At 71.6% G+C, this 56919-nt stretch carries 49 protein-coding genes, 1 tRNA gene and 1 pseudogene (2 of these 51 cut by a window edge); 22 read left to right on the top strand and 29 right to left on the bottom strand.

Going from position 1 to position 56919, the window contains the following annotated elements; translation table 11 throughout:
• The 16 genes from hypE to OG766_RS01990 form a co-directional block, all read right to left on the bottom strand.
• Window positions 1-628: the 5' portion of a hydrogenase expression/formation protein HypE gene (gene hypE / locus OG766_RS01920; protein WP_328724379.1), read on the bottom strand. It extends 452 nt beyond the left edge of the window; only the first 628 of its 1080 coding nucleotides appear in the window; the start codon lies at window positions 626-628; its stop codon lies off the left edge, out of view.
• Entirely contained in the window at window positions 621-1757 is a 1137-nt protein-coding gene (gene hypD / locus OG766_RS01925; protein WP_266377215.1) for a hydrogenase formation protein HypD, read from the bottom strand. Before hypD ends, hypE begins: the two co-directional genes overlap by 8 nt.
• Entirely contained in the window at window positions 1754-2017 is a 264-nt protein-coding gene (locus OG766_RS01930) for a HypC/HybG/HupF family hydrogenase formation chaperone (RefSeq protein ID WP_266377212.1), read from the bottom strand. The genes hypD and OG766_RS01930 overlap by 4 nt, the downstream gene beginning before the upstream one ends.
• 54 nt (window positions 2018-2071) lie before the next feature.
• Window positions 2072-4525, bottom strand: coding sequence for a carbamoyltransferase HypF (hypF, locus tag OG766_RS01935; RefSeq protein WP_328727413.1), 2454 nt, complete (start codon window positions 4523-4525; stop codon window positions 2072-2074).
• A 29-nt stretch (window positions 4526-4554) separates the two neighbouring features.
• Window positions 4555-5250 carry a hydrogenase nickel incorporation protein HypB gene (gene hypB, locus OG766_RS01940; protein WP_328724380.1) on the bottom strand — a complete coding sequence of 232 codons (696 nt, stop codon included), beginning with the start codon at window positions 5248-5250 and terminating at the stop codon, window positions 4555-4557.
• Between the two features lie 3 nt (window positions 5251-5253).
• Window positions 5254-5646, bottom strand: a complete 393-nt coding sequence (gene hypA, locus OG766_RS01945) for a hydrogenase maturation nickel metallochaperone HypA (RefSeq protein WP_266377207.1) — start codon at window positions 5644-5646, stop codon at window positions 5254-5256.
• A gap of 174 nt (window positions 5647-5820) precedes the next feature.
• Entirely contained in the window at window positions 5821-5931 is a 111-nt protein-coding gene (locus tag OG766_RS36670) for a DUF6893 family small protein (RefSeq protein WP_423246995.1), read from the bottom strand.
• Between the two features lie 10 nt (window positions 5932-5941).
• Window positions 5942-6460, bottom strand: a complete 519-nt coding sequence (locus OG766_RS01950) for a hydrogenase maturation protease (protein WP_328724381.1) — start codon at window positions 6458-6460, stop codon at window positions 5942-5944.
• Window positions 6457-7863: a hypothetical protein gene (locus tag OG766_RS01955; protein WP_328724382.1), complete on the bottom strand. Its 1407-nt coding sequence runs from the start codon at window positions 7861-7863 to the stop codon at window positions 6457-6459. The genes OG766_RS01950 and OG766_RS01955 overlap by 4 nt, the downstream gene beginning before the upstream one ends.
• On the bottom strand, window positions 7860-8501 hold the full coding sequence (locus OG766_RS01960) for a DUF6084 family protein (RefSeq protein WP_266377199.1): 642 nt from the start codon (window positions 8499-8501) through the stop codon (window positions 7860-7862). The genes OG766_RS01955 and OG766_RS01960 overlap by 4 nt, the downstream gene beginning before the upstream one ends.
• Window positions 8498-9163: a DUF5947 family protein gene (locus OG766_RS01965; RefSeq protein ID WP_328724383.1), complete on the bottom strand. Its 666-nt coding sequence runs from the start codon at window positions 9161-9163 to the stop codon at window positions 8498-8500. Before OG766_RS01965 ends, OG766_RS01960 begins: the two co-directional genes overlap by 4 nt.
• On the bottom strand, window positions 9160-9741 hold the full coding sequence (locus OG766_RS01970) for a hypothetical protein (protein ID WP_266377193.1): 582 nt from the start codon (window positions 9739-9741) through the stop codon (window positions 9160-9162). The genes OG766_RS01965 and OG766_RS01970 overlap by 4 nt, the downstream gene beginning before the upstream one ends.
• Window positions 9738-11516 carry a nickel-dependent hydrogenase large subunit gene (locus OG766_RS01975; RefSeq protein WP_266378370.1) on the bottom strand — a complete coding sequence of 593 codons (1779 nt, stop codon included), beginning with the start codon at window positions 11514-11516 and terminating at the stop codon, window positions 9738-9740. Before OG766_RS01975 ends, OG766_RS01970 begins: the two co-directional genes overlap by 4 nt.
• 97 nt (window positions 11517-11613) lie before the next feature.
• Window positions 11614-12702: a hydrogenase expression protein HypE gene (locus OG766_RS01980; RefSeq protein WP_266377191.1), complete on the bottom strand. Its 1089-nt coding sequence runs from the start codon at window positions 12700-12702 to the stop codon at window positions 11614-11616.
• A 59-nt stretch (window positions 12703-12761) separates the two neighbouring features.
• On the bottom strand, window positions 12762-14471 hold the full coding sequence (locus OG766_RS01985; RefSeq protein WP_328724384.1) for an enoyl-CoA hydratase-related protein: 1710 nt from the start codon (window positions 14469-14471) through the stop codon (window positions 12762-12764).
• A 178-nt stretch (window positions 14472-14649) separates the two neighbouring features.
• Window positions 14650-14940, bottom strand: coding sequence for a hypothetical protein (locus OG766_RS01990; protein WP_266377185.1), 291 nt, complete (start codon window positions 14938-14940; stop codon window positions 14650-14652).
• A gap of 133 nt (window positions 14941-15073) precedes the next feature.
• On the opposite strand from OG766_RS01990, the gene OG766_RS01995 reads away from it, so the two are divergent.
• Together OG766_RS01995 and OG766_RS36675 are read left to right on the top strand one after the other, a co-directional pair.
• Window positions 15074-16357, top strand: a complete 1284-nt coding sequence (locus OG766_RS01995; RefSeq protein ID WP_266377182.1) for a Tm-1-like ATP-binding domain-containing protein — start codon at window positions 15074-15076, stop codon at window positions 16355-16357.
• 278 nt (window positions 16358-16635) lie between these two features.
• A pseudogene (locus OG766_RS36675) lies at window positions 16636-16992 on the top strand (histidine kinase); the annotation flags it as partial.
• A gap of 318 nt (window positions 16993-17310) precedes the next feature.
• Here the strand turns inward: OG766_RS36675 and OG766_RS02000 are convergent.
• Window positions 17311-17436 (bottom strand) — tRNA-His (locus tag OG766_RS02000).
• Between OG766_RS02000 and OG766_RS02005 the strand changes: the two genes are divergently transcribed.
• Window positions 17407-19239, top strand: a complete 1833-nt coding sequence (locus OG766_RS02005) for an ATP-binding SpoIIE family protein phosphatase (protein ID WP_328724385.1) — start codon at window positions 17407-17409, stop codon at window positions 19237-19239. The two genes, OG766_RS02000 and OG766_RS02005, sit on opposite strands and share 30 nt — an antisense overlap.
• A gap of 50 nt (window positions 19240-19289) precedes the next feature.
• Here the strand turns inward: OG766_RS02005 and OG766_RS02010 are convergent, their stop codons facing one another.
• Window positions 19290-20402 carry a TetR/AcrR family transcriptional regulator gene (locus OG766_RS02010; protein WP_328724386.1) on the bottom strand — a complete coding sequence of 371 codons (1113 nt, stop codon included), beginning with the start codon at window positions 20400-20402 and terminating at the stop codon, window positions 19290-19292.
• 96 nt (window positions 20403-20498) lie between these two features.
• Between OG766_RS02010 and clpX the strand changes: the two genes are divergently transcribed.
• Together clpX and OG766_RS02020 are read left to right on the top strand one after the other, a co-directional pair.
• Entirely contained in the window at window positions 20499-21779 is a 1281-nt protein-coding gene (clpX, locus tag OG766_RS02015) for an ATP-dependent Clp protease ATP-binding subunit ClpX (protein ID WP_328724387.1), read from the top strand.
• 249 nt (window positions 21780-22028) lie between these two features.
• Entirely contained in the window at window positions 22029-23216 is a 1188-nt protein-coding gene (locus OG766_RS02020; RefSeq protein ID WP_328724388.1) for a hypothetical protein, read from the top strand.
• Between the two features lie 69 nt (window positions 23217-23285).
• Here the strand turns inward: OG766_RS02020 and OG766_RS02025 are convergent, their stop codons facing one another.
• From OG766_RS02025 to OG766_RS02035, 3 genes are read right to left on the bottom strand one after another with little or no spacing between them, the layout of a single operon-like run.
• On the bottom strand, window positions 23286-25580 hold the full coding sequence (locus OG766_RS02025) for an ABC transporter permease (RefSeq protein WP_328724389.1): 2295 nt from the start codon (window positions 25578-25580) through the stop codon (window positions 23286-23288).
• 3 nt (window positions 25581-25583) lie between these two features.
• Window positions 25584-26366 carry an ABC transporter ATP-binding protein gene (locus tag OG766_RS02030; RefSeq protein WP_328724390.1) on the bottom strand — a complete coding sequence of 261 codons (783 nt, stop codon included), beginning with the start codon at window positions 26364-26366 and terminating at the stop codon, window positions 25584-25586.
• The gene (locus tag OG766_RS02035; protein ID WP_328724391.1) at window positions 26363-26878 is read right to left on the bottom strand and encodes a PadR family transcriptional regulator; all 516 of its coding nucleotides are present in this window, start codon (window positions 26876-26878) and stop codon (window positions 26363-26365) included. Before OG766_RS02035 ends, OG766_RS02030 begins: the two co-directional genes overlap by 4 nt.
• A 205-nt stretch (window positions 26879-27083) precedes the next feature.
• Here OG766_RS02035 and OG766_RS02040 point away from each other — a divergent pair, with 205 nt between their 5' ends.
• From OG766_RS02040 to OG766_RS02060, 5 genes are all read left to right on the top strand, one after another.
• Window positions 27084-28367: an ABC transporter substrate-binding protein gene (locus OG766_RS02040; protein ID WP_328724392.1), complete on the top strand. Its 1284-nt coding sequence runs from the start codon at window positions 27084-27086 to the stop codon at window positions 28365-28367.
• 223 nt (window positions 28368-28590) lie between these two features.
• Window positions 28591-30261 (top strand): glycoside hydrolase family 13 protein, encoded by a 1671-nt coding sequence (locus OG766_RS02045; RefSeq protein ID WP_328724393.1) that lies wholly within the window; start codon window positions 28591-28593, stop codon window positions 30259-30261.
• 71 nt (window positions 30262-30332) lie between these two features.
• Window positions 30333-31640, top strand: coding sequence for an ABC transporter substrate-binding protein (locus OG766_RS02050; protein WP_266378364.1), 1308 nt, complete (start codon window positions 30333-30335; stop codon window positions 31638-31640).
• A gap of 6 nt (window positions 31641-31646) precedes the next feature.
• Complete coding sequence (locus OG766_RS02055; RefSeq protein WP_328724394.1) at window positions 31647-33017, top strand: ABC transporter permease; 1371 nt, start codon at window positions 31647-31649, stop codon at window positions 33015-33017.
• The gene (locus tag OG766_RS02060) at window positions 33014-33928 is read left to right on the top strand and encodes a carbohydrate ABC transporter permease (protein ID WP_266377145.1); all 915 of its coding nucleotides are present in this window, start codon (window positions 33014-33016) and stop codon (window positions 33926-33928) included. Before OG766_RS02055 ends, OG766_RS02060 begins: the two co-directional genes overlap by 4 nt.
• Before the next feature lie 115 nt (window positions 33929-34043).
• Here the strand turns inward: OG766_RS02060 and OG766_RS02065 are convergent, their stop codons facing one another.
• Both OG766_RS02065 and OG766_RS02070 read right to left on the bottom strand, forming a co-directional pair.
• Entirely contained in the window at window positions 34044-34688 is a 645-nt protein-coding gene (locus OG766_RS02065) for an SRPBCC family protein (RefSeq protein WP_328724395.1), read from the bottom strand.
• The gene (locus tag OG766_RS02070) at window positions 34685-35038 is read right to left on the bottom strand and encodes an ArsR/SmtB family transcription factor (RefSeq protein ID WP_266377140.1); all 354 of its coding nucleotides are present in this window, start codon (window positions 35036-35038) and stop codon (window positions 34685-34687) included. The genes OG766_RS02065 and OG766_RS02070 overlap by 4 nt, the downstream gene beginning before the upstream one ends.
• Window positions 35039-35174: 136 nt before the next feature.
• Between OG766_RS02070 and OG766_RS02075 the strand changes: the two genes are divergently transcribed.
• Both OG766_RS02075 and OG766_RS02080 read left to right on the top strand, forming a co-directional pair.
• On the top strand, window positions 35175-36161 hold the full coding sequence (locus OG766_RS02075; protein ID WP_328724396.1) for a glycosyltransferase family 2 protein: 987 nt from the start codon (window positions 35175-35177) through the stop codon (window positions 36159-36161).
• A complete protein-coding gene (locus OG766_RS02080; RefSeq protein WP_328724397.1) occupies window positions 36158-36568 on the top strand; it encodes a GtrA family protein in 411 nt (136 codons plus the stop codon). The genes OG766_RS02075 and OG766_RS02080 overlap by 4 nt, the downstream gene beginning before the upstream one ends.
• Here OG766_RS02080 and OG766_RS02085 read toward each other — a convergent pair.
• The 3 genes from OG766_RS02085 to OG766_RS02095 form a co-directional block, all read right to left on the bottom strand.
• Window positions 36543-38060 carry a DUF6056 family protein gene (locus tag OG766_RS02085; RefSeq protein WP_328727414.1) on the bottom strand — a complete coding sequence of 506 codons (1518 nt, stop codon included), beginning with the start codon at window positions 38058-38060 and terminating at the stop codon, window positions 36543-36545. The two genes, OG766_RS02080 and OG766_RS02085, sit on opposite strands and share 26 nt — an antisense overlap.
• A gap of 173 nt (window positions 38061-38233) precedes the next feature.
• Window positions 38234-39070: a glutamate ABC transporter substrate-binding protein gene (locus tag OG766_RS02090; protein WP_266377136.1), complete on the bottom strand. Its 837-nt coding sequence runs from the start codon at window positions 39068-39070 to the stop codon at window positions 38234-38236.
• 78 nt (window positions 39071-39148) lie between these two features.
• The gene (locus OG766_RS02095) at window positions 39149-39892 is read right to left on the bottom strand and encodes an amino acid ABC transporter ATP-binding protein (protein ID WP_323137279.1); all 744 of its coding nucleotides are present in this window, start codon (window positions 39890-39892) and stop codon (window positions 39149-39151) included.
• Window positions 39893-40268: 376 nt separating this feature from the next.
• Here OG766_RS02095 and OG766_RS02100 point away from each other — a divergent pair, with 376 nt between their 5' ends.
• The 9 genes from OG766_RS02100 (at window position 40269) to OG766_RS02140 (ending at window position 50703) form a co-directional block, all read left to right on the top strand.
• Window positions 40269-40796, top strand: coding sequence for a hypothetical protein (locus OG766_RS02100; RefSeq protein WP_266377134.1), 528 nt, complete (start codon window positions 40269-40271; stop codon window positions 40794-40796).
• 431 nt (window positions 40797-41227) lie between these two features.
• On the top strand, window positions 41228-43387 hold the full coding sequence (locus OG766_RS02105; RefSeq protein WP_328724398.1) for a hypothetical protein: 2160 nt from the start codon (window positions 41228-41230) through the stop codon (window positions 43385-43387).
• A gap of 199 nt (window positions 43388-43586) precedes the next feature.
• On the top strand, window positions 43587-45101 hold the full coding sequence (gene pelF / locus OG766_RS02110) for a GT4 family glycosyltransferase PelF (protein WP_328724399.1): 1515 nt from the start codon (window positions 43587-43589) through the stop codon (window positions 45099-45101).
• Window positions 45098-46480, top strand: coding sequence for a hypothetical protein (locus OG766_RS02115; protein ID WP_266377126.1), 1383 nt, complete (start codon window positions 45098-45100; stop codon window positions 46478-46480). The genes pelF and OG766_RS02115 overlap by 4 nt, the downstream gene beginning before the upstream one ends.
• 91 nt (window positions 46481-46571) lie before the next feature.
• Window positions 46572-47573, top strand: coding sequence for a GDP-mannose 4,6-dehydratase (locus tag OG766_RS02120; protein WP_328724400.1), 1002 nt, complete (start codon window positions 46572-46574; stop codon window positions 47571-47573).
• A gap of 41 nt (window positions 47574-47614) precedes the next feature.
• Window positions 47615-48328, top strand: coding sequence for a sugar phosphate nucleotidyltransferase (locus tag OG766_RS02125; protein ID WP_266377120.1), 714 nt, complete (start codon window positions 47615-47617; stop codon window positions 48326-48328).
• 7 nt (window positions 48329-48335) lie between these two features.
• A complete protein-coding gene (locus OG766_RS02130) occupies window positions 48336-49250 on the top strand; it encodes an NAD-dependent epimerase/dehydratase family protein (protein ID WP_328724401.1) in 915 nt (304 codons plus the stop codon).
• Window positions 49247-49909 (top strand): spherulation-specific family 4 protein, encoded by a 663-nt coding sequence (locus OG766_RS02135; protein WP_266377114.1) that lies wholly within the window; start codon window positions 49247-49249, stop codon window positions 49907-49909. The genes OG766_RS02130 and OG766_RS02135 overlap by 4 nt, the downstream gene beginning before the upstream one ends.
• A complete protein-coding gene (locus OG766_RS02140; RefSeq protein ID WP_266377111.1) occupies window positions 49906-50703 on the top strand; it encodes an endo alpha-1,4 polygalactosaminidase in 798 nt (265 codons plus the stop codon). Before OG766_RS02135 ends, OG766_RS02140 begins: the two co-directional genes overlap by 4 nt.
• A gap of 32 nt (window positions 50704-50735) precedes the next feature.
• Here the strand turns inward: OG766_RS02140 and polX are convergent, their stop codons facing one another.
• From polX to katG, 3 genes are all read right to left on the bottom strand, one after another.
• Entirely contained in the window at window positions 50736-52457 is a 1722-nt protein-coding gene (gene polX, locus OG766_RS02145) for a DNA polymerase/3'-5' exonuclease PolX (RefSeq protein WP_328724402.1), read from the bottom strand.
• A 10-nt stretch (window positions 52458-52467) separates the two neighbouring features.
• Window positions 52468-53793 carry a hypothetical protein gene (locus OG766_RS02150; RefSeq protein WP_328724403.1) on the bottom strand — a complete coding sequence of 442 codons (1326 nt, stop codon included), beginning with the start codon at window positions 53791-53793 and terminating at the stop codon, window positions 52468-52470.
• A 219-nt stretch (window positions 53794-54012) separates the two neighbouring features.
• The gene (katG, locus tag OG766_RS02155; RefSeq protein ID WP_266377103.1) at window positions 54013-56244 is read right to left on the bottom strand and encodes a catalase/peroxidase HPI; all 2232 of its coding nucleotides are present in this window, start codon (window positions 56242-56244) and stop codon (window positions 54013-54015) included.
• Between the two features lie 311 nt (window positions 56245-56555).
• Between katG and OG766_RS02160 the strand changes: the two genes are divergently transcribed.
• Window positions 56556-56919: the 5' portion of a Fur family transcriptional regulator gene (locus OG766_RS02160; RefSeq protein ID WP_328724404.1), read on the top strand. It continues 47 nt past the right edge of the window; 364 of the gene's 411 nt are visible here — the first part of the coding sequence; the start codon lies at window positions 56556-56558; its stop codon lies off the right edge, out of view.

A 56919-nucleotide genomic window follows, 5' to 3' on the forward strand; every position in this document is an offset into this window, starting at 1 on the left:
GGCCCTCGCGCACGCTCATGATGGCCACGCCGTGGACCCCGACGGGTCCGCTGACGATCACGACGTCGCCGGGCACGACGCGCTGGGGACGCAGGTCGACACCGTGCGGGATCAGGCCGATGCCCGAGGTGTTGATGAAGATGCCGTCGCCGTGGCCCGCCTCCACGACCTTGGTGTCACCGGTCACCACCTCCACGCCCGCGGTCCGCGCGGCCGCCCCGAGGGCTTCGGCCACGCGCTGCACGACCGACAGCTCGACGCCCTCCTCGAGGATGAACCCGCAGGACAGGTACGCGGGCCGGGCACCGCTCATGGCGAGGTCGTTGACCGTTCCGTTGACGGCGAGGTCGCCGATGCTGCCGCCGGGGAAGAACAGCGGCCGCACCACGAAGGAGTCGGTGGAGAACGCCAGCCGCGCACCGCCCAGTTCGAGCGCCGCGGCGTCGACCGTACCGGCGAGGTCGGGCCCTCCGAAAGCGGGCAGGAAGAGGTGCTCGACCAGCTCCGCGGACATGGCGCCGCCACCGCCGTGGCCCATGACCACGCGCGGCTGGTTCCGCAGCGGCGCCGGGCACGTCCACCCGAGGACGTCCAGGGCTCCGGCTCTCACTTCGGTCGTCTCAGACAACGGCGCTGCCCTCCAGGGAATCCGATGCGGCGGCGGGCGTCAGGTCCAGCCGCCGGTAGAGGTAGTAGGCCGCGCACGCGCCCTCACTGGAGACCATCGTGGCTCCCAGCGGGGTGCGCGGGGTGCAGCTGGTGCCGAACGCCTCGCACTCGTGGGGCTTCAGCAGGCCCTGCAGCACCTCGCCGCTGCGGCACGCCGCCGGTTCGCGGGTGTCGATGCCGGTCACCGAGAAGCGGTGCTCGGCGTCGTACTCCCGGTAGCGCGGGGACAGCCGCCATCCGCTGTCGGGGATCACCCCGATGCCGCGCCAGGAGCGGTCGGTGACCTCGAAGACATCGGCCAGCATGGCCCGGGCGGCGGGGTTCCCCTCGGGCCTGACGGCCCGCGGGTAGGCGTTGTCCACGGTGTGCTCGCCGCGCTCCAGCTGGAGGACGGTGCGGCGTACTCCTTCGAGGATGTCCAGGGGCTCGAACCCGGTCACCACGATGGGGACCTCGTACCGCTCGGCGAGATCCGGGTACTCGCCGGTGCCCATCACGCTGCAGACGTGGCCGGCGGCGAGGAAGGCCTGTACGCGGCAGCTCGGGGAGCGCATGATCGCGTCGATCGCGGGCGGTACGCGCACATGGGACACCAGCAGGCTGAAGTTGGGGATGCCGAGCTTGCGGGCCTGGTACACCGTCATGGCGTTGGGGGGCGCGGTGGTCTCGAAGCCGATGCCGAAGAACACGACCTCGCGGTCCGGGTTCTGCTGGGCGACACGCAGCGCGTCGAGCGGTGAGTACACCACTCGTACGTCGCCGCCCTCACTGCGCACCTGGAACAGGTCGCGGTCCGTTCCCGGCACGCGCAGCATGTCCCCGAAGGAGCAGAAGATCACCCCGGGCCGGGACGCGATCGCCAGCGCCTTGTCGATGACCTCCAGCGGGGTGACGCAGACCGGGCAGCCCGGGCCGTGGATCAACTCCACCTCATCGGGCAGGAGTTGGTCGATGCCGTGCCGGATGATGGTGTGGGTCTGGCCTCCGCAGACCTCCATCAGCGCCCACGGCCGGGTCACGGTGGAGCGGATCTCGTCGAGCAGCCGCCTCGCCAGGTCGGGGTCCTGGAACTCGTCGATGTACTTCACTGCTGGGCCTCCAGGGGGTCGCCGAACTCCTCCTGGAGGAGGCCGAGGGTCTCGAACAGCTCCAGGGTCCGCCGCGCCGACTCTTCGTCCAGCCGCTGCAGGGCGAACCCCACGTGGACGATGGCGTATTCACCGACCCGCAGATCGGGCAGATACTCCAGGCACACCTCCTTGACGACGCCGCCGAAGTCGACGGTGGCCATACGGGTGCCGTCCCGGTCCTCGATGTCCAGCACCCTGCCGGGTACCGCCAGGCACATGTGTCTCTCCTCGCTGTCGTGCCGCGTGCCGCTGTCGTGCTTCGTGCCGCCGCGTCATCCGCTCTCTCCCGTGCCGGCCCCTCCCGTGCCGGTTCTCGCCGTCGCGCGGGCGGCCACGACGAGCTGGCCGAGCGCCAGTCCTCCGTCGTTCGGGGGGATCCTGTGGTGGCGCAGCACGGTGAACCCGTCCTCCCGCAGACCCCGGGCGCAGGCGGAGGAGAGCAGCGCGTTGGCGAACACTCCGCCGGTCAGCGCCACCGTCCCGAGCCCGTGCCGTTCGCGGGCCATCACGCAGATCCTGCGCACCAGTGCCGCGACCGCCGCGTGGAAGCGCGCCGCGACGACGGGTGCCGGGACGCCCGCGCGTACGTCGTCCGCGACCGCCGCCAGGACGGGTGCGGAGTCCGCGGTCAGCGCGGCCCCGGGTCCGGCGCCGGCCGGCCGCAGGGTGAAGGCGTAGGCCTCGCCGTACCCGCTCCCGGCCGTCACCGCGGCCCCTTCGAGCTCGATGGCCGCCTGCGCCTCGTACCCGGCGCTCTGGCACACGCCCGCCAGCGAGGAGACGGCGTCGAACAGCCGGCCCATGCTCGACGTGGGCACACAGTTCAGGTTTCGCTCCAACTGCCGTTCCAGGAGCCGCAGTTCCTGGGACGGGCAGGCGGCCACGCACGGCAGGTCACCGCTCCATTCGAGGCCCGCGGCGCGCAGATGGGCGAGGGCCATGCGGTACGGGCGCTGTACGGCCACGTCGCCGCCGGGGAGCGGGACGTACGCGAGGTGTGCGTAGCGGATGAAGCCGTCGTAGTCGGCGAGCAGGAACTCTCCGCCCCACACCGCTCCGTCGTCGCCGTATCCGGTGCCGTCGAAGGCGACTCCGATCACCGGCCGCCCGCCGTCCAGGCCGTGCTCGGCCATGGCGGCCGCGACATGCGCGTGATGGTGCTGTACGCGGACGAGGGGCCGGCTCTCCGCGTTGTGCGCCGCCCAGCGGGCGGAGCGGTAGCCGGGGTGGCGGTCGGCCGCCAGCATTCCGGGCCGTACCCCCGTGATCTCCTCCAACTGCTCCTCGGCGCAGGCGAAGGCATGGTGCGTGGCCAAGTCGTCCATGTCGCCGATGTGGGCGGACAGCCAGGCCTTGCGGTCCTTGCCGAGGCAGAAGGTGTTCTTGAGGTCGCCGCCGACGGCGAGGGCCGGGCGGACGGACACGGGCAGGGTGACGGGCAGCGGGGCATGGCCGCGGGAACGGCGCAGCGTCAGCGGTTCTCCGTCGCAGACACGCACCACGGAGTCGTCGCACGGGACATGGATCGGGCGGTCGTGCAGCAGCCAGGCGTCGGCCAGGTCGGCCAGCCGCTCCAGTGCTTCCTCGTCGTCGGTGACGATCGGCTCACCGCCCATGTTGCCGCTGGTCATGACGAGGAGGCGGGGCCCGGGGCCCTCGTCGCCGGGAAGCCCGAGCAGCAGGTGGTGCAGTGGGGTGTACGGGAGCATGACGCCGAGGTCCGGGCTCCCGGGGGCGACCGCCTCGGCCGGCCTCGGGGCTCCGGGCCGCGGGAGGGGTTCGCTCCGGCGGCGCAGCAGGACGATGGGCCGGATGCTCCCGGTGAGCAACTCCCGTTCCGCCGCGTCCAGATGGACGAGGTGGTCGATGTCCGTGAGGTCCCCGGCCATCAGCGCGAAGGGCTTGTCACCGCGCGCCTTGCGGCGGCGCAGCAGGGCCACGGCGGCCGCGTTCGTCGCGTCGCAGGCGAGGTGGTAGCCGCCGAGCCCCTTCACCGCGAGGATCGCGCCGTCGGACAGGAGCAGACGCGCCTCGGCGACCGGGTCGGCGCCGACCGGACCGCCCAGGCTCCGGTCGTTCGGGTCGGGCGCGACCACGTGCCGGGATCGCAGCCCTGGCGCGGCGGGCGCCACGATCATCCGCAGCCGGGGCCCGCAGCAGGGGCAGGCGACGGGCTGGGCGTGGAAGCGGCGGTCGGCCGGATCGGCGTACTCCCGGGCGCAGTCGGCGCACATCGGGAAGTCGGCCATCGTGGTGTGCTCGCGGTCGTAGGGCAGGCCCTTGACGATGGTGAAGCGCGGACCGCAGTGCGTGCACGTGATGAAGGGATGCCGGTGGCGGCGGTCGGCCGGATCGGCGAGCTCCCGGAGGCAGTCGGCGCAGGTGGCCGTGTCCGGGGAGACCAGAGTGCGCACCGGGCCGTCCGTCGTCGAAGCGACGATGATGAATCCGCTTCCGCCGGTTACGGGAACCTCCTGGTCGTGGACCGATTCGACGAGCGCGAGGGGCGGGGCCTCCTCGGCGATCCGGGCACAGAACCGGGCCACGGCGAGCGGTGTCCCCTCGACCTCCGCGACGACGCCTTCCCCGGTGTTGGTCACATGGCCGGTCAGCTCCAGTTCCGTGGCGAGGGCGTAGAGGAACGGCCGGAAGCCGACGCCCTGCACCACGCCCCGGACGGTGACCCGGCGCCGGCGCACGGTCGGGTCGACGGCGAGCCCCGGCATCGGGGCGGCCAGGCCCTGCCGGGATGTGGTCACGACCTCGCCCGCGCCATCACCGGCGTGTGGACTCCGGTGCCTTCGGTGGCGGCCAGCGCCCGGTCGAGCAGGACTCCGGCCCCCTCACCGGTGCGCGCGGACGTCAGGACCACGTCCACGCCGGGGTTGACCTGTTCGACGTGGGCGCGGAAGGCGGCCTCGTCGAAGCCGACGGCCGTCGCGATGTCGGTCTTGGTGACGACCACGAGCTGGGCGAGTCCGAAGGCGGTGGGGTACTTCAGCGGCTTGTCCTCGCCTTCGGTGACCGAGGCGAGCACGACTCTGAGCGACTCGCCGAGGTCGTACGAGGCGGGGCAGACGAGGTTGCCGACGTTCTCCACGAACAGCAGCCGGGTGTCCTCGGGCAGCCAGCCGTCCAGATGGCCGGCGAGCATGTCCGCCTCCAGATGGCAGAGCCCGTCGGTGAGGACCTGCTTGACCGGGAGTCCGGACCTGGCGAGGCGCACGGCGTCGTTCTCGGTGGCCAGGTCGGCCGTGAGGGCCGCGGCCCGTACGCCCCGCTCGCGCGCCAGCAGCAGCTCGCCCTCCAGCAGCGCGGTCTTGCCGCTGCCCGGGCTGGAGAGCACGTTGACGACCGTCGTCCCGCGGGCCGCCAGCTCAGCGCGCAGTGTCTGCGCTGTCGCGTCGTTCTTGGCCAGCACGGCCTGTTGCAGATCGACCACACGGCACATGGATCAGCCCTCCTCGGAGATCGGTTGGCGGACGCGTACGTCCGCGGGGTCGTCGTCCCACTCCACGGCCGCGATCCGCAGCTCGCGGCCCGCGACGAGCTCCGCGGTCGCCTGCCCGCACTCCGGACAGCACAGCCGCGGTGGCATGCCCACCGCCCATTCGTCCGCGCACGCCTCGCAGCGGGCACGGCCGGGAACGGGCTCGGTGACCAGCGCGGCTCCTTCCAGAACGGTGCCTTCGCAGGCGAGCTGGAAGGAGAAGGCGAGCGCGTCGGGGACCACTCCGGCCAGTTCGCCGATCCGCAGGCGTACGGTGCGCACCGCGGTGGCGCCGTGGGAGCGCGCCGCTTCCTCGACCTGGTCGACGACGGCCAGCGCGATGGACATCTCGTGCATCGGTCTCCGTCCTGCGGGGCAGTCGGCCCGTGCGGCCCGATGACAGGCGACGCGGCCGTGCCCATTACAGGCGCGACCGTGGGGACCCGGCCGACCGGCACGCCGAGGCCACCCGGTTGCGTACGCCGTTCGGTGCAGCCGCCGGGCGCCCGCGTCCGCCCGGGCGACGCCGCGTCACATCCTGCGGATGCGCAGGTAACGCTTGAGGTCGGGGAAGAACCCCTTGACGAGGGCGGCCAGCGCGGTGACAGCGGCGGCTGCTCCGCCGACGACTTTCTTGTTCACGGTGTGCTCCTCATGTCAGGGCTGTGTGGTGCACCAGGTCCATGACCATCCGGACGGCCTCCGGTACGGCGGCGGCCACCTGCGGGCTGAGTCCGATGCCCTCGTCGACGCGGGCGGGTTCGCAGCCGACGACGAAGGTGCGGCGCGGCGGGTGGGCTCCCGTGCCCGCGCAGAGCGTGTCCAGCAGGGCGAGGACGGCGTCCGGTGACATCCGGTGGCCGTCGAGCGGCACGCCGTCCGCGATGCCGCCCGTACCGTCGGGTGTGCTCGCCCCGTCGGGAGTGCCGGCCTCGATCAGATGGAGCGTTCCGGGCTCGCTGCCGCGCGCGGTCGCGTCGACGAGGACGAGGGTGTCGTAGCCGTCGAGGAGCTGGTAGGCGAGGTGGACGCCCCGGATGCCGATGTCCATGACCTCGACGTGGCCCGGCAGTTGACGGCCGGTGAGTGCGCGTACGGTCTCGACGCCGAAGCCGTCGTCGCCGAGGAAGATGTTGCCGACGCCGGCGACGAGCGTCCGGTTGCCGTTCACGACGCCCCCAGGGGTTCGACCTCGTCGGGCTGGAAGTACAGGAACCGGCCCTGCTCCCGGCGGATGTCGGCGCCGGGATCGCCTTCGACGGTCACGGCGATGTGCACCCCGCCGTCCACGTCGTGCAGGACGGCCTCGACCAGGGCGGCGCGGCCGTGCAGGAAGAGGTCCTGGGCGTCACTGTGGCGCAGCCCCGGCCGCAGTACGACCCGGCTGCCGGCGCCCACCGGCACGCCGCCGACCACGACCTGATCGTGCTCCGGGTCGACGTCCGTGTCGCCCCCCGGGTCCCACCAGGGCGTTTCCGGTCTGGCGGTGCCGTGTTCGCCGAACCCCGAGGGTCCAGGCCGGCTGATCTCCTTGAGGCTGCGGACCGCGCCGTGCAGCCGCTCCAGGACCTCGGGGGGCATGGAGTCGGCCAGCTCGACGACGGCCGCCGCCCGGGCGTCCGTGCCCCGGGCCTCCCGCTTCTCCTCGTCGGTGAGGGCCGCGGTGCGCAGGGCCAGGATCTCGTCGATCTCGGTCGCGTCGTACAGGGCGCCCGGGCTCTCCGGCGCGATGGCCGGGTGGTCCTCCAGGATGATCGGCGAGGAGAGCACGAGGTCCGCACGGCCGGGTTCGCCCGCGAGGACGGGCCAGGTGTGCAGGTTCCGGCAGGCCTTGACGGCGCCCTTGGCCCACTGGGGCGGATCGGTCATCGAGAGGAACGCGCCCGCGTCCAGGCACAGCAGCAGATGGCTGGCGACCAGCGAGTGCGGCAGCGCCGCGTCGCGTTCCGCGCCGGGCTCCGGCATCCAGGTGCTGGTGTTCTCCACGACGGCGGTCAGCCGCATCGTCCGGTAGGGGCCGTCGAGTTCGGCCGCGGAGAGGCGTACGACCCCGCTGATCTCCTCCCGGCGGCGTACGAGCCTGCCCACCGTGCGACCGGCGCCGTCCTGGACGGGTTCGGTCTCCTCGCCGGCGGGCCGGGTGAAGGGGATGACCGCGCCCTCGCCGGCCAGCGCGCTCACGGGCACGGTCAGTTCGACGCGTTCCTCCAGGCCTTCGTCCCACGGGACCAGGACCCGGTCGTGGAGGCGGAGCTCGCCGACCGTCTCGAACGCGCCGTCCGCGCCTGCCTGTTGCACGATGCGCCGCTGCGTGTGCAGGAAGCGGATCTCGACCGCGAGGCTCGCGCCGGGCTTCGGCTCCATGAGGCATTCGGTGTGCTGGAACTCGTGCTCCTCGCAGCCGGCGCTCCACGCGGGCGGCACGAGCACCCCGAACTGCCAGCGCAGCCTGTTCTTGGCGGCCGAGGCCCGGTACGGGTACAGCACATAGCCCTCGAAGAGCACGGCGTCGGCCACCTGGCGTGCGGTGGCGAGCCGGGCCTCGGTCGCCGGGGTGAACACGGCGGTGGTCATGGGGCCGTCCTCTCGTCCGTCGCGTCGAGGAGCGCCGCGATGGTGCTCTCCCAGGACGGCAGGGCCCGCCGCGACCGGAAGGCGAGCAGGGCGTCCATGCTGTCGCGGGGCAGCCGGATCCAGCCGCAGCCGGGGAAGTGCTGCTCGAGCATCTCCTGCCAGATCTTCACCGGCATCCGGAACGACGCCTCCCGGTCCCAGGGCACCGGTTCGACATGGAAGCCGCCGGCGCCGGTGAACGCGGTGCCGGAGAAGAGCATCAGCAGCGGCACCTCGCCTTCGCTCAGCGCGTGCGCGTAGCGGGTCGCGGCGACGTCCATGTCGTAGGTGCAGGGCACGACGAGGTCGGTCTCGGTCTCTCCGGTGAAGCCGGGCACCATGACCGAGACCTGTGCGAACTGCAGCGGGTGCAGGGTGCTGCCCCAGCGTGAGCGTTCCCCGAAGAGGTCTCGCACTCCGTCGGCCTCGTCGTCGGCGTAGCCGCGGCGGGCCGGTTCGATGCGCAACTGGCAGCGCAGGGCGAGCGCGTGGACCCGCGTTCCCTCGGAGGCGGTGATCCGCAGCCGGAAGACGAGCGTGGGTCCTGCGGCGTACGGATCCGCCCGTACTCCCGTACAGGTGAAGGTGAGGTGGGTCATGACCTGCTCTCCTGGAGCGGGGTGGCCTGTCGGCGTACGCGGTCGAAGAAGGCGTCGAGACCGGCGCGGGCCTCCGCCCCGCCGTCGAAGCCCTGCCAGCTCAGCCGCATCCGGCCCACCAGTTCGTAGGCGCTGTCGACCGGCACCAGATGGCACTCGGTGCGGTCGTCGGTGCGGCGCAACAGCAGGGCCTCCACATCGGGTTCGAGCATGCCGGCGAGTGGTGTGGCGGCGAGCAGGGTCTCCCAGGACGAGGGCTCCAGCTCGCTCTCGGTCGCGCCGGCCGGGCTCGGGTAGAGCACGACCGGGAGGTCGAGTGCGGAGTTGCGGAAGCAGAAGGCGACTCCGACCGGGATCCGCAGAAGTTCCCAGGTGGTGTCGTCGATCCGGTGACCGGGGTCGGAGAGGTAGCGGCCGGGTACCGCCCGGAAGCGTCCCTGCGACGCGCCGGGCCGGTCCAGGAGGTGGGCACACGGGACGCAGGCGCAGGCGAGCCGCCGCTGCTCGGTGTCCACCAGGTGCCGGTGGCGGTCGTCGGGCAGCGGTACGCCGCACAGTTCGCAGCGTTCCTCGCGAGGCGCCCGGGGCGCCGTGAAGCGGCGCAGTCCGCGGAGGTCCGGGGCGGGCCGCGGCCGCCCCGAACCCTTCGGGTACGCGCTCACGTCGCCGCGGCCGGGGACCGGCCGGCGGCGACTGCGCTGTCCGGCGGGCCGATGCCGATCTGGAGGAGCGCCGGCTCGCGCGGGGCGGCGACCGGATCCAGTTCCACGGCCGTCACCTCGGGGGCGAAGCAGGCGAGTGCCTCCACGGCGGCCTGCCGGGCGACCTCCTGCGTGCTGGGGCAGCCGCAGCCCGTCGAGCCCGTGAGGCGCAGCCGCAGGACTCCGGTCGTCTCGTCGAATCCGGCCGATTCGAGCGAGTGCTGGACCCCGCGCAGGGCGCGCGCGATCCGGGTGGGGATGTCCTCGGGGTGCAGGTCGTGGAGGACCAGCAGGCTGGAGACGAGTCCGTCGCCGAGCAGTCCGGACAGCGGTGCGGGCCGCGGTTCCGCCTCGTGCTGTCCGCCGGCGGGGTGGCCGAGCAGCTCGACGGTCCTGGCCAGCCCCGCTCCGTAGAAGTCCATCAGGACCCGCACCAGTTCCTCCGCGGCCGTGCACGCCCGCTCGTCGCCGCCGGCCGCCAGCCGGTCGAGGATCTCCTCGACGCGCCGGCCCGCCTGTTCCGCGGTGACCGCGCTCATCCGGCGAGACCGCTCAGTCCGGTGGGCACGTGCATCGACTTCACGGTCTTGCCGCCGCCGACGTACATGTGGACGCCGCACGGCAGACAGGGGTCGAAGCTGCGGACGGCGCGCATGATGTCGATGCCCTTGAAGTTCTCCGGCGGGTTCTCCTCGAAGATCGGGGTGTTCTGCACGGCGTCCTCGTAGGGGCCGGGCGTGCCGTAGGTGTCGCGGGTGCTGGCGTTCCAGGGGGTGGGCGGGTAGGGGTGGTAGTTGGCGATCTTGCCGTCCCTGATGACCATGTGGTGGGAGAGGACGCCGCGTACGGCCTCGGTGAAGCCGACTCCGATGGACTCGTCCGGTACGTCGAACTTCTCCCAGGTCTGGGTCCGCCCGGCGCGTACCTCCTCCAGGCCCTTCTCCGCGCAGTGCAGGGCGACGGCGGCGGCGTACGCCTGGAAGTAGGTGCGGGCGCGGTTGCGCTCCAGCGCGTTGCTCCACTGCGGGATCTTCCACTCGAAGGTGGTCTCCGGCTTGGTGAGCGTGCGCGGCAGGTTGATGACGACGCTGTGGCCGGTGGCCTTGACGTAGCCGATGTCGACGAGCCCGGACAGCGCCGTGGACCAGAGCCGGGCGATGGGGCCGCCTCCGGTGTCCAGGGGCAGGTGTTCCTTGCCGTCGAACCAGCGCGGGGACATGACCCAGCTGTACTTGTCGTCGAAGTCCCGCTTCTGCGGGGCGGGGATGGTGTGCTGGTTCCAGGGGTGGCGGGGGTCGACCGGGTTGCCGAGCGGGTCGTGGGTGACGAACTGCTCCTGGCCCTCCCAGTCCTCGTAGTACGAGCTGCCGAGCAGGATCCGGATGCCGAGGTTGATCTGGGTGAGGTCGTTGGTGACGAGCTTGCCGTCCACGATGACGCCGGGGGTGACGAACATCTTCCGTCCCCAGTCGGTCATGTTGGCGTACGTGAAGTCGCAGTACTCCGGGTCGTTGAGGGCTCCCCAGCAGCCGAGCAGCACCCGTCTGCGGCCGACCTCCTCGTAGCCGGGCAGCGCCTCGTAGAAGAAGTCGAAGAGGTCGTCGTGCAGCGGGACGACGCGCTTCATGAACTCGACGTAGCGCATGAGCCGGGTCATGTAGTCCGTGAAGAGCTGGACGGAGGCGACCGTGCCCACGCCGCCCGGGTACAGGGTGGAGGGGTGCACGTGGCGCCCCTCCATCAGACAGAACATCTCCCGGGTGTAGCGGCTCACCTGGAGGGCTTCGCGGTAGAACTCGCCCTCGAGCGGGTTCAGCGAGCGCATGATGTCGGCGATGGTGCGGTAGCCGTGCTCCGCGGCGTGCGGCGCCTCGGTGCGCTCCGCCAGCTCCAGGACACCGGGGTTGGTCTCGCGGACCATCTTCTCGCAGTAGTCGACCCCGACCAGGTTCTCCTGGAAGATGTTGTGGTCGAACATGTACTCGGCGGACTCGCCGAGGTTGATGATCCATTCGCCGAGGTGCGGCGGCTTCACCCCGTAGGCCATGTTCTGCGCGTAGACCGAGCAGGTGGCGTGGTTGTCACCGCAGATGCCGCAGATGCGGCTGGTGATGAAGTGCGCGTCGCGCGGGTCCTTGCCCCGCATGAAGACGCTGTAGCCACGGAAGACGGACGAGGTGCTGTAGCACTCGGCGACCCGCTTCTGCTTGAAGTCGATCTTCGTGTGGATGCCGAGACTGCCCACGATCCGGGTGATCGGATCCCAGGACATCTCCACCAGGCCGTCGCCGGCCTTCTTCGCCTGTGTCGCCATCGTGTCTGCGGTGCCCTTCTTCACGTCTTCGAGCTTCAGGTCTTCGAGCTTCAGGTCTTCGAGCAGGAGCTGGTGGGGCCGGTGTCCTGGGGGTGCGTCACCACGGCGGGCGGTAGCCGGTGGTGATCTTCTCTCCCGTGTGACGCCACTTGGGCTCCTTGTCCACGGTCCTGGCCGTGATGTTGCGGAGCCTGCGGATCACCGCGCCGTACGCGCCGCTCGCGGTGCTGGAGAGCTTGCCGCCGGGCGGCTCGTCCATGAACGGCATGAACTTGTCGGGGAAGCCGGGCATGGTGCAGGCGATGCAGATGCCGCCCACGTTGGGGCAGCCGCCGATGCCGTTCATCCAGCCGCGCTTGGGCACGTTGCACTTGACGACGGGGCCCCAGCAGCCGATTTTGACCAGGCACTGGGGCGAGTCGTACGTCTCGGCGAACTGGCCCTGCTCGTAGTAGCCGGCCCGGTCGCAGCCCTCGTGCACGGTGGCGCCGAACAGCCAGGTGGGACGGAGCTTGTCGTCGAGCGGGATCATCGGCGCGGAGCCTGCCGCCTGGTAGAGCAGATACGTCAGCGTCTCGGCGAAGTTGTCGGGCTGGATCGGGCAGCCGGGCACACAGACGATGGGGATGCCCGCCTTGGACTTCCACTCCCAGCCCAGGTAGTCGGGCACGCCCATCGCGCCGGTCGGATTGCCCGCCATCGCGTGGATGCCGCCGTAGGTGGCACAGGTGCCGATCGCGACGACGGCGAGCGCGTTGGGGGCCAGCCGGTCGATCCATTCGCTGGTCGTGATGGGCTGGCCGGTCTCCGGGTCGTCGCCGAAGCCGCACCAGTAGCCCTCCTGCTTGATCGACTCATTGGGCACGGAACCCTCGATGACGAGCACGAAGGGGTCGATCTCGCCGCGCTCGCCCTTGAAGAACCACTCGATGAAGGTGTCGGCGCCGCCGACCGGGCCGCACTCGAAGTCGATGAGCGGCCAGTGGACCTGGATCTTCGGCAGTCCCGGCAGCCCGGCGAGCACGATCTCCTCGATGCTCGGCTGCATGGCGGCGGTCAGCGCGACCGAGTCGCCGTCGCAGCTGAGACCCGCGTTGATCCAGAGGATATGGATCGGCTTTTCGTCGGTTGCGGCCGCGCCGGACGAGGCCGCGGCGTCGACCGTGGTCGGCGTTCCTGCATCCATGTGGGCGTCTCCTGGGAGGTATGCGACATAAGAACCCGTATGCGGGCCTTCTTCTCTTGCTAACAGGCTGCCGAACCGGCTGCCACCGCGGCTTCGTCCGGCCGGGTGCCATCCGGAGGTTCCTTACGGACGAACGCCCGGCGCAGCCGGTGGTACGGAGCCGTGGGGTCGGAGAAGGTGCGGAGCATGCGGGCCAGTTCCTCCTCGCGGTAGGCGGCAAGGGGCTTCGTCGCCTCGTGGCGCTCGCGTTCCGCCTTCTTCGACGCGATCCGGGACGCGGTCGCCGGAAACGGTGCGAGTCGTGCCGCCAGCCGGGTGACCTCGCCGGTGAAATCCTGTGGGCCGCAGTCGACGACCCGGTCGGCCAGCCCGTACCGCAGTGCGGCGGTGGCCGTCACCGGCATCGCGTCCTGGGTGAGGCGCTCGGCGAGGGGAGCGCCCACCCGGCGGGGCAGGGAGTACGTCCAGTACTCCGAGCCGTACAGGCCCATGAGGCGGTAGTGCGGGTTGAGCACCGAACCCGCCCTGCACCAGATCTCGTCCGCGGCAAGCGCGAGCATGACCCCGCCCGCGGCCGCGTTGCCGCCGACAGCGGCCACCACCAGTCGGTCCGTGGTGGTCAGGACGGCCTCCACCAGGTCGTCCATGGCGTTGATGTTGGCCCAGGACTCGGCCGCGGGGTCGGCGGCCGCCTCGATGACGTTGAGGTTGATGCCGTTGGAGAAGAAGTCCCTGCCGCCTCCGAGCACCAGTACCGAGGTGGGCCGGGAGCAGGCCACGCGGTAGGCGTCGAGCAGACGGCGGCAGTGCGCCGTGCTCATCGCACCGCCGGGGAAGGAGAACGACAGCAGGCCGACGTGCCCCTCCTCCCGGTACCGGATGTCGGTCCAGGTGCGGCGCCGGTCGCCGAGGTGCAGCGGGGCGGGACGTTCCGGCAGTGCCGGGAGGCGGCCGGCGAGGGCCAGCGTGGCGGGCAGTTTGACGCCGGCCGGCCCCTGCGGGCGGCGGCGCGGGCGCAGTTCGGGAATCCACACCGCGCCGTCGGTGGTCGCGCGGCAGACGGCGCCGGCCCTGGTGGCGAGCAGCTCTCCCGGCCGGCCCCGCAGCCGATCCTCCGGATGCCCACCGTGAAGGAACCATTCGCCGCCGAGCAGCTCGTCCAGCACCCCCGGCTGGGAGTCGGCGGCGCGCAGTGTGCGCAGGACGGTCTCGGTGGGGTCGTCCTCCCAGGAGATCCGCCGGTGTTCCTGGCGGAGGTAGGGCCGGGTCCTGATCTCGACCGCCGAGGGGTCCTGGGGCCGGGGCGTGTACGTACCGGAGGCGAAGCGCTCGACCGCGAGCAGGACGGCGGCCAGTGCCGCGTCGGAGACCTCGCCCCGGTACAGATCGCTCTTGGCGAGCGGCGGAAGGACGCAGTCGGCCGTGGCCCACACGGCGCCGGCGTCCATCTCCTCGTCCGCCTGGAGCACGGTGACACCCCAGGACCGGACGTCCTCCTGGACGGCCCGGTCCAGGGAGGACGGCCCGCGGTCCCCGACGGGTCCCGGGTGGACGACGAGACAGGTGTGCCGGGTCCACACATCGCGCGGGACGGCGGTCTTCAGCATGGGGGCGACGACGAGCCGCGGCCGGTGCCGGCGGACGGCGTCCCGCACGGCATCGCCGTGCGGCGTGCGCTCCACGGCGACGGTGTGTCCGCGGTCCCGCAGTTCCGCGTGGACTCGCTGGGTGAGGCTGTTGTAGGCACTGGCGATGAGCAGGATGTGCATGGCGGCCTTCACCGATCCGGCGGCTGACGGCCGGTGGGGGATCCGGCCGTCAGCGATCGTCCGCCCCAGCGGGCCGCCGCGGCCGGTACGGAGCCGCCGGGGTCACTCGAAAGCGACCACCTGCGCGACCGATCGGCGGCGCCGGTGGCACCGCGGCCGGGCCCGGCGGCCCTCGGCCTCAGAAGGCCGTGTACCGCTCCGGCATGGGGAACTCCACGCCGTCCAGCTCCAGCGTGCAGCCGGGCTTGATCCGCACCAGGTGCGGCTGGTGCACCCGGATGACGAACCCGCGGACGGGATCGTCCGGCAGCTCGCCGCTCAGCACGGTCGTCCCCGTACCGTGTTCGCGCCGGTACGCGATCACCTTGCCGTCGACCAGGAGCTCGATGCCCCCGGTCCTGCCTGGGCCGACGTTCACGGTGATCGAGTGATCGCCCCGGTCGACGTGGAAGTGATGGTTGCGCGACATGGCACACCTCCGCGGTGGCACGCGTAATCCAGCGTAAGTCCGCCGCACGGTGGTCCGCAGGGCGGCGGGCGGCCCGCCGACCGGCACGTGAGGCGCCCTTGTCGCTTTGTCGATCGTCCCGGACATTGTCGGCATGACGATCGTCGCGCTGCTCGGCACCCTCGACACCAAAGGCATCGAGTACGGGTGGCTGCGGGAGCGGCTGCTGCGGCACGGAGTCGAGGTCGTCGTCATCGACGCCGGCGTCATGGGCGAGCCCCGGTTACGTGCGGACGTCCCGCGCGCCCAGGTGGCCTGGGCGGCGGGCGCCGATCTCAGCCGGCTGCGGGCCGAGGGGGACCGTGGTGCGGCCGTGACGACGATGGCCCACGGCGCGGCCGAGATCGTCCTTCGTCTGTACGAGGCGGGCCGGCTGCACGGTGTGCTGGCCGTCGGCGGCAGCGGCGGTACGTCCATCGCGACCCGGGCCATGCGGGGACTGCCCCTCGGCGTACCGAAACTGATGGTCTCCTCGATGGCCTCCGGCGATGTCTCGCCGTACGTCGGCGCCACGGACATCACGATGATGTACAGCGTGGTCGACATCGCCGGCGTCAACACGATCTCGGCCCCGGTGCTGGCGAACGCCGTCGACGCCGTCGCCGGCATGGCGAAGGGGTTCGCCGCCGCTCCCCGGGCGCTGCGGCCGGAGAGCCTCGCCGCGGGCGGTTCCGGCTCGGGCGGCAGGCCGCTGGTGGCGGCGAGCATGGCGGGGGTGACGACCCCCGGGGTCGACGCGGCACGGGAGCGGCTGACCGAGCTCGGCTACGAGGTGCTGGTGTTCCACACGAGCGGCGCCGGCGGTCGTACGCTCGAATCGCTGGCCGCACAGGGGCTGTTCGCGGGCGTGCTGGACCTGACGCTCAGCGAACTGGCGGACGAGCTGGTCGGGGGCATTCTGACCGCGGGCCCGGACCGGCTGCGCGCCGCGGGCCGCCGGGGCACTCCGCAGGTGGTGAGCCTGGGCGCACTGGACATGGTGAAGTTCGGCCCGGTCGACTCGCTTCCGGCGCGGCTGCGCGACCGCGACGTGCGGGTCCACAACCCGTCCATCACCGTCATCCGTACGACCGCGCCGGAGTGCGCCGAACTGGGCAGGGGCATCGCCTCGAAGCTGCGGGACGCCACGGGACCGGCCGAGGTGTGCGTCCCGTTGCGCGGGCTGTCGACTCTCGGGGCGCCGGAAGGGCCGTACCACGACCCGGTCGCGGACGCGGCACTGTTCGCGGCGCTGCGGGACGGGCTGCGAGAGAGCACTGTGGAAGTGGTGGACTTCGCCACCCACATCAATGACCCGGCCTTCGGGCGTGCCGCGGCGGAGCGGCTGCACCGGCTGATCACCGGCGCCGGGAAGGCGTCCGCCGAGGACTGCGCCTGACGGGTGCGCGGCCGGGATTCACGGCGTCCGGAGTGCCGACGGCGCCGCCGGACCCCGGTCCCGGACCGTACACCTGCCCGTGACCGGCTGTTTCCGCATATAGCCCCACGGGGCCAAGCGGTGCTAGAAAGGACAGCGTGATCAGGCGCTTCGACCGATTGCGGGGCGTGTCGGTTCGGCCACTGATCGGCAAACGCCCCAGGAGCGTCGCCGGGCAGGTCTTCATCCTCCAGGTGGCGGTCGTGGTGCTGCTCGTTCTCGGGACGATCCTCGCCCTGGTGCTCCAGACCCGGCACGACAGCGACCGTGAGGCACGCAACCGGTCGATCGCGGTCGCGGAATCGTTTGCGCACTCCCCCGGGCTCAGCGATGCCCTGAACTCGCCCGATCCGTCCAAGGTGCTCCAGCCGATAACGGAAGAGGCACGCAAGCGCGCGGGCGTCGACTTCATCGTCGTCATGGACACCAAGGGCATCCGGTACACCCATCCGCAGCCGGAGCGGATCGGGCACCGCTTCGTCGGCACCATCGAACCGTCCCTGCGGGGCGAGGTGATCCTCGAGAGCGTCGACGGCCCGCTCGGCCGGGAGGTGCAGGCGGTGGTCCCCGTGACCGGGCCCGACGGCAAGGTCGAGGCGCTGGTCTCCGCCGGTCTCACCGTGCAGAACGTGACCGGCGAGGTGAACCAGCAGCTGCCGGTCATCCTCGGCACGGGCGCGGCGGGCCTCGCGCTGGCCACGGCGGGCACGGCGCTGGCCACCAGACGGCTGAAACGCCAGACCCACGGTCTCGGGCCGACCGAGATGACCCGCATGTACGAACACCACGACGCCGTTCTGCACGCCGTACGGGAAGGCGTCGTCATCGTCGCCGGTGACGGCAGGCTCCTGCTGGCGAACGACGAGGCCAGACGCCTGCTCGGGCTGGGATCCGACTGCGAGGGCCGGCCCGTGCGGGACCTGACGGGACTCGAACCCGCGACGGCCGAGCTGCTGGCCTCCGGCAGAGCGGCCACGGACGAGGTGCTCACGGCCGGGGACCGGCTGCTGGTGGTGAACCAGCGGTCCACGGACGGTCCCGGCGGTCCGCTGGGCACGGTCGCGACCATTCGTGACTCCACCGAGCTCCAGGCGCTGACGGGCCGGGCCGAGGTGGCACGCAAACGCCTCCAGCTGCTGTACGACGCGGGCGTGGGCATCGGCACGACGCTGGATGTCGCGCGGACCGCCGAGGAGCTGGCCGAGGTCGCGGTCCCCTCCTTCGCCGACTACGTGACCGTCGACCTCGCCGATCCCGTCCTGAACGGGGAGGAGCCCAACGGTTCCGCGTCGGAGATGCGCCGCACCGCCGTCAGCGGCATCCGTGACGACCATCCGCTCTACGAGCGGGGCAGGCTGATCGCGTTCCTGCCGTCGACGCCGCAGGCCCGCGGGCTCGGCACCGGCCGCGCGGAGGTCGTGCCGGATCTGTCGAGGGCGCTGGGCTGGCGTGCGCAGGATCCCGAGCGCACGAAGGCGATCGTCGAGTACGGCATCCACTCGCTCATCACCGTGCCGCTGCAGGCCCGGGGAACCGTCCTGGGGGTGGCCAACTTCTGGCGCTCGGAGAAGCCCGGTCCGTTCGAGGAGGACGACCTCTCGCTGGCGGAGGAGCTGGTGGCGCGCGCCGCGGTGTCCGTGGACAACGCCCGCCGCTACACCCGCGAGCACGCCCTGGCCGTGACGCTGCAGCGCAGCCTGCTGCCGCGGGCGCTGCCGGAGCACAGCGCCGTCGAGGTGGCGCATCGCTATCTGCCCGCGCAGTCCGGGGTGGGCGGCGACTGGTTCGACGTGATCCCGCTGCCGGGCAGCCGGGTCGCCCTGGTGGTGGGCGATGTCGTCGGTCACGGGCTGCACGCGGCCGCGACGATGGGGCGGCTGCGTACCGCGGTGCACAACTTCTCCACGCTCGATCTGCCGCCCGACGAGCTCCTCGGCCACCTCGACGACCTGGTGGGGCGGATCGACCAGGACGAGATGGGCCTCGGCGGCAGTCCGGACGGCCCGGCGATGACCGGGGCCACCTGTATCTACGCGATCTACGACCCGGTTTCGCGGCAGTGCACCATGGCCCGGGCGGGGCACCCGCTGCCCGCGCTGGTCCGGCCCGACGGCACGGTGGAGTTCCCCGAGCTGCCGGCAGGACCGCCGCTCGGGCTGGGCGGCATGCCGTTCGAGAGCGCGGAGCTGGAGATCGCCGAGGGGACCGAGCTCGTGTTCTACACCGACGGGCTCATCGAGGACCGCAGCCGTGACATCGACGTCGGCATCGAGCTGCTGCGCCGCGCCCTCGCCCATGCCGACCGCACACCGGAGCAGACCTGCAAGGCCGTACTGGACGCCCTGCTGCCTGCGCGCCCGAAGGACGACGTGGCGCTGCTCATCGCGCGCACGCGCGCTCTGGGCGCCGACCGGATCGCCGAGTGGGACGTGCCGTCGGACCCCAGCGCCGTCGCCGGCATGCGCGCCGCGGCCGTCGCCAAGCTGACGGACTGGGGGCTGACCGAGCTGGCGTTCAGCACCGAACTGATCCTGAGCGAGCTGCTCACCAACGCGATCCGCTACGGCACCCAGCCGATCCGCGTCCGGATGCTGTACGACGAGGGGCTGACCTGCGAGGTGGCCGACGGCAGCAGCACGTCGCCGCATCTGCGCTACGCCGCGACGACGGACGAGGGCGGACGAGGGCTGTTCCTCGTGGCCCAGCTCTCCGAACGCTGGGGTACGAGGTACACCGCCGACGGCAAGATCATCTGGGCGGAGCAGCCTCTCCCCGGCACGACCTCGGATCCTGAGGCCGACGGCGAGGCACTGCTGCGCCTCTTCGACACCGAACCCCTCTGAGCCGCCGGCCCCTGCGCAGGCCCGGCCGCCCGCCCGAGAGGGCGTCCGGGTCAGCCGGCGGTCGGTTGCGCCACGGAGGCGGAGACGGAGACGGACACGGCGTGACAGGCGGCGGGGCCCTCGGCCCGTGAGCGGACACGGCCCGCGTCGATGAGGACGGCGGACTCGGTGGTGTCGTCGACGGCGCTGACGCCCGCAGCCGCGGCGAGGGCTCCCGAGGCATCGCACACCACTTGCAGCCGCGGCCACGACGAGCGCGGGAAGGCCTCGCGCAGGCACGCGCTCAGCTCCGCCACGATCAGCCGGGCCAGTGGTGCCAGCTCGCCGGGCTCGCCGGTGACGAGGACGGCGGTGACGGGGGTACCGGGCGGGGTGGCGCGGACCGCCTCCTCGACGGCGGACAGCCGGTGCAGACCCAGCACGGCCACCACGCCGTCACCGGTGAGGAGCGCCGGCCCGCCGCGCACGAGGTCCCTCGCTCCCGGTGGTGCCCACGGCTCGTCGACGAGCCGTGCGGGCAGGGCCGTGGTGGGCGGCGCCCACCAGTCGCTCAGGTCGAGCCCCGCCAGTTGCTCACAGGCGCTGACGACGTCGAAGGGCTCGATGAAGCCGGGCGCGGCGGCGGCCATCCGGCTCGCGCCGTGCAGCGTGGTGAGGACGGTCTCGGCCAGTCGTACCGCACGGCGTGGCGGCGCCCCGGGAACCGCTTCGTACGGCCGGACGCCTTCCAGCGCCAGCGCGACCAGGAGCGCGTTCAGCTTCTGGAGCTGGAGGAACGGCGGTCGCAGACGCTCGTCCGCCACGATCTCCGGTATCAGGTCCACTCCGAGCCGCGCGGTCGCGATGTCCTGGCCCTCGGGTGCAAGCCGGGTGGCCCAGGCCCTGGCGAGCGAGCCGAGCGCCTCGGCCGCCGTGCGGCCCGGCTGCGGAGCCGGCCCGCCCGGCGCGGGCGGGCGCTCGGCGAGGTCGGCGAGGACGGCGAAGTACAGGGCGCGCTTGCCGGGAAAGTTGGAGTAGACCGCGCCTCGGGTCAGTTCGGCCCGTTCGGCGATGGCATCGATCCTCGCGGCCCGGAAGCCGTTCGCGGCGAACTCGCCCCGGGCGGCGGCCAGCACGTTGGCACGGGTCCGCTCCTGCGTCTCCGCCCTGGTGAGCCGCGCCATCGTTCTCCCCGTCCGCGTTGTGCCGCCGTCCCCGCGGCACACAAATCACCGTAACATCTGGATGACGAGACCATCCGGAGGGGGCTGGGCACGTACATGGCACGCATCGGTGACGAGGGCTCACTGCTGAAGTGTTCGTTCTGCGGGAAGAGCCAGAAGCAGGTGAGGAAGCTCATCGCCGGGCCCGCCGCCATCCACATCTGCGACGAGTGCGTCGAGCTCTGCAACGAGCTGATCGAGGAGGAGCTGGCGGATGTCACCGAGACCCCGCTCGTCGAACTGCCCAAGCCGGCGGAGATCCACCGCTTCCTCGACGAGTACGTCATCGGCCAGGAGGCGGCGAAGCGGTCCCTGGCCGTGGCCGTGTACAACCACTACAAGCGGGTCCGCGACAAGGAGGACGGGGACGATCCCGTCGAGGTGGCCAAGTCCAACATCCTGCTGCTCGGCCCCACCGGCTGCGGCAAGACCTATCTGGCGCAGACCCTGGCGCGGCTGCTGAAGGTGCCGTTCGCCATCGCCGATGCCACCGCGCTCACCGAGGCCGGATATGTCGGCGAGGACGTGGAGAACATCCTGCTGAAGCTGCTCCAGGCCGCCGACTACGACGTGGAGCGCGCCGAGACCGGCATCATCTACATCGACGAGATCGACAAGATCGCGCGCAAGAGCGAGAACCTGTCGATCACGCGCGATGTGTCCGGCGAGGGTGTGCAGCAGGCCCTGCTGAAGATCCTTGAGGGCACGACCGCCTCGGTGCCGCCGCAGGGCGGCCGCAAGCACCCCCACCAGGAGTTCATCCAGATCGACACGGCGAACGTGCTGTTCATCGTGGCCGGCGCGTTCGCGGGTCTGGAGACGATCATCGACGACCGGGTGGGCCGACGCGGCCTGGGATTCGCCGCCCAGGTCGGGCCCGGCGACGGGGATTCGGGCGGGACCGACGACGGAGACGTGTTCGCCCGGGTGATGCCGGCCGACCTGATCAGGTTCGGGCTCATCCCGGAGTTCATCGGCAGGCTCCCCGTCATCGCCCGGGTGTCGAAGCTCGACAAGGCCGCCCTGCTGAAGACCCTCACCGAGCCGCGGAATGCTCTGGTCAAGCAGTACCAGCGGTTGTTCGAGATGGACAATGTCGAGCTCGAGTTCAGCGACGGGGCGCTGGAGGCCATCGTCGAGAAGTCCGTCCTGCGCGGCACCGGCGCGCGGGGGCTGCGGGGAATCATGGAGCACGTCCTGCGGCCCGTGATGTACGAGATCCCCAGCCGCGAGGACGTGGTCAAGGTCGTCATCGGCGAGCACACGGTCCGGGAGTACGCCGGCCCGCTCGTCGTCACCCGCCGGCCGCCGGAGCAACTGGGGGACCAGCCGGCCTGAGTGGGGATGCTCCTGGTCGCCGGTGTCGGCCGGTGAACTCGGCGCTCGGCGTCCTCGTGCAGGACCGGCATGCGAAGGAACCGAGTCGAGCGTATCGTCGTAAAAGGCTTTGGAGCGACAGGGATTCGCGCCATCTTCCATCATCTGGACGGCGCCGAAGGGTCTCCGGTACGCAGCCTCTCTGATCTCACGAAATCCGATGGTCGAGCAACAACCTCGCAGTTGGCTTGCCCAGGTGCAGTTGCTGCCGTGATTTCGCCGCGGCAATGCGTCGTTGGCCGACGCGCTGCGAGTGGTTCCCATGTCGTCGCGCTCTCCATGTCACCGCGCGGACAATCGCCGAGTCAGAAAGCGGGAAGTGTTATGGCCACCACAGTTGCTGTGCAGTACGGCACGACGTTCTCCTGGGTCGGTCGCAACCTGGACGGCCGACTGGACGTCTTCGCCCGGAATTCCGAGGGTACCGTCAAGCACACGTGGCAGCTCAACCCGGACAACACCGACTGGTCGGAGTGGAAGACACTCGGTGACTCCCAGAAGGGAGCGAGCAGGGTCGTGGTCGCTCCGAACCGCGACGGCCGGCTGGAGGTCTTCGCCCTCTTCCCCACGGGCGTGAAGGGCCAGGGAAACCTCGAGCACAACTGGCAGAAGGACCCCAACAACGAGTACGACTGGTCGGGCTGGAAGGTGCTCTTCGTCGCAGGCTTCGGCAACCCTTCGGTCAATCAGAATGCCGACGGCCGGCTGGAGGTCTTCGTCCGCAACCCCGATTACAGTCTTGAACACGACTCTCAGCGGCCCAACATCAACGGGTGGTTCCCTCCGACATCGCTGGGCGGCTACCTGGTAAGCAATCCGGTGGCCGCCCAGAACGCCGATGGGCGACTGGCGGTCTTCGCCCGCGACCGCGACCAGGCACTTCAGCACATCTGGCAGACCGCCGCCAACAACGGATGGGCGAAGTCCTGGGCAAAGCTCCCCGGAAGCCAGAAGCTGGACGGTTTCCCGGTGTTCGCTCTCAATGCCGACGGCCGGATGGAGCTCTTCGCCCGCAGCACCGATCACGTCCTCCTGCACATCTGGCAGCTCACCGCCAACGGCGCGTGGTCTCCCGCCGGTTGGCAACCGCTCGGCGACAACATCGTGGACGAGCCGGCGGTCGTCCCGAATCGCGATGGACGGCTGGAGGTCTTCGCGATCAAGGACGGCGTCCTTCAGCACATCTGGCAGACCGGCCTCCGCAACGACCTCATCGGCTGGTCGGATTGGCAACCGCTCGGCGGCAGCCCGGCAGGTCATCTCGCTGTGGTGCGAAACCGCCATGACCAGATCGAGGTCTTCGCCCCCTTCCACGACGGCACTTATCGGTACATGTGGCAGACCGTCCCGAACGACGACGACGAGTGGTCGGAGTGGCATTCGCTCGGTTCGCCCTGAGCCGCGGCACCACGCCCCGTCCATCTGCCGGTGTTCCCGGCGCGCCCATGACGCCCGTACGCGACGGTGTCAGGCGACCGCGCCGAGGGTGTCCACGAGTCTGCGGCGCGCGGCGCGCGCGGCGGGCAGTGCGGCGAGGGCGGTCGCGCCCAGGACGGCGGCGGCCGCGAGCAACAGCAGATGGAGCGGGGACGGGGCCTGGGCGATTCCGGCGCCGATACCGCTGGAGCGGCCCTCCGCGTCGATCAGCCAGCGGGCGAGGGGCACCCCCAGGGCCGCTCCGGCGATCGCGGCGGCGAGCGCGGTGCAGCCGACCGCGGAGACCGTGACCGCGGTGATCTGGCGCGGGGAGAGCCCGATCGCCTTCAGGGCCAGCAGGTCCCGTTCCCCCTCCCGTACGCTGCCGCCGATCGCGGTCGACAGTTCGGTGAGCCCGATGAGGGCGAGTACGGCGATGAGACCGGCCACGACGCCGCGCATCGGGGAGAGCCGGTCCGCGGGGCTGGTGACCTCGTGGATGTCGAGCCTGCCCCGGGAGGCGTCCGTCAGCTCGGTGCGGACCTCGGCCGGGTCGGCGCCCGGGCGCAGTTGGAGCTGGAAGAGCGTCGCGCGCAGGTCGGGGTCGTTCTCGCGGAGGGTGTCGAGCGAGGTGGAGACGGTCCGGCCACCGTTCTCCGGTTCGATGCTGCGGCCGACGATGTGCAGGATCTGGGGGTGTCCGCCGACGGTCATCCGTACCCAGTCGCCGACGCGTACGCCGAGCAGATCGAGCAGCCCCTGTCCGGCCACCGCCTCGTCGGGGCCGTGCGCCGCCCGGCCCTCGGCGACGGTGAACGGATAGGGCTGCTCTCGGGTGCCGAGCCCGCGCAGCGCGATGGTGCCCGTCTGGCCCGGGACGAGCGCGGCGACCTCGACGCCCGGATGGGCCGCGGCGACCTGCGGGTGGGCGTCGAGCAGGCCGAGCGCCTCGCGGTCGCCGAGGCCGGCGTCGGCCCGCGCGGTGAGGGCGGCGGCGAGCCCCAGCTCTTCCGGTTTGCTCTCGAAGCGGGCGATGGTGGTCCAGGCGCTCAGCGCGACGGTGATCAGCAGGAGCGGCAGGGCCAGCCGGACGATGGTGGCGGGCGCCTGCGGGCCGCGGGCGAAGGCCCGGTGCCAGCCGAGGACCAGGGCCGGGGGCAGCCCGAGGCCCAGGGCTCTTCGGGCGGGCCCGGACAGCCTGCCGCCGCGGACGACCCCGGCCGGGAGCATCGGCACGGGAGGCACGCGTCCCGCCCGCCATGCGGCGAGACAGGTGGTGGCGCCGATGAACAGCACGGCGGCGACGGGCACCGCGAGCAGTACCGCGGTGTGCCCGGGAAGGCCCTGCCAGACGCCGACCGCTTCGCCGAGCCTGCCGGGGACGCGGCTGCCGAGGGTCTCGGTGAGCACGGTGGCGACGACCGCCCCGAGGACGGCGAACGCCAGGTGCTGGACGAGGAAGACGCGTACGACCTGGCCCGGGGTGAAGCCGATGGCCTTGAGGACGGAGATGTCCCGCAGATGGCCGCGCACGCGGGTGCTGATCGCGCCGAAGACGGCCAGCGCGGCGGCGAGCAGCGCGCCGAGTCCGAAGAGCCCGAGCACCTGGCCGAGCAGCCGGGTGTCGCCCTGGGCCTCGGCCCGCGCCTGCTGCCAGCTGGAGACGTCGGTGACGGCTCCGGCGCCGAGGACGGTGACGGCGCGCTGCACGGCGTAGTCGGTGTCGTCGGGGTCGGTGAGCAGCAGCCCGATGACGTGCCCTGGCCGGTCACCGGTCCCCCGTACCCGGTCGGGGAGCGCCCATACGGTGCCGGAGCGCTCGCCGGCGCGGTAACGGGGCTCGGCGCTGTCCGCGACGCCGAGGACGGTCAGGGCCCCGGAGGTGCCGGACACGGTCAGGGTGTCGCCCGGCCCGGCCACGAGCGCACGGGCGAGGCTGCTCTCCAGGACGACGCCGTCGGGGGTGCCGGGGCTGAGCCAGTGGCCGGAGGTGAGCAGGGGACGGCCCGTGGCGGGCGGCTCGGCGCCGGCGCCGCGCAGTTCGACGGCGGCCCGGGCGCCGCGGGAGGCGACGGTGGCCGAGGAGGTGCTGTACGGGCCGGACACCGTCTCGACGCCGTCCAGGCGGGCGAGCCGGCCGGGGTCGGCGGAGGGGCCGGTGTGGATCCAGACGTGCGCCCCGTGGGACTGGGCGAAGACCCGCTGCCAGGGGTTGGTGGCGTAGCCGAAGAGCGCGGCGGCGAGCAGCAGCGCGGCGACGATTCCGGCGGTGGCGGAGACGATGAAAAGCGCCTCGCCCCGGTGGGTGCGCAGATCGGCGTGTGCCCAGCGCAGGGTGGCCCGCACGGGTCAGTCCTTCAGTTCGAGGACGCCGGCCAGTCCGGTGCCCCGGGAGGGCGTGCCGCCCAGCTCGGCGTCGTCGGCTATGCGGCCGTCGAAGAAGCTGATGACCCGGTCGGCGGCGCTGGCGAGCCGCGCGTCATGGGTGACGAGCAGGATGGTCTGGCCGCGCTGGTGGAAGCGGGACAGCAGGCGCATGACCTCGCGGGTGCCCTTGCTGTCGAGGCTGCCGGCCGGCTCGTCGGCCAGCAGCAGCCGCGGGTGGTTGACCAGGGCACGCGCCAGCGCGACGCGCTGCTGCTCGCCGCCCGACAGTTCGCCGGGCATGCTGCGTGCCTTGCCCTCCAGGCCCAGCTCGGCCAGCAGCTTCTCCCGTTCGGCGCGGGCCTGCCGGGGGCCGGTGCCGGCCAGCAGGGCGGGGAGCTCGACGTTGTCGGCGACCGTGAGGTTCGACACGAGGTTGAAGAACTGGAAGACGATGCCGATCCGGCGGCGCCGCTCCATCGCCCAGCGGGCCTCGCTGTAGGAGTCGGTGCGCTCGCCGTCGAGCCACAGGCTTCCGCTGTCGGGCCGCTGCAGTCCGCCGAGCAGATGCAGCAGTGTCGACTTGCCTGCTCCGGAGGGGCCGGTGACGGCGACGAACTCCCCGTGCCGTACGGACAGGTCCACTCCGCGTACGGCGTGGGCGGGGGCGCCCTCGCCGTGGTGGGTCTTGACGAGTCCCTCGGCCCGCAGCAGCGGCACCTGGGCGGGAACGTCCTGGTCGGCGGGGTGGTCGGCGGTGTGGCTCATTCCAGCCCCTCCAGCTCCTCCTGGCAGCGCTCCAGCCAGTCGAGGTCGGCCTGCAGATGCAGCATGGCTCCCTCGATCAGCAGCTGGGCGATGCGGTTGTCCCGGTTCTCGGTCGCGGACAGCTTCGACAGATTGCGCATGGTGTTGAGGTACTCGCGTCGCTGCCTGTTGATGAGGGCTATCTGGTCGGCGAGTCCGGTCCTGGGGGCGAGCGCGAGCTTCATGAAGAACTCGTCCCGTACCCGCGGCTCGTCCGCCGTGTCCTCGAACCAGGCGCGCAGCGCCTCCGTCCCGGCCTGGGTGAGTCGGTAGATCTTCTTGTTGGGCCGGCTCGACTGGGCGACTTCCTCGCCCTCGATCAGCCCCGACTTCTCCAGTCGCCCGAGCGTCACGTAGATCTGGCCGACGTTCGGCTGAGGGTACGCGGCACCCAGCAGTTGCTCAAGGTCCTGCTTGAGTTCATAGCCGTGGGCGGGGCCCCGGGAGAGGAGCGCCAGGAGGGGCAGACGCACGTGTGCTCCCCTCCTCCCTGGTGTCCGCCTGCCGGCATGGTCCGACTGCCTGCCGAGGGCGTTCCGCACCGCGTCCGCCGTCCGGCCGTGTGGCCCGGATCGCTCTCGTCATCCGATACGGGGCCTAGTATCGCCCATGCCTAACGGGTATACATGCCCCTGACGCGGACGACGATGCCCGGCGCCGGTGTGCAAGGAGGAACCTATGCGGTGGATACGTGCCGCGGGTAGGGGTCTCCTGGTCGCGGCGGTCGTTCTCACCGGTTACGTGTCGGCGCCCGCGCAGCCGGGCGACGCGACGGCGGACCCCGCGGGGGGCGACGGGCGCGGGCCCATGACGCTGGCCACGGCCGGTGATCTCACCGGCTATCTCGGCCCGCTCCTGGAGGGCTGGAACCGGGGCCACCCTGGCGAGAAGGTCACGCTCGTCGAGCTGCCGGACTCCGCCGACGAGACCCGTGCGCAGATGACGACGGGGCTGCGCTCGGGCGACGGCCGGTTCGACATCCTCAACATCGACGTCGCCTGGACCTCGGAGTTCGCCGCCGCGGGCTGGATAGCCCCGCTGGAGTCCCGGCGTTTCCCGCTGAACAGCTTCCTGCCGCCGGTGGTGGACACGGCGACGTACGACGGCAAGCTCTACGCCGTCCCGTATGTCACGAATGCCGGAATGCTCTACTACCGCAAGGACATCCTCGACCGCGAGGGCGAGCGGCCGCCGGTGACCTGGACGGAGCTGGAGCGCCAGGCCCGGACGATCGCCCCGCGGCACGGCCTCGGCGGCTACGCGGGCCAGTTCCTCCCGTACGAGGGCCTCACGGTCAACGCGACGGAGGCGGTCTACTCGGCCGGGGGCACGATCCTCGGCGACGACGGCCGGGTGACCGTGGACTCGGCGGCGGCCCGCAGCGGGGTCGACTTCCTCGCCCGCGGGGTGCGTGACGGCTGGATCCCCAGGGAAGCGCTCACGTACAAGGAGGAGGAGTCCCGGCAGGCCTTCCAGGACGGGCGGCTGCTCTTCCTGCGCAACTGGCCCTATGCGTACGCCGGCGCCTCCGGCAAGGACTCGCCGGTGGCGGGGAAGTTCGGCGCCGTGCCGCTGCCCGGCCCCGACGGGGCCGGGACGAGCGTGCTGGGCGGGTCGAATCTCGCGATCAGCACCCGGGCCCGGCATCCGGAGTCGGCGAGCGATCTGATCGCGTACCTCACGAGCGCCCCCGTGCAGCGGAAGGTGCTGACGGAGGGCGCGCTGCCGCCCGTGCGGGCCGCGCTGTACCAGGACCCCGCGCTGATCCGGGAGTTCCCCTATCTGCCCGCCCTGCGGGCGAGCGTGCTCGCGGCGGCGCCGCGACCGAAGAGCGCACGGTACGAGCAGGTGAGCCTGGCCGTGCAGGCCGTCGTGCACGACGCGATGGCGCAGCACCAGGATCCCGCGGCGGCCGTGCGCCGACTGGCCGGGGAGCTGTCGGCCGTCGCGCGCCGGGGCTGACCCCTCTCTCTCACGCTTCTCCTCCTCGCCTTACCTACCTGTTAGGTAACGGGATCACATCGCACGGGACTCGAACCGTGCGGACACATCTGGGCATATCACCCAACTCCCTTCTCATTTCCGCATGACCGTTGACACCTTCTCGACATGCCTACTTAACATGCATGCATAACCGTCGACCTCCTGGTCGCGGGCACCCCTTCACGCAGAAACAGGTCAACGGGTGACGCTCACAGCCCCGGCCGGCAATGGCCTCTCGCACCGCCACACGCACCACTGGTGGCGCGACGCGGTGATCTACCAGGTGTACGTCCGCAGCTTCCTGGACAGCACCGGCGACGGCATCGGCGACCTCGCCGGGGTCCGTGCCGGACTGCCCTACCTCAAGAAGCTCGGCGTCGACGGCATATGGCTGAGCCCCTTCTACCCCTCGCCGCAGCACGACCACGGGTACGACGTCGCCGACTACCGCGACGTGGACCCGCTCTTCGGCGACCTCGCCGAGTTCGGGCTGCTGATCGCCGACGCACACCGGCTCGACATCAAGGTGCTGCTCGACATCGTCCCCAACCACTGCTCCAGCGAGCACGACTGGTTCCGTGAGGCCCTCGGTGCCGGACCGGACAGCGCCGCCCGCGCCCGGTTCCACTTCGCCGAGGGCCGGGGCCCCGGCGGGGACGTTCCCCCCAACAACTGGCACGCGATGTTCGGCGGGCCCGCCTGGACCCGGATCACCGAACCGGACGGCACGCCCGGCCAGTGGTACCTGCACATGTTCACGCCCGAGCAGCCCGACCTGAACTGGCGCAACCCCGAGACCGGCGCCTACTTCGAGCAGGTCCTGCGCTTCTGGCTGGACCGCGGCGTCGACGGCTTCCGCATCGACGTCGCCGCCGGTCTCTTCAAGCACCCGGAGCTGCCCGACTCATCGGACCCCGAGGCCGACGCCCGTACCCGTGACTCGGTCAACCCGCTCGCCTGGAACCAGCCCGAGGTGCACGACGTGTGGCGCCACTGGCGCGCGGTGTGCGAGGAGTACACGGACCGCGACGGCCGGGAACGGCTGCTCGTCGGCGAGGTCTCCGTGCCGACCGCGCGTGAACACGCCCGCTACGTACGCCCTGACGAGCTGCACCAGGCCTTCTTCTTCGATCTGCTGAGCGCGCCCTGGGACGCCGGCACGTTCCGCAAGGTCGTCACCGAGGCCATGCACGACATCGCCGGCACCGGCTCCACCGTCACCTGGGTGCTCAACAACCACGACCAGGTCCGCACCGTCACCCGGTACGGGGAGTCCGGCACCGAGGGCAGCGGGCTCGGCGCGGCCCGCGCCCGGGCGGCCGCGCTGCTCATGCTGGCGCTGCCCGGCGCCGCGTACATCTACCAGGGCGAGGAGCTGGGCCTGCCGGAGGTCGTGGACCTGCCGGACGAGGTGCTCACCGACCCGATCTTCCGGCGCACCGGGAGCCGGGCGCGGATCCGTGACGGCTGCCGCGTGCCCCTTCCGTGGTCCGGCCACGCCTCGCCGTTCGGCTTCACCTCGGGCGCCGAGGGGGCCAAGCCGTGGCTGCCACAGCCCGGTTGGTTCGCCGAGCACGCCACCGACCGGGCACTCTCGGACACCCGTTCGTTCTGGCACCTGTACCGCGACGGGCTGCAGCTGCGGCGCGGACTGCCGCAGCTCGGCGAGGGCACCCTGCGCTGGCTGGACTCCTCGCCCGACGTCCTCGCCTTCGTACGCGGCGACGGACTCGTCTGCGCCGTCAACTTCGGCACCGCGCCCGTGCCCGCACCGGTCTCCGGTGCACCGCTGCTGTCCAGCGGGCCCTGCCCCACCGGCGCCCTGCCGGGATCCACCACCGCCTGGTGGATCAGCGACTGCACCAACCCCTGATCCCCGACCGCCGACACCCCGCCCGTTCCCCCGTCCCAGAAGGAAGTCCTGCCATGACGCCACGACGCATGATGCTTGCGAGCTGCACGGCCCTGGCCCTCGCCCTCGGCGCGACCGCCTGCGGCGGCGGCCCCGTCACCCCGGCCGGCGGCGGTGACAAGTCCCTCGACGGCCAGACGATCACGGTCGCGGGCGTCTGGTCCGGCGCCGAGCAGAAGAACTTCCAGAAGGTGCTCGACGCCTTCACCGAGAAGACCGGCGCCACGACGCAGTTCGTGTCCACGGGCGACAACGTCTCCACCGTCGTCGGCAGCAAGATCGAGGGCGGCAACGCCCCCGACGTGGTGATGGTCCCGCAGGTCGGTGTGCTCCAGCAGTTCGCGAAGAGCGGCTGGCTCAAGCCGCTCTCCCCCACCACCGAGAAGTCCGTCGACGGCAACTTCGCCTCCGTGTGGAAGAACTACGGCAGCGTGGACGGCACCCTGTACGGCCTCTACTTCAAGGCCGCCCACAAGTCGACGGTCTGGTACAGCCCGGACGCCCTCGACCAGGCCGGCGTCAAGCCGCCGACGACGTACGCGGACCTGCTCAAGGCCGGGCAGGCCGTCTCCGACTCGGGTCTGCCCGCCTTCGCGGTCGCCGGTGAGGACGGCTGGACCCTCACCGACTGGTTCGAGAACATCTATCTCTCCCAGGCCGGGCCCGAGAAGTACGACCAGCTCGCCGCCCACGAGCTCAAGTGGACCGATCAGAGCGTCGTCGACGCGCTGACCACCCTGGGCAAGCTGTTCTCGGACAAGGAACTCATCGCGGGCGGCCAGAAGGGCGCCCTCGGCACCGACTTCCCCGGCTCCGTGGAGAAGGTCTTCGGCCCCGAACCCGAGGCCGGCATGGTCTACGAGGGCGACTTCGTCGCCGGTGTCGCCAAGGACCAGTTCGGCAGGAAGATCGGCGAGGACGCGGCGTTCTTCCCGTTCCCCGCGGTCGACGGCGGCAAGGCCCCCGTGGTCAGCGGCGGTGACGCGGCCGTCGTCCTGAAGGACGGCAAGAGCCAGAAGGCCGCGATGGCGTTCCTGGAGTACCTGGCGACCCCGGAGGCGGCCGCCGTCTGGGCCGAGGCCGGCGGCTTCCTCTCCCCCAACAAGAAGCTCGACCTCGCCTCCTACGGTGACGACACGACCCGCGCCACCGCCAAGTCGCTGATCAGCGCTGGTGACTCCGTCCGCTTCGACATGTCCGACCAGGCGCCCGCGGCCTTCGGCGGCACCAAGGGCACGGGCGAGTGGAAGCTGCTGCAGGACTTCCTGCGCGACCCCTCGAACCCGAAGGCCACCGCGGGCCGCCTCGAGGACGCGGCCGCCAAGGCGTACAAGGGCTGACGGGACATGACCGCAGTCACCACACCCACCGCACCGTCCGCGGGGCCTCCTCGGCCCCCGGCGGCCGCGAACCCCCGGCGCCGCGCCCAGCGGCGCCGGCGGGTCGTCGCCCTGGTCTTCGTCCTCCCCGCGCTGCTGCTGCTCGGCGCACTCGTCGTCTACCCCGTGCTGTTCTCGGTCGGCCGGAGCTTCTTCGACGCCTCGGGGACACGCTTCGTGGGCGGCGGCAACTACGCCGAGATGTTCCGCGACCCGGCCACGCTGAAGGCCGTCCGCAACAGCACCATCTGGGTCGTCGTGGCCCCCACGCTGCTCACCGGACTCGGGCTGATCCTCGCCGTGCTGGTGGAGAAGGTCCGCTGGGCCACCGCGTTCAAGCTGCTGCTGTTCATGCCGATGGCGGTCTCCTTCCTGGCCGCCGGCATCATCTTCCGCCTCGCGTACGAGGAGGACCCCGACAAGGGGGTGCTCAACGCCGCCGTGGTCGGGGTGCACGACGCCTTCAAGGGCTCGTCGTCGTACCCGACCGCGCGCGCCAGGGACGGCCAGGGACTGACCAAGGCCGCGGACGGGTCGTACGCCACGACGGCGGCCGTCTCCCCCGGCGAGGCCGTCACGCTCGGACTCGTCGGCGTGAAACCGGCGGAGCTGCCGGCCGGTGCCGGGCCCGCGTACGAGGCGGCGGCCAGGAAGGCCGGCGGTGACGAGCTGGCCGGCGTGGTCTATCTGGACTTCGCCCCCGGCGGGGGCGGTGAGCAGGGCAAGGTCGACCGGGCCGAGAGCGGGCTGCCGAAGATGGCGGTCGAGGCGGTGCGGGACGGCAGAACCGTCGCCACCGCCACCACCGCGAGCGACGGCTCGTTCGCCTTCCGGGACCTGGATCCCGGCTCGTACACGGTCCGGCTGCCGGCGGGCAACTTCGCCCAGCCGTACGAGGGTGTCTCCTGGCTCGGCCCGGCCCTCGTCACCCCGGCCATCATCGGCGCGTATCTGTGGATCTGGACGGGCTTCGCGATGGTGCTCATCGGGGCCGGGCTGTCCTCGCTGCCGCGTGACACCCTCGAAGCCGCCCGGATGGACGGTGCCAACGAGTGGCAGGTGTTCCGCAGGATCACCGTGCCGCTGCTCGCGCCCATCCTGACCGTGGTCTTCGTGACCCTGGTGATCAATGTGATGAAGGTCTTCGACCTCGTCTACATCATCGCGCCGGGACCGGTGCAGGAGGACGCCACGGTGCTGGCGACCCAGATGTGGCTGGTCTCCTTCGGCGGCGGCAACAACCAGGGGCTCGGCAGCGCGCTCGGCGTGCTGCTCCTGCTGCTGGTGATCCCCGCCATGGTCTTCAACGTCCGCCGTTTCCGCAGGAGTCAGTCATGAGCGCGACCGTCACCGACCCTGCCGTCGCGAAGGAACCGCAGGTCCCTGCCGGGCCGGTGCGCCGCCGGCCGGGGGGCCGGCTCGGACGCCGGCTCGGCAGCGGAGTGGTCCAGGCGTTCCTGGTGGTGATCGGCCTCGTCTGGGTCACCCCGCTCGCCGGTCTGCTCCTGTCCTCGCTGCGCTCGCCCGAGGACAACGCGAGCAGCGGCTGGTGGAGCACGTTCACCAGCCCCGGGCAGCTGTCGTTCGACAACTACGCGGAGCTGCTCGGCAACGCCGGGATCACCCAGGCGTTCTGGAACACCGTGCTGATCTCGGTGCCCGCCACCACTCTGGTGATCGCCATCGCGGCGCTGGCCGGCTATGCCTTCGCCTGGCTGGAGTTCCCCGGCCGGGACTGGCTCTTCCTGCTGGTGGTGGCGCTGCTGGTGGTGCCGGTCCAGGTCGGTCTGCTGCCGGTCGCCAAACTCTTCGGCCAGCTGGGGCTGTTCGGCACGATCCCGGGCGTGGTGCTCTTCCATGTCGCCTACGGGCTGCCGTTCGCCATCTTCCTGCTGCGGAACTACTTCGCCGACATCCCGCGCGAGATGCTGGAGGCGGCGCGGATGGACGGCGGCAGCGAGTGGCGGATCTTCACCCGCCTGGTGCTCCCGGTGGGACGGCCGGCGATCGCGAGTCTGGCGATCTTCCAGTTCCTGTGGGTGTGGAACGACATGCTCGTGGCGCTGCTCTTCGCGGACAGCTCCTCGCAGCCGCTCACGGTGGAACTCCAGTCCCAGGTACGGCAGTTCGGCAGCAACATCGATGTCCTCGCGCCCGGGGCGTTCCTGTCGCTGATCGTGCCGGTGGTGGTGTTCTTCGCCTTCCAACGGCATTTCGTCCAGGGGGTGATGGCGGGCTCGGTGAAATGAGCCCCGGCTCCCGGCCCCGGGTGGGCGCGTGGCGGTCGGCGTACGGGATCCCGTGCGAGGACCGCCCGCGCCCACAGCGGTCGCGGGCCGTGCCCCGGGCGCGCAACGGCGCGGGTCAGTTCTCCGGCTCGGGCGGGGCGTAGAAGGCCGTCGTCGCCCGTACCGCGGACGCGACCGTGTCGGCGGGTGCGCCCGAGGCTCCGTACGCCTCGCCCCAGGCCTCGCTGCTGCGGGCCGCGAAGGCGCGGGCCTCGTCGGAGTCCTGCCAGGCGAGGGCCTCGGCGGGGTCGACGGCGGCGCCCTGCAGGAACCGCCCGAGGCCGAGCAGCCCGAGGTCCCAGCCGACCCCGACGGCGCCGGGGCCGAACTGGTCCCACATCTCGTCGGGGACGACGGCGACGTGTTCCAGCTCGAACAGCGTGCGCTCCTCGCCCTCCTCGGTGAGTCGGACCTCCACCTCGCTGAATCCGGGGTTCTCGCCCATCACCCAGCTCACTTTGAGCAGCTTCGGCGGCTCGCAGCGCAGGATCTCCCCGCCGGCGTTGCCCTGCAGCTGGTAGCGGCCGCCGAGCTTCAGGTCGCCGCTCACCGGCAGGAACCAGCGGCCGATCCGCTCGGGATCGGTGCACGCGTCCCACACGTCCGAGGCGGCGGCGTCGTAGGTGCGCCGCAGCAGGATGGTGCGCGCCTCACCCTCGGCCAGGGACCGCTTGCCGACCTCGCGGTGGATGTCGTTGATCTGGTCGACGATGTCGCTCATGGCTGCTCTTCCTGTTCCTGTTGTCTGCGGCGCTCGCGCTTCCCCCGTGCGAGTTCGGTACCGAGCGCGTCCAGCCGCTGCTCCCAGAAGCCGCGGAACCGGTCGAGCCAGTCGTCGACCTCGCGCAGGGGTGCGGAATCGACGGCGTAGAGCCGCCGGGTGCCCTCGGCCCGTACGGACGCGAAGCCCGCCTCGCGCAGCACGCGCAGGTGCTGCGACACCGCCGGCTGCGAGATCCCGAACTCGGCACGGATCACCGAGCTGACCGCGCCTGATGTCTGCTCGCCCTCGGCCAGCAGCTCCAATATCCGGCGACGCACCGGATCCCCCAGTACATCGAATGCGTGCACGTCCCGAACTATGCCAGCCGTCGCTTATATAAGTCAACGCTTAACCATGGTGCGCGACACACTCGTGCGGAGTCGCGACACACTCGTGCGGAGTAGGGAGCGCGGCCAGGGCCCCTGTCCGCGTTCCACTGGAGGGATGCCACAGGTGCAGTTGTCGGTCGTCGTCCCGTGCTTCAACGAGAGCGAGGTGATCGACGCCTTTCACACGGCGCTGAGCACCGCGCTGGAGCCGACCGGGGACCGCTTCGAGATCTGCTACGTCGACGACGGAAGCAGCGACGGGACCGCCGAGCGCCTGAGGGCGATCGCGGCATCGGCGCCGGAGGTGCGCTACACCTCGTTCAGCCGCAACTTCGGCAAGGAGGCCGCCCTGCTGGCCGGGATGCGGATGTCCCGGGGCGCCGCGGTCGTCCTCATGGACGCCGATCTGCAGCATCCCCCCGAGCTGGTACCGCGGATGCTGGAGCTGCACCGGCACGGCTACGACCAGGTCGTCGCCCGGCGCGACCGCACGGGCGAAGGCGCGCTGCGCTCCGCGCTGAGCCGGGCCTACTACCGCCTGGTGCGCCACTTCATGGATGTCGAGATCGCCGACGGTGCGGGCGACTTCCGGCTGCTGTCACGCCGGGCGGTCGACGCCGTGCTGTCGCTCCCCGAGAGCAATCGCTTCTCCAAGGGCCTCTTCTCGTGGATCGGCTTCGACACGGTCAGCTTCCCGTACCGCAATGTCCGGCGGGCCGCCGGCCGGTCCAAATGGGGCGGCCGGAGGCTGCTGGAGTACGGGATCGACGGGCTGCTCTCCTTCAACACCCGTCCGCTGCGGCTGGCGATCCACACCGGGCTGTGGCTCTTCCTCTCCGCTCTCGGCTACGCGCTGTGGATCATCGCGAACGCCGTACTGAACGGCGTCGACACCCCGGGGTACGCGACGCTGATCACCGCCATCGTCGGACTCGGCGGGGTCCAGCTCGCCACGCTCGGCGTCATCGGGGAGTACGTCGGCCGGATCTACCACGAGGCGAAGCGGCGGCCCTCCTATGTGGTGCGGGAGACGGACGCGTCCGCGCCGCACCACTCCGGAGCACTGTCCGCGACCGCCGGACAGTCACGGCAGCGGTCATGAACGCCGCCGGCATGCGGCAGTTCGCCGTCTTCGCCATGATCGGGGCCGTCAACACCTGCGTGTACTACGCCGTGTACGCCGTGCTCAACCTCTGGCTGCCGTATCTCGCCGCCCACGCGCTGGCCTACTCCGTGGGCGTCACCGGATCGTTCCTGCTCAACTCGTACGTCACGCTGCGCACCCGGCCTACCTGGCGCGGGTTCGTCCGTTATCCCCTCTCGGGAGTGGCCGGTCTCGTCGGCAGCGGTGTGCTGCTCCATCTCGCCGTGCGCGAGCTGGGCGCGGACGAGCATGTCGCCGCCCTCGCGGCCGGGGTGCTGGTCACCCCGCTGTCGTTCCTCGTCGCACGGTGGGCGATCACCTCCGGGGCCAGGAAGCCGGTCACGGAAGCCGCGTCGAGTAAGTGACCTCGTCCAGACGGTAGTAGTCGGCGACGCACCGGGCCGGCCACCCGATGCGGCCCCGGTCGCGGAACGGTTCGAGCATCCCGGCGACCGGGAGCGGTGTGTACGGGAGGACCTTCGCGCCGCTCGCCGCCCCGGCGCGCAGCCGCGCGTCCTGGCGGTCCCACTGCCCGGCCCGTACGCGCATGTCCTGCCCGAGCTGGTGGAGCGGCCGGGCCAGCCCGACGACGGACACGGCGAGGACGGTCGCGGCCACGGCCGCCGCCAGGGCCGCCCACGGCCGCGGCATCCGGGTGCGCAGGGCTCGGCCGAGGAGGGCGCCGACGGCGACGAGCAGCAGCACGTACAGCAGCAGATAGTCGTTCCAGGTGCGGGCCGCGGACGAGACGCGTGCGCCGAAGACGGGATACGTGACGACGGTGCACAGATATCCGGCGACGAGGACGGCGAGCACACCGCAGGCGGCGAGCGGAAGCGGTCTGCACGGCCGGCGCAGAACGGATCCGGTGCCGCCGGGCCGCGCCAGCAGGCCCAGCAGCAGTCCGGCAGCGACCGCTCCCGCGTACGGCCAGGTCGTGAGGACGGTTTCCACGATCCGTGCGAAGCCCCGTGCCGAGGCCGCCAGAGACTCGGGGGAGATCATCGAGGTGGTCTCCGCGCCGAAGCGGGTCCGCCGGCGGCGTGACCCTGGTGACGTCATCAGTACGGCGGTGCCGACGGCGATCCCGGCCGCCCCGAGCAGCGCCCAGGTCCTGAGGGCGGGCCACGCCCGCTCGGTGACGAGCCGTCGGCCGGTCAGCAGCAGTCCCGAGAGGACCACCAGGGCCACGATCGAGGTCTCCTCCGAGAGCGTGCCGATGAGGATCCCCGCGAGCACCACCGTCACGAGGGCGGCGGTCCGGCCCCGCCTGCCGCGCGCGCACAGGGCCGGGACGACGGCGGCGCAGGCGAGCACGGGCGCCAGGGTGTGGGAGACGGAGCCCGCGGGCCAGTAGAGGGTCTTGTACGTGTTGGGCGTCGCCAGCAGGAACACCGCGGTGACCGTGGCGGCCACGAGCAGCGGGATCCCGCGCGGCGCCCGCTGCCCCGCCCGGCGCAGCAGCAGGACGGTCAGGGTCCACACCACGAGCAACGTGAGCAGCCCGCTGACCAGCGCGTACCACTGGTGACCGGCGACCGGGAACTCGGCGTAGAGACCGACGAGGAGGGCATTGCCGACGCGGCCGTTGTCGGTGACGTAGAACTTCCCGATGAGACCGGCGACTCCGTGGTCGCGCACCACCGGCAGGAAGCACCACTCGTCGGCACTGGGCCGGACGTGGCGGCCCAGCCATGCGGCGACCGCCAGCAGCCCAAGCGGCAGCGCGGCGAGGAGCACGGCGCAGACGGTGACGCGCGACGAGAACCACGGTCCGCCGCCCTTCCCCCGCCCGGGCGGCCCGGAGGGTTCATCCGGTTCCTGCGGGGTGGTCATGCGTGATGCGCCGACGGCCATGTCCGTCACTAGTTGCACGCTTCCCGCACCGCTCAACCGCCCGGCCGTCATGTGGAGCAGCAGGAAGCCCCGATGGGGCGGCGGAGGCGGGCGCGGCGCGTGTCGCCTTGCCATGGCGCGGTGCGGGTGCGGAGCGCCCGTGGCCGGCGTACGCCCCGGAAGCCGACGTGGGCTCAGCCGACGACCACGCCGATCTTGGGCGGGGGCTCGTTCCGGTAGCCGGCGGGACCGAGGTTGGCTTCCACGGCCTTCTTCCAGGAGCCGTCGGCGACCATCTTCTCGAGCGCCGCGTTGATCTTGTTCTTGAGCTCGGTGTCGCCCTTGCGCACCCCGATGCCGTAGTTCTCGTTGCTCAGTCTGAAGCCGGCGAGCTTGAACTTTCCTTCGAAGGACTTCTGCGCGGCGTAGCCGGCGAGGATCGAGTCGTCCGTGGTGAGGGCGTCGACGGTCTTGTTCTCCAGGCCGGTGAGGCATTCGGAGTAGCCGCCGTACTCCTGGAGCTGGGCCTGCGGCGCGAGCTTCGTCCTGATGTTCTGGGCCGAGGTGGAGCCGGTGACCGAGCAGAGTTTCTTGTGGTTCAGGTCGGACGGCTTGGTGATGGAGTCGTCGTCGGCGCGGACGAGGACGTCCTGGTGGGCCAGCAGGTACGGACCCGCGAAGTCGACCTTCTTGCGCCGTTCGTCGTTGATCGAGTACGAGGCCACGATGAAGTCGACGTCGCCGCGCTGGAGCAGCGTCTCGCGGTCGGCGCTCTTGGCCTCCTTCCACACGATGTCGGAGGGCTTGTAGCCGAGCTGCCCTGCCACGTACCTCGCCACGTCGACGTCGAAGCCCTCGTACGTGCCGTCCGGGGTCTTGAGGCCGATGCCCGGCTGGTCGAACTTGATGCCGACGGTGATCTTCTTCCCGTCGTCCGTACCGCTGCCGCCGCCGTCGGATCCGCATGCCGTGAGGGCGAGTGAGAGCGCGAGCGCCACGGCGGCCGCGGCGGGGACCTTGCGAAGCTTCATCGTGATCTTCCCTGGGGATAGGCGACAGCCGGATGGTGCATGGGGTTCGGGGCGGCCGTGCACGCGCGTGCCGCGGCCTCAGTGGTGCAGGATCTTCGAGAGGAAGTCCTTGGCGCGTTCGGTGCGGGGGTTGCTGAAGAACTCGTCGGGTGCGCTCTCCTCCACGATCCTGCCGTCGGCCATGAAGACCACCCGGTTGGCGGCCGAACGGGCGAAGCCCATCTCGTGGGTGACGACGACCATCGTCATGCCGTCCCGGGCGAGCTGTCGCATGACCTCCAGGACCTCGTTGACCATTTCGGGGTCGAGCGCGGAGGTCGGCTCGTCGAACAGCATGACCTTCGGGTCCATGGCCAGTGCTCTGGCGATCGCGACGCGCTGCTGCTGACCGCCGGAGAGCTGCGCCGGGTACTTGTCGGCCTGGGAGCCGACGCCCACCCGGTCGAGGAGGCTCCGCGCCCGGACCTCGGCGGACCTCTTGTCGGTCCCGCGGACCTTGATCTGGCCCAGTGTCACGTTCTGCAGCACGGTCTTGTGCGCGAAGAGGTTGAAGGACTGGAAGACCATGCCGACCTCGGCGCGCAGCCGGGCCAGCTCCCTGCCCTCCTCGGGCAGCGGCTTCCCGTCGATGGAGATCTCGCCCGAGTCGATGGTCTCCAGCCGGTTGACGGCGCGGCAGAGCGTGGACTTGCCGCCGCCGGACGGCCCGATGACCACGACGACCTCGCCGCGGTCGATGGTCAGGTTGATGTCCTGGAGCACATGGAGCGTGCCGAAGTGCTTCTCCACATGGCGCAGCTCGACCAGGGCGCTGCCCGTCATGCCCGGTGTGAAGGGTTCCTTGCGCACGGCCGCTCCGCTCGTCGGCTTCATCGTCCGTCCGCATCGGGCGGGTCGCACTCCGGGGACGGCAGGCGGCGCGGGCCTCCGATCCGCCGGGCCCGGGTGGGTGAGCGGTCGTCATGGACGCGGAACAGGCCATTGTCGCGTGCCCCTGAGTGACGTCTCGCGCACACTGGGCGACGGGTGCCGTACGAGGGACGCGCACCGGCATTGTCCGGCGCATATGCGCGCAGCGGCGCCCGGGCCGGGGCTGAGGGCGGTATCGGGCGGGCACGACGGTTTCGCGCCGCGCGGGCCACCGTGGGTACGGATCGGGGCAGACGCCGCGAGCCGCCGTCTCCTAGCCTCCCGGCCCATGCGCATCACACATCTGAGACGCTTCGGTCTCTCCGCGGTCCTCGCCTTCGCCCTCGCCTGCTTCGGCATGGCGCAGCCCGCCGGCGCGGACACCCCCGATCTGAGCTTCACCGTCGACCAGCCGGTGGCCACGCCGGGCTCGACGGTGTCGCTGACGATGACCCTCACCAACAACCAGGCCACCGACGTCTGGTTCGTGTACCAGTCCGTCCAGCCGACCTGGATGACGACGCAGCGCAAGGACCTCAAGTACAGCTTCGTCTCGTGCACCGCCCAGGGCGCCGCGTGCACGGGCACCGGCACGACCGGCCTCGGCGTCGACTACGAGATCCCGCTCGCCCCGGGCACCTCCCGCACGGTCACTCTGACGTACCAGATCGCCGCCGACTCGGGCTGCAACGGCACCATCGCCTTCTACTCGTACCTCTACTACGAGTACAACAACGGGCAGAGCACGAAGGACGGCATCCACAACACCCCGGAGACCCGGGTGGCGTGCGCGCCCACCACACCGGCCGCATCCTGACGCACCGCGGGCACGACCGCCGGCCGGCTTGACCACCCGGCCTGACCAGCCGGCCCGCCCCACCGGAAGCCACCCGACCACCCCGGAACACCGCGGCGGCCGACCGAGCGCATACGCGCCGGCGGCCGCCGTCGGCCTTCCCGGCCCGCCTCCTGGCCGAAAACGCTCATGCACCCTCGGCCGCATGTGGTCCGGACCGATGACGCCTGTAAGCGTTTACCCTCCGCGCCCGCTTGGCCCCGCCGCGTACGGGTGGCCGCCGCCTCTCGCCTGATCCGTCCCGAGGCCTGCGCTTTTTCGTCAACTTTCACGTCAGGCCCACATATCTCACACGGACCCTCCACCATGTGACAGGACAGGGCACGACGGCCTAGCGCCCCGGGGGGAGCCGCGCCGTCGTGCTGGGGGGTTACGGGGAGGGACTTCACCGCATGAAGCGGACCCGCGTCAGGCGGACCATGCGTACGGCCGCGCTCACCGCAGGAGCGCTCTTCATCTCGCTCGGCGTACTTCCGGCGGATCCGGTCCGGGCGGAGGAACCGGAGGTCCGGGTCGATCTGAGGGTGCTCGTCGTCTCCGACGGCGGCCCCGCGACAAGCGCCATCGCCGCGGAACTGGACGGTGCGGGCACCCCGTACACCGTGGTCGAACTCGCGGACACCGGCAGGCCCGTCATCGACGCGGCCTTCCTGGCCGACAGCGCCGACGGCCGCCCACGCGCCAAGTACCAGGCCGTCGTCCTGCCCAACGACAATCCGTTCCCCTCCGGTTCGCCGGAGATGGCCGCCCTCGTCGCGTACGAGAAGGCCTACGGAATCCCGCAGGTCGACGCCTACACCTACGCCCGGCCGCAGGCCGGCCTGGAGTACCCGGTCAACGGCGGCTACGCGGGACCGGTCGACGGAATCGCCGCCCAGGTGACCGCGGCCGGCCAGGCGGGGCCCTTCGGCTACCTCGACGGCGCCTTCGCCTTCGAGGACAACGACCCGTCCGTCGACGAGAGCTGGGGCTTCCTCTCCCGGCCCCGGGCGGGCGCGGACTTCACGACGTACGTCGACGCGCCGCTCCCCGGCGGGACGGGCCGGGGCGCGCTCGTCGGCGAGTACCGGCACGACGGCCGCCGCGAACTGGTGGTCACCTTCGTCTCCAACCAGTACCAGCGGCAGTTCCGGCTGCTGGCCCGCGGCATCGTCGACTGGATGACCCAGGGCGTGCGACTGGGCTCCTCGCGGAACTACTTCTCGGTCCACGTCGACGACGTCTTCGCCAGCGACGACCGCTGGGACACCGAGCTCAACTGCACCCCCGGCGACGTCGACTGCCAGCCCGGCCAGGGCACGCCGAACCCGATCCGGATGACGCCGGACGACGTCGAGCACGCGACGCAGTGGTCCCGCTCCCGGGGCTTCACCCTCGACCTGGCCTACAACGGCGGCGGCAGCGTCGAGTACCGGGAGGAGCACGGCGGAGCCGACCCGCTGGCCGACCGGCTGACCGCGGACCGCGACGCGTTCCGCTGGGTGAACCACACCTACGACCACCCGTATCTGGGCTGCGAGCAGGACGTCAGCATCGTCCCGTGGAAGTGCGCCACCGACCCGGACGGCAGCACGCGCTTTGTCACCCGGGCCGAGATATCCCGGCAGATCGCCGACAACCGTCAATGGGCCGAGCGCGCCGGGCTGCCGCTGGAGGCCGGTGAGCTGGTGACCGGGGAGCACTCCGGCCTCAAACTGCTGCCGCAGCAGCCCGAGGACAATCCGAACCTCGCCCCGGCACTCGCGGACAACGGCGTCGCGTGGCTCGGCTCGGACAACTCCCGTGACCCCGCGCAGCGTCAGGTCGGGCCCGCGCTCACCGTGTCCCGCTACCCGATGAACGTGTTCTACAACGTGGGCCGGGCGGCCGAGCAGGTCGACGAGTACAACTGGATCTACACCAGCAGGGCGCAGGGCGGCAGCGGAATCTGCGAGGGCTCGGCCACGACCACCTGCCTGGACGCGCCGCTCGACACCGCGACCGGCTACACCGGCTACATCGTGCCGCTGGAGGCGCAGATCGCGATGGGCCACGTCCTCGCGGGCGACCCCCGGCCGCACTTCATCCACCAGTCGAACCTCGCCGAGGACCGTATCGCCTACCCGGTCCTGGACCGGGTCCTCGACCAGTACGCCGCCCTGTACGCGGACAACGCCCCGCTGGTGAACCTCCGGATGAAGGACATCGGGGCCGAACTGCGCGAACGCGCCACCTGGAACGGTGCGGTGAAGGCCGGTCAGGTCACCGGCCACCGGATCGGCGACACGGTGACGGTCACGGCACCCGAAGGCATCGCGGTGCCCGCGACCATGCCGTCGGGCACCGTCCGGACGCTGCCGGACGGAACGGCCGCCTTCGGTGAGCCGTACGCGGGAACGGTCTCGGGCCGGGTCTCACCGGGCACGGGCCAGGACGGTGTGACGCTGTCGCTGCCCACGGCCCCGGCGGCCGGAGGTACCACCGGCGGCAGCGGGCACGGCACGACGCCCGCACCGGTGGCCCCGCTGCCCGCCGGCGTCACACAGCCCGTGGCTCCCGGAACCGAGCACTAGGGCCGTCCCCCGGGTCCGTCCGGACCGGCGAGCGTGCGCGCCGGCGCACACGAGCCCGGCCGGATCCAAAGGACCGGCCCCGGCCCGACCGCACCAGCTCACCACGAGCGAGGCAGCGCGGGTTCCGGACGTCGTACGCCGTCCCGGCGACGCGCCCCGGAACCACGCGCCCTTCGCACCCGTCCCGTGGAGCCCATCCATGCACGTATCGCACCGTGCGCCGCGCCGAGGCGCGGCGCGCGTCACCCTGCTCACCGAAGGTACCTATCCGCACAGTCACGGCGGTGTGAGTGTCTGGTGCGACCAGCTCGTCGGCGGCATGCCCGACATCGACTTCGACATCATCGCGGTGACCGGAACCGGCCGTGAGGCCGTCGTGTGGGAGCTGCCGCCGCACGTGGCCGAGCCGCTCACCGTGCCCATGTGGGGCCCGGCGCCCACCGGTTCACCACCGCGTGGCCGCCGCGAGCGCCGGCTGATGGCCGCGTACGAGCGGTTCCTCACGGCGTTGCTCGATCCCGGCGCCGAGGACGGCTTCGCTCCCGCGCTGTACGAGATGGCGCACGCGGCACGCGACGGGCTGCTCGGCCCGGCGCTGCGCACGGACCGTGCCCTGCGGGTGCTGACCGGGGTGTGGAACCGGCCGGGGCTGACCGTGCGGGAGGCACGGCCCAGCCTGCACGACGCCGTCACGGCGACCGGCCTGCTGGAGCACGCGCTGCGGCCGCTCGCCGCCCGCCCTCCGGAGCGTGGTGTGGCGCACGCGGTCAGCGGAGGCGTCGCCGTCCTGCCGGGGCTCGCGGCGCTCGAACTCCACGGTGTTCCGCTGCTGTTGACCGAGCACGGGGTCTATCTTCGGGAGCGCTACCTCGGGTACCGGACGGCGCCGTACCGCTGGCCGGTGAAGGCGGTGCTGCTCGGGTTCTTCCGGCTGCTGGCGGAGGAGAGCTACCGGCGCGCGGCGCTGATCACCCCGGGCAACCGCTACAACCGGCTGTGGGAGGAGCAGGGCGGCGCCGATCCCGACCTGATACGCACGGTCTACAACGGAGTCGATCCCGCGGCCTTTCCGCCCGCGGGTCCCGAACCGCAGGCGCCGACGCTCAGCTGGGCCGGCCGGGTCGACCCGATCAAGGACCTGGAGACCCTGATCCGGGCGTTCGCCCAGGTCCGCGGGACGCTCCCGGACGCCACACTGCGGCTGTTCGGCGGTACACCACGCGGCGGCGAGGCCTACCGCGAGCGGTGCGAGGCGCTCGCCGCGTCGCTCGGCCACGCCGACGCGGTCACCTTCGAGGGCCGGGTCGACGACATCAGGGACGCGTACGCGGCGGGCAACGTCGTGATGCTGTCCAGCATCAGCGAGGGCTTCCCCTTCACCCTGATCGAGGCGATGTCGTGCGGCAGGGCCACCGTCTCCACGGATGTGGGCGGAGTACGGGAGGCGGTCGGCGACGCCGGGCTGGTCGTCCCGCCGCGTGATCCCGCCGCCATGGCCGCGGCCGCGCTGGAACTGCTGGCCGATCCGCCGCGCAGGGCGGCGATGGGCGAGGCGGCCCGGCTGCGGGTGATCGAGCAGTTCACACTCCGTCAGACCATCGACACCTTCCGGGCCATCTACCTCGAACTGGCCGTCCGTGGCACGGTGCGCCTCGCCGATCCCTGGAGCGGTTCCCTCACCGACGAGGCGGCCCTGGGGAGCGTGGCCGGATGAGCGGACCCATGGCCCTCGAACCCGACGACGGCCGGGGCGACACGCTCGCCCTGCGGCTGGCCGCCCCCGACGCGACGCTGTCGCTGCGCATGCCGTGGCGGAAGCGGCCCGCCGACGATCCGGTGGACCTCCTGGCCGCCGAACTCGCGGACCGGATCGGGCCCGCTGTGCACGCGTACGAGGTGGCCGCGCTGCTGGAGTCGGAGGGGCTGACCGGCGAGCAGATCCAGGAGCGCTACGGCCGTCCCGATCTGTTCTCGCTCGCCGCCGACCTCTACGGACGGGTGCCGAGAAGCTTCCCGGAACCCCCGGCCGGGGCGGACCCATGGGCGCCCGACCACGTCCGGTGTGCGCTGCGCGGGGCGCTGTTCGCCCTGCCGGGGCTGGCGTATCTGCTGACCGGCCGGCTGTGGCACGCGCCGCACGCGGTGTACGCACTGGTCGTCGCGGGGCTGCTGTCCTGGGCGTGGGGGCAGGGCCTGAGCCATCGCGCGTATCTGCGGCTGGCCTCCGGTCGGCGTGAGGCGGGCAGGACGCTGTTGCTGGGCGCCCCGGCCGGTGCGCTGCTGGCCGCGGGTGCCGGACTGGCCGTCGCGGGTCCGGGGCCCGCTGCGTTGTTCGCGCTCGGGCAGTCGCTGTATCTCGCCGCGGCAGGGGTGCTGTTGGTGTGCGGGAAGGAACGCCTGCTGCTGGCGGCGCTCACTCCGCTGATCGCGGGCGCGGCGGTGCTGCCCTGGTGGGAGCCGGGACCACTGGTGCGTGCCGGACTTCCGCTGCTGACCGTGGTGTCGAGCATCGCCGTCGCGGGCGGGGCCGTCCGGGGAATGCTCCGCGCGGACGCCGCCGCCGGCGCCGCGCGGCCGAGGCTCCTCGACTCGTTGCCGTACGGGCTGTTCGGCCTGTCCGCGGGGGCGCTGGTGATGCAGATGGGACAGCGGCATCCATGGGCCGTGATCGTGCTGACCGTCAGCATGGGCCCGGCGGAGTGGCTGCTCTACCGGTACCGGGGACTCTCCGTGGCGGCGCTGCGCGCGACGGCGGACGAGACCGGGTTCCGGCTGCGGTCCGCCCGCACCCTGGCGATCTGTCTGGGCGGGTATCTGCTGCCGCTTCTCCCGGCGGCGCTGCTCACCGGTACCGAACCGGCGCCGCTGCTCGCTCTCGCGGCGCTGCTGTGGGCCGCGCTGCTGCTCCAGGCGTTCGGGATCGCCTGGCCGCCGGCGGCGGCGACGCTCGCGGCCGCGTCGGCGGCGGGCGTCGCCACGCTTCTCGGCCCCCCACCCGGCGCCGTGTTGCTGCTCCTGTGCTGCGGGACCGCCGCGGGAGCACTCGTCGCCGGTGTGCTCTGGCTGCTGGGGCGGCCAACGGCCCACGCCTGACCCGTTCCTCCGCGACCTGATCCGCACCGGCCGAAGACACCACAGAGATCCACCGACATCCACTGACGAACTCTCCCGAGAGGACCATCCGTTGACTTCCGCACCGCTCGCCGCCGTCACCGGGGCCGAGGGCTTCATCGGCTCCCATCTGACCGAGGCGCTCGTCGCCTCGGGCCACCGGGTCCGCGCCATGGCGCAGTACAACTCCTTCTCCTCCTACGGCTGGCTGGAGACGCTGCCGGGGGACGTCCTCGACCAGGTCGAGATCGTGCTGGGCGATGTCCGCGACCCCGGTTCCGTCCGCGGCCTGGTCGAAGGCGCCGACGCCGTCTACCACTTGGCGGCACTCATCGCGATCCCGTACTCGTACCAGGCGCCGCACAGCTATGTGGACACCAATGTCACCGGCACCCTCAACGTGCTGGAGGCGGTCCGCGCCCTGGAGATCCCGCGGCTGGTGCACACCTCCACCAGCGAGACGTACGGCACCGCGCGGACCGTGCCCATCAGCGAGGACCACCCCATCCAGACCCAGTCCCCGTACGCGGCGTCGAAGGCGGGCGGGGACCGGCTCGCGGACAGCTACTTCGCGAGCTTCGAGACGCCCGTGGTGACGCTGCGGCCCTTCAACACCTTCGGCCCCCGCCAGTCGATGCGAGCCGTGATCCCGACCGTCATCGGACAGGTCGCCGCGGGAGAGCGCACCATCACCCTCGGCGATCTCCGGCCCACCCGCGACTTCACCTACGTCACGGACACCGCCGCCGCCTTCCTGGCCGTCGGTACCGCACCGGCCGAGGCCGTCGTGGGCCGGACCTTCAACGCCGGTACGGGCGGCGAGATCTCCGTCGGTGACCTGGTGCGGCTCATCGGCAAGGTGATGGCCGCCGACCTCGACGTACGGGAGGACGAGCAGCGCATCCGGCCGGCGGGCTCGGAGGTGATGCGGCTGGTCGCCGACGCGACACGGCTGCGCGAGGCGACCGGCTGGGCGCCGCGCCACGACCTGGAGCAGGGCCTCGCGCACACGGCGGAGTTCTTCCGTGATCCCGCGAACCTCGCCCGGTACAAGACCGGCATCTACAACATCTGACCCGCCGCACCACCGACCGCCGTACCCACAGGGGGGCACCCATGCACGCAGTGATTCTCGCCGGAGGCAAGGGCATCCGGCTGCGTCCGTACACCACCGCGCTGCCCAAACCGCTCGTCCCGATCGGCGACCAGCACGCGATCCTGGAGATCGTGCTGCGCCAGCTCGCGGGCTGCGGATTCACCAGCTGCACCATCGCCGTCGGCCATCTCGGCCATATCATCCGCGCCTATGTCGGCGACGGCTCGCAGTGGGGCCTGAGCATCGACTACGCGACCGAGGAGAATCCCCTGGGCACCATGGGCCCGCTGCTGACCATGCGGGACCGGCTCCCCGAGACCTTCCTGGTGATGAACGGGGACATCCTCACCGATCTCGACTACGCGGAGGTGCTGCGGCAGCACCGCGGCAGCGGCGCCGCGCTGACGATCGCCACCTACGCCCGCAAGGTGCGCATCGACTTCGGAGTGCTCACCACGGACGCGGGCAAGGTGGTCGGCTTCGCCGAGAAGCCCAGCATGGACTACCGCGTGTCGATGGGCGTGTACGGACTCTCCCGCGACACGCTCGACGGATACACCCCCGGGCTGCCCCTCGGCTTCGACGAACTCGTCCTCGATCTGCTCGAGTCCGGAAACCCGCCGCACGCCCACGAGTTCGACGGCTACTGGCTGGACATCGGCCGGCCCGACGACTACGACCGGGCCAACGCCGAGTTCACCACCCATCAGTCACTGCTGCTCAAGGGAGCCTGAACACCCCATGCGCATCCTCGTCCTGGGCCACACCGGGTACCTGGGAAGACACATCGCCGAGCAGTTCCGCGCGCTGGGCGGCGTGCGGCTGTTCGGTGCCGGCCGTGATCCGGCCTCCGATCTCCGCGTGGACCTCGCCACAGCCGACACGGGGCGGCTGGCCGAGGCCCTCGCGGACCTCTCCCCCGACGCGGTCGTCAACTGCGCGGGTGCACTCGGCGCCGACCCGGTGACGGACGCCGAGGTCAACGCCCGGGGGCCGGCCGTGCTGTGCGCGGCGCTGCGCAAGGCCGCGCCGACGGCCCGGCTGGTCCATCTCGGCTCGGCCGCGGAGTACGGGGCGGGGGAGCACGGCGTACGGGTCACCGAGGACGCCCCGACCCGCCCGCTCACCTCCTACGGGGCGACCAAACTGGCGGGCACGGTCGCCGTCGTCTCGTCGGGGCTCGACGCGGTCGTGCTGCGCGTGGGCAATCCGGTCGGGCCGGGTGCGGGCCCGCTGAGCCTGCCCGGCGGGACGGCCCTGCGGCTGCGCCGGGCGGGCACGGATCCGGACGCGGTCGTACGCTTCGGCGATCTCTCCGCCCACCGCGACTTCGTCGACGTACGGGACCTGGCCAGGGCGGCCGTGCTGGCGGCGACCGCGTCCGGGCCGCTGCCGCGCGTCCTCAACGTCGGCGGGGGCCGGGCCGTCCCCATCCGGGACCTGGTGCACGGGCTGGTGAGCGTGGCGGGGTTCCGGGGCCGGATCGACGAGGCCGGGGTCGGCTCCGCACGCTCCGCGGGGGTGACCTGGCAGTGCTCCGACATCTCGGCCGCCCGGGCGGCCCTCGGCTGGGAGCCCCGTTTCACGCTGACCGACGCGCTCGTCGCGCTGTGGGCCTCGGTCGGCGCCTGCGAGGAACCGGACCCGGTGCCGTGACCCTGCTCGTGCCCCTCTATGTGCATCCCGCCCGGGACCCCGACGCCTGGCGGCTGCTCGCGGCCGCCGGGGACCGGGTCTACGGCGTGGTGCTGAACGCGGCGGACGGTCCGGGCACGGCTCCGGACCCGGCGTTCGTCTCCGCCGCCCGCGCGCTGCGGGCGGCGGGCACCCGCGTCCTCGGCTACGTCGATCTGGACTACGGAGTACGGCCCGGCTCCGCGGTGATCCGCGATCTGGACCGGCACCGTGAGTGGTACGACACCGACGGCTGCTTCTTCGACCAGGTGCCGGCCGACCGGTCCGCCCTGCCCGGCTGCCGCCGTCTGGTGCGCGCGGCGCGGCAGCGCGGCGCCGGTACGGTCGTGCTCAACCACGGGGTGCATCCGGCGCCCGGCTACGCCCGCCTCGCCGACGTGCTGGTGACGTTCGAAGGCCCCTGGACGGTCTATCTGTCGTCCTTCACCCGCCCGCGCTGGACCGCCCGTCATCCGCCCGAGCGGTTCTGCCACCTGGTGTACGAAGTGCCGCCCGCACTGGCGGCGATCGCCGCACGGGCGGCCGAGGAGCGCGGTGCGGCGGTGTCCTGCGCGGTCGCGGAGAGCCTGCCCAATCCCTGGTCGGCGCCGCCGCCCGCCCTGCTCGGAGACATGCCATGACCCGTGCCTGCCGTCCCCTGCTGTGCGCACTGCTCGCCGTGCTGCTGATCGCGGGCTGCTCCGGGGGCCCTCCGTCCCCCTCCCCCGCCCCGTCCCGCTGGCAGCCGCGGCCCGGCACACCGTGGCAGTGGCAGCTCGACGGACGCGCCGACCCCGCGTCCGCGGACGTTCCCGTGTACGACATCGACGGCTTCGAGAACTCCGCGGACGATGTCGAGCGGCTCCACCGGGACGGCCGCAAGGTCATCTGCTACATCAACGCCGGGGCGTGGGAGAGCTTCCGCCCCGACCAGGCCGGCTTCCCGGCCGCCGTGCGCGGCGCTCCCAACGGCTGGCACGGTGAGCGCTGGCTCGACATCCGCCGGCTGGACGTGCTCCGCCCTCTCATGGAGAAGCGGTTCGACATGTGCCGCGAGAAGGGCTTCGACGCGGTGGAACCGGATCTGCTCGACGCCTATCTCAACGACACCGGCTTCCCGCTGACGGCCGGGCACCAGCTCGCCTACAACCGCATGATCGCCCGTATCGCCCATGACCGCGGTCTGTCCGTGGGGCTGAAGAACGATCTGCCGCAGATCCCCGAGCTGGTGCGGGACTTCGACTTCGCGGTCAACGAGGAGTGCGCCCAGTACGGCGAGTGCGGGAGGCTCACTCCCTTCGTCAGGGCGGGGAAGGCCGTCTTCCATGTCGAATACGCCCTGGCCACGGGGGACTTCTGTGCGCAGGCCCGCCGTCTGGGGCTGTCCTCGATGCGCAAGCGGCTGGAACTGGACGGGTGGCGGCAGCCCTGCTGAGCGGGTGGCGGCAGCCGTGCCGAGCGGCGCGGTCAGTTCCCGGGGCGCAGGAAGCGCTTCAGTTTCGTCAGCGTCCAGGTGTTGATGATGTCGTCCTTGGTGAGCCAGCCGCGCTGTGCGGTGGCCACTCCGTAGCGCATGTACGGAAGATGCGTGGTGGAGTGGGCGTCCGAGTTCACGGCGAACTTCACGCCGTGGCGCTTGGCCCGCAGGATGTCCTCGTCGCCGAGGTCGAGCCGCTCGGGGTGGGCGTTGATCTCCAGGGCGGTGCCGGTTCTGGCGCAGGCCTCGAAGACCGCGTCGAAGTCGGCGTCGATGCCCGGGCGTTTGCCGATCTTGCGGGTGGTGGGGTGGCCGATGACGGAGACGTACGGGTTCTCGCAGGCGCGGACGAGTCGGCCGGTGAGCGCGTGGCGGCTCTGGTTGAAGTGGGAGTGGACGGAGGCCACACAGATGTCGAAGTCCGCGAGGAAGTCGCCCGGCCAGTCCACCTCGCCTTCGGGCCCGATGTTGAGTTCCGTACCGTGCAGCAGCCGCATCCCTCGGTGCTTGCGGTCCAGTGCGCGGACGCGCTCGCGCTGGGCGAGCATCTTCTCCTTCGTCATGCGCTGCATGGCGAGATCCGGTGCGTGGTCGGTGACCGCGTAGTAGGAGTATCCGCGCGCGGCGGCCTGGGCGATCATCTCCTCCAGCGGGGCGAGACCGTCGGTGAGGTCGGTGTGGGTGTGCAGATCGCCCCGGATGTCGTCCTCGGTCACCAGGTCGGGGAGTGCGCCGCGGAGCCCGGCCGCGATCTCGCCGCGGTCCTCGCGCAGGGTCGGCGGGATCCAGGGCAGGCCGAGCCGTTCGTAGATCTCCTCCTCCGTCGCGGACGTGATCCGCTCGCCGCTCTCGGCGTCGAAGAGCCCGTACTCGGAGAGCTTGAGCCCCAGCCGTACGGCGATCTCGCGGGTGCGGATGTTGTGCGCCTTGGAGCCGGTGAAGTACTGCAGTCCCGCGCCCCAGGAGTCCGGGGGCAGGACCCGCAGGTCGACCTGGAGGCCCTTGGTGGTGCGGATGGACGTCTTCTTCCGGCCGTGTGCGATGACCTCCGCGGTGTACGGGAGTGCCTCGAGGGCCGCCATGAACGGGGCGGAGTCGTCCGCGGCGACGAGGATGTCGATGTCGCCGATGGTTTCCCGCATCCGGCGCAGCGATCCCGCATAGGTGCAGCCCTCGCAGCCCTTGATGCGCGACAGCTCGGCGACGATCTGCTCGGCGGAGTCCATGGCGGCGTTCAGGAGGATCCGGCTGCCGGCCTTCTGCATCAGGGCGATGCCGTGGAGGAGGTTCTCCTCGGTCTTCTCGCCGAAGCCCTTGAGATCGCGCAGCCGCTCCTCGTGGATGGCGTCGAGGAGCTGGTCCACGGAGGAGATCCCCAGCTCCTCGTAGAGCACCAGGGCCTTCTTCGGTCCGAGCATGGGGATGGCCATCAGCTCACGGACGCCGGCGGGGATGGACTGACGTCGCTCCTCCACGACGGAGATCTGTCCGGAGGTCAGATACTCCGTGATCTTGTCGGCGATGGACTTGCCGACGTTGGGGATCTCCCGCAGGCCTTTGGCGTCGAGCGTGGACACGTCGGTGGGGTGTCCGCCGATCGCGCGTGCGGCCTTCTCGTAGGAGCGCGCCCTGAAGGCGTCACCGCCGGTGATGGCGATGAGGTCGGCGTACTCCTGGAGGAGCGCCTCGATCTCGTCGTTGGCCCTGGCCATGGGTCCGGCGTCAGACGGTCGGAGGATGTGCGCCCTGGGGCTCGGCCGGTTCCGGGGCGGGGCCTTCGTCGTCCTGCGCCAGGAACTCGACGATCGCGAGGGCGAGGAGCAGGGCGAGCGCGAGTCCGAGGACGACCCAGCCGGTGGGGAACGACCACAGCAGGTACGCCAGCACGGCGGCGGCCACGAGCACCCAGGTGATCCACGTCCGGTAGCGGCGTACCCAGGGGCCGACGGGCCCGGTGCGCAGACCCGCGCGGTTCGCGGTGGTGCGGGTCGCGGTGATTCCGGACGTCCACAGCCCGCGTGCGAGGCCGGCGTACCGTCCGGGTCCGGAGAGCCAGGCGGCGAGCGCGACCACCACACCGAGTGCCACGACGTTGCGGACGGCGGTGCGCAGGAAGCGGATCAGCGTGTCGTACACGGTTTCGGCGGCCGGCTGCGACACGCCCTGGGGCAGGGAGTCCAGGTAGACCACGCGGAAGACGGCCAGTGCCACGCCGAGCAGCAGTGTCGCGAACGCGACGCCCAGGGCGGCGGCGACCAGGGCCTTGCGGCGGTGGGCGCAGAGCAGGACTCCCGCCGCGATGAAGACGATGCCGACGATCGGCAGCCACGTCGCCGCGAGTTCGAGGAGCCGGAAGCCGGTCTTGACCTTGCCGATGTCCTCCGACTGGAAGACGGTGAAGCTGGTGTGGATCTCGGGGATCTTCTGGGCGATCGTCAGCCCGTCGCCCACCAGTCGCTGCTTCACCTGGTCGATCACGGGGGCGAGGTCGATCTGCACGGCGTCGTCGGTGAGCTCGATGGCGCCGCCGCCGCTGCCGGTGAGTGCCTTGTCGACGGCGGTATGGATCAGGCGGTTCGCGTCGGTCCAGATGGTCTTGAACGCGTTGGACGCCACGATGTCCTGCGTCCTGGCCTGGACGAAGCTGCGGACGGCGTTCTCCAGGGCGCCTCCGAGCCCGCCGATCAGCTGTTCCAGCCTGGGCCGGTCGGCCGGCGCGGCCTCCTCCAACAGCTTGGTCAGGTCGATGTGTTCCATCACGACGTTGGTGACGCGGGCCGAGACCGCGGCCTGGACGTCCTCGTCGGAGGCGAGCGGCGCGACGGTCTGGACGTACCGGTCGGTGTTGCCGATCTCGCTGTGGGTCCATCGGGCGACGACGCTCAAGGGCGCGAGCAGGCAGCCGATGACGATGAGCAGCGCGGCCAGGGTCGAGCGCAGCCGGTGCCGTGGGGCTCGTGGCGCCGGCTTCTGCGCTTCCAGTGCCGCGATGCGTGCCCTCAGCTGCTCCAGTTCACTTCCCCCGGAGCCGGTGGTTCCGTCCGGCATGCCGCTCTCCTCCGCTGTCGGGCAGGCTGACAACAGCAGACCCCGGAGAAGAGGGGCGCGCGAACGGTGGTGGGCCGGTCAGGTGAGGACGGGTGCGAACGGGCGCCCGGGCACCGAGGGCGGGGTGACGTGGCGGTTCTTCGGACCGCGGACGTCCAGGCCGGCCGACGAGGGCCGGCCTGGACGTCCTGACCGGAGCGATCGCGGTGGTCGCCGTGGTCAGACGAGGTCGAACCGGTCGAGGTCCATCACCTTGCTCCACGCCGCGACGAAGTCGTTCACGAACTTCTTCCTGGCGTCGTCGCTCGCGTACACCTCCGCGAGCGCGCGCAGCTCGGAGTTCGACCCGAAGACGAGGTCGGCCCGGGTGCCGGTCCACTTGACCTCGCCCGTGGCGGTGTCGCGGCCCTCGAACGTGTTCGCGTCCCCGGACGTCGCCGTCCACGTCGTACCCAGGTCGAGCAGGTTGACGAAGAAGTCGTTGGTCAGCGACCCGGGCGTCGTGGTGAAGACGCCGTGCGGCGACTGCTGGTGGTTCGCGCCCAGGACACGCAGGCCACCGACGAGGACCGTCAGCTCGGGGGCGCTCAGGGTCAGCAGGTTCGCCCGGTCGATGAGCAGGTACTCGGCCGGCAGCCGGTTGCCCTTCCCGAGGTAGTTGCGGAATCCGTCGGCGGTGGGCTCCAGCGCGGCGAACGACTCCACGTCGGTCTGCTCCTGCGACGCGTCGGCGCGGCCCGGCGTGAAGGGGACCTCGACGTCGAAACCGGCGTCCTTGGCCGCCTTCTCGACGCCCACGGCACCGGCGAGCACGATCACGTCGGCCAGCGAGACCTGCTTGCCGCCGCTCTGGGCGGCGTTGAAGGACTGCTGGATCCCCTCCAGGGCGCGCAGCACCGTCGCCAGCTCGTCGGGGTCGTTGACCTCCCATCCGCTCTGCGGCTGGAGGCGGACGCGCGCGCCGTTGGCGCCGCCGCGCTTGTCGCTGCCGCGGAAGGACGAGGCCGAGGCCCACGCGGTCGACACCAGCTGGGACACCGACAGGCCCTGGCCGAGGATCTGGTCCTTGAGGGAGGCGATGTCGGCGGCGTCGACGAGGTCGTGCGTCACCTCGGGGAGCGGGTCCTGCCACAGCAGGGTCTCGGCCGGGACCTCCGGGCCGAGGTAGCGCACGATCGGGCCCATGTCGCGGTGGGTCAGCTTGTACCAGGCGCGGGCGAAGGCGTCCGCGAACTCGTCGGGGTGCTCGAGGAAGCGTCGCGAGATCTGCTCGTAGGCGGGGTCGAACCGGAGCGAGAGGTCGGTCGTCAGCATCGTCGGCGCGTGGCTCTTCGACGGGTCGTGGGCGTCGGGGACACTGCCGGCTCCCGCCCCGTCCTTCGGCCGCCACTGGTTCGCGCCGGCGGGGCTCTTGAACAGCTCCCACTCGTAGCCGAAGAGGATCTCCAGGAAGCTGTTGTCCCAGGTGATCGGCGTGTTCGTCCAGATGCCCTCGAGACCGCTGGTGATCGCGTCGCCGCCCTTGCCGGTGCCGTGGCTGTTGCGCCAGCCGAAGCCCTGCTCCTCGATCGGGGCGGCCTCGGGGTCGGGGCCGACAGCGTCCGCCGGGCCCGCGCCGTGGGTCTTTCCGAAGGTGTGGCCACCCGCGATCAGGGCGACGGTCTCCTCGTCGTTCATCGCCATCCGGCGGAAGGTCTCCCGGATGTCGCGGGCCGCGGCGAGCGGGTCGGGGTTGCCGTTCGGGCCCTCCGGGTTGACGTAGATGAGGCCCATCTGGACCGCGCCGAGGGGGTTCTCCAGCTCGCGGTCGCCGCTGTAGCGCTCGTCGCCGAGCCAGGTGGTCTCGGGACCCCAGTAGACGTCCTCCTCGGGCTCCCACACGTCCTCACGACCGCCGGCGAAGCCGAAGGTCTCGAAGCCCATCGTCTCCAGGGCGACGTTGCCGGAGAGGATCATGAGGTCGGCCCAGGAGAGCGCCTGGCCGTACTTCTTCTTGACCGGCCACAGCAGGCGGCGGGCCTTGTCGAGGTTCCCGTTGTCGGGCCAGCTGTTGAGGGGGGCGAAGCGCTGCTGGCCGGCCCCCGCCCCGCCGCGGCCGTCGCTGATCCGGTAGGTGCCCGCGCTGTGCCAGGCCATCCGGATGATGAACGGGCCGTAGTGACCGAAGTCGGCGGGCCACCAGTCCTGCGAGGTCGTCAGCACCTCCGCGATGTCCCGCTTCACGGCCGGGAGGTCGAGGGACGTGAACGCCGCGGCGTAGTCGAAGTCCTCGCCGAGGGGGTTGGCCACGGCGGGGTTCTTGGCGAGGATCTTCACATTGAGGCGATCCGTCCACCACTGGCGGTTTCCGCCGCCCTGGGTCGGGTGCGGGGCGCGCCCGTGCGCGACCGGGCAGCCACCTCCGCCCTCCGACTTGGGGTCCGTGACGATTGCATCGGGGTTCTCGGCCATGGGAATCCTTCCGGGCTGACGGATCATGGTGCTCAGGGATTGCCGACGGTGGAACAGGGCGGTGGAACGGTCGGAGCACAGGCCCCGCTCGGAGGGGTAGATGGCCTGCGCGATCGCGCACCCGTCATGCCTCGCTCATGCCTCGCTCTCCTGCCGCAATGGAGGCTTCTGCTCCCTTGGCTATCGCCGGATCCGATCCTACGATGGACAGAGTCCAGGTCAAGAAGCTCGCCGAACCCATATGTCATCGGATCCCGGACATGCATCAGTAAACTTCGGGTATCCCATCGACCCTGAACAGGTGAACCGACATGAGTGACCTGCTGCAGCGACTGCGAGACCGTGGCTGGCGGGTGACCTCCCAGCGGCGTGTCGTCGCGGAGGTCCTCGACGGCGACCACGTCCACCTCACGGCCGACGAGGTGCACGCCCGCGCGGCACGGCGGCTGCCCGAGATCTCCCGGGCGACCGTCTACAACACCCTGGGCGAACTGGTCTCCCTCGGCGAGGTCATGGAGGTCTCCACGGACGGCCGCGCCAAGCGCTACGACCCCAACGCCCACCATCCGCACCAGCACTTGGTGTGCTCCGCCTGCGGCACCATCCGCGACGTCCACCCGACCGGCGACCCGCTGACCGGCCTCCCGCCGGAAGCACGCTTCGGCTTCACCGTGT

This window comes from Streptomyces sp. NBC_00259 (genome assembly GCF_036181745.1).
Taxonomy (GTDB): domain Bacteria; phylum Actinomycetota; class Actinomycetes; order Streptomycetales; family Streptomycetaceae; genus Streptomyces; species Streptomyces pratisoli.

What these genes read in the sequence shown, in the direction of transcription:
- OG766_RS01930 (WP_266377212.1), bottom strand. Translation starts at nt 2,017, where the DNA reads ATGTGCCTGGCGGTACCCGGCAGGGTGCTGGACATCGAGGACCGGGAC.
- hypF (WP_328727413.1), bottom strand. Translation starts at nt 4,525, where the DNA reads ATGCCGGGGCTCGCCGTCGACCCGACCGTGCGCCGGCGCCGGGTCACC.
- hypB (WP_328724380.1), bottom strand. Translation starts at nt 5,250, where the DNA reads ATGTGCCGTGTGGTCGATCTGCAACAGGCCGTGCTGGCCAAGAACGAC.
- hypA (WP_266377207.1), bottom strand. Translation starts at nt 5,646, where the DNA reads ATGCACGAGATGTCCATCGCGCTGGCCGTCGTCGACCAGGTCGAGGAA.
- OG766_RS01955 (WP_328724382.1), bottom strand. Translation starts at nt 7,863, where the DNA reads ATGACCACCGCCGTGTTCACCCCGGCGACCGAGGCCCGGCTCGCCACC.
- OG766_RS01960 (WP_266377199.1), bottom strand. Translation starts at nt 8,501, where the DNA reads ATGACCCACCTCACCTTCACCTGTACGGGAGTACGGGCGGATCCGTAC.
- OG766_RS01970 (WP_266377193.1), bottom strand. Translation starts at nt 9,741, where the DNA reads ATGAGCGCGGTCACCGCGGAACAGGCGGGCCGGCGCGTCGAGGAGATC.
- OG766_RS01975 (WP_266378370.1), bottom strand. Translation starts at nt 11,516, where the DNA reads ATGGCGACACAGGCGAAGAAGGCCGGCGACGGCCTGGTGGAGATGTCC.
- OG766_RS01980 (WP_266377191.1), bottom strand. Translation starts at nt 12,702, where the DNA reads ATGGATGCAGGAACGCCGACCACGGTCGACGCCGCGGCCTCGTCCGGC.
- OG766_RS01985 (WP_328724384.1), bottom strand. Translation starts at nt 14,471, where the DNA reads ATGCACATCCTGCTCATCGCCAGTGCCTACAACAGCCTCACCCAGCGA.
- OG766_RS01990 (WP_266377185.1), bottom strand. Translation starts at nt 14,940, where the DNA reads ATGTCGCGCAACCATCACTTCCACGTCGACCGGGGCGATCACTCGATC.
- OG766_RS01995 (WP_266377182.1), top strand. Translation starts at nt 15,074, where the DNA reads ATGACGATCGTCGCGCTGCTCGGCACCCTCGACACCAAAGGCATCGAG.
- OG766_RS02010 (WP_328724386.1), bottom strand. Translation starts at nt 20,402, where the DNA reads ATGGCGCGGCTCACCAGGGCGGAGACGCAGGAGCGGACCCGTGCCAAC.
- clpX (WP_328724387.1), top strand. Translation starts at nt 20,499, where the DNA reads ATGGCACGCATCGGTGACGAGGGCTCACTGCTGAAGTGTTCGTTCTGC.
- OG766_RS02030 (WP_328724390.1), bottom strand. Translation starts at nt 26,366, where the DNA reads ATGAGCCACACCGCCGACCACCCCGCCGACCAGGACGTTCCCGCCCAG.
- OG766_RS02040 (WP_328724392.1), top strand. Translation starts at nt 27,084, where the DNA reads ATGCGGTGGATACGTGCCGCGGGTAGGGGTCTCCTGGTCGCGGCGGTC.
- OG766_RS02050 (WP_266378364.1), top strand. Translation starts at nt 30,333, where the DNA reads ATGCTTGCGAGCTGCACGGCCCTGGCCCTCGCCCTCGGCGCGACCGCC.
- OG766_RS02055 (WP_328724394.1), top strand. Translation starts at nt 31,647, where the DNA reads ATGACCGCAGTCACCACACCCACCGCACCGTCCGCGGGGCCTCCTCGG.
- OG766_RS02060 (WP_266377145.1), top strand. Translation starts at nt 33,014, where the DNA reads ATGAGCGCGACCGTCACCGACCCTGCCGTCGCGAAGGAACCGCAGGTC.
- OG766_RS02065 (WP_328724395.1), bottom strand. Translation starts at nt 34,688, where the DNA reads ATGAGCGACATCGTCGACCAGATCAACGACATCCACCGCGAGGTCGGC.
- OG766_RS02075 (WP_328724396.1), top strand. Translation starts at nt 35,175, where the DNA reads ATGCCACAGGTGCAGTTGTCGGTCGTCGTCCCGTGCTTCAACGAGAGC.
- OG766_RS02080 (WP_328724397.1), top strand. Translation starts at nt 36,158, where the DNA reads ATGAACGCCGCCGGCATGCGGCAGTTCGCCGTCTTCGCCATGATCGGG.
- OG766_RS02085 (WP_328727414.1), bottom strand. Translation starts at nt 38,060, where the DNA reads ATGGCCGTCGGCGCATCACGCATGACCACCCCGCAGGAACCGGATGAA.
- OG766_RS02090 (WP_266377136.1), bottom strand. Translation starts at nt 39,070, where the DNA reads ATGAAGCTTCGCAAGGTCCCCGCCGCGGCCGCCGTGGCGCTCGCGCTC.
- OG766_RS02095 (WP_323137279.1), bottom strand. Translation starts at nt 39,892, where the DNA reads ATGACGGGCAGCGCCCTGGTCGAGCTGCGCCATGTGGAGAAGCACTTC.
- OG766_RS02100 (WP_266377134.1), top strand. Translation starts at nt 40,269, where the DNA reads ATGCGCATCACACATCTGAGACGCTTCGGTCTCTCCGCGGTCCTCGCC.
- OG766_RS02105 (WP_328724398.1), top strand. Translation starts at nt 41,228, where the DNA reads ATGAAGCGGACCCGCGTCAGGCGGACCATGCGTACGGCCGCGCTCACC.
- pelF (WP_328724399.1), top strand. Translation starts at nt 43,587, where the DNA reads ATGCACGTATCGCACCGTGCGCCGCGCCGAGGCGCGGCGCGCGTCACC.
- OG766_RS02115 (WP_266377126.1), top strand. Translation starts at nt 45,098, where the DNA reads ATGAGCGGACCCATGGCCCTCGAACCCGACGACGGCCGGGGCGACACG.
- OG766_RS02125 (WP_266377120.1), top strand. Translation starts at nt 47,615, where the DNA reads ATGCACGCAGTGATTCTCGCCGGAGGCAAGGGCATCCGGCTGCGTCCG.
- OG766_RS02130 (WP_328724401.1), top strand. Translation starts at nt 48,336, where the DNA reads ATGCGCATCCTCGTCCTGGGCCACACCGGGTACCTGGGAAGACACATC.
- OG766_RS02140 (WP_266377111.1), top strand. Translation starts at nt 49,906, where the DNA reads ATGACCCGTGCCTGCCGTCCCCTGCTGTGCGCACTGCTCGCCGTGCTG.
- polX (WP_328724402.1), bottom strand. Translation starts at nt 52,457, where the DNA reads ATGGCCAGGGCCAACGACGAGATCGAGGCGCTCCTCCAGGAGTACGCC.
- OG766_RS02150 (WP_328724403.1), bottom strand. Translation starts at nt 53,793, where the DNA reads ATGCCGGACGGAACCACCGGCTCCGGGGGAAGTGAACTGGAGCAGCTG.
- katG (WP_266377103.1), bottom strand. Translation starts at nt 56,244, where the DNA reads ATGGCCGAGAACCCCGATGCAATCGTCACGGACCCCAAGTCGGAGGGC.